54 protein-coding genes and 1 tRNA gene (2 of these 55 cut by a window edge) are annotated in these 56272 nt (G+C 62.1%); 28 read left to right on the forward strand and 27 right to left on the reverse strand.

The window, feature by feature from the left end; translation table 11 throughout:
- Positions 1 to 831: the 5' portion of a TRAP transporter substrate-binding protein DctP gene (dctP, locus tag AAFG07_RS05055; RefSeq protein WP_342726278.1), read on the reverse strand. It extends 258 nt beyond the left edge of the window; only the first 831 of its 1089 coding nucleotides appear in the window; it begins with the start codon at positions 829 to 831; the stop codon falls past the left edge of the window.
- A 298-nt stretch (positions 832 to 1129) separates the two neighbouring features.
- Here dctP and AAFG07_RS05060 point away from each other — a divergent pair, with 298 nt between their 5' ends.
- A complete protein-coding gene (locus tag AAFG07_RS05060; RefSeq protein WP_342726279.1) occupies positions 1130 to 2215 on the forward strand; it encodes an NAD-dependent epimerase/dehydratase family protein in 1086 nt (361 codons plus the stop codon).
- Positions 2216 to 2481: 266 nt separating this feature from the next.
- On the opposite strand, the gene AAFG07_RS05065 is transcribed toward AAFG07_RS05060, so the two are convergent.
- From AAFG07_RS05065 to AAFG07_RS05085, 5 genes are all read right to left on the reverse strand, one after another.
- Positions 2482 to 3789 (reverse strand): Gfo/Idh/MocA family oxidoreductase, encoded by a 1308-nt coding sequence (locus AAFG07_RS05065; protein WP_342726280.1) that lies wholly within the window; start codon positions 3787 to 3789, stop codon positions 2482 to 2484.
- Between the two features lie 132 nt (positions 3790 to 3921).
- Entirely contained in the window at positions 3922 to 4722 is an 801-nt protein-coding gene (locus AAFG07_RS05070; protein WP_342726281.1) for a phytanoyl-CoA dioxygenase family protein, read from the reverse strand.
- Between the two features lie 131 nt (positions 4723 to 4853).
- Positions 4854 to 5528 carry a GntR family transcriptional regulator gene (locus AAFG07_RS05075; protein ID WP_342726282.1) on the reverse strand — a complete coding sequence of 225 codons (675 nt, stop codon included), beginning with the start codon at positions 5526 to 5528 and terminating at the stop codon, positions 4854 to 4856.
- 434 nt (positions 5529 to 5962) lie between these two features.
- Positions 5963 to 7219, reverse strand: coding sequence for a M20/M25/M40 family metallo-hydrolase (locus tag AAFG07_RS05080; protein WP_342726283.1), 1257 nt, complete (start codon positions 7217 to 7219; stop codon positions 5963 to 5965).
- 65 nt (positions 7220 to 7284) lie between these two features.
- The gene (locus tag AAFG07_RS05085; protein ID WP_342726284.1) at positions 7285 to 8151 is read right to left on the reverse strand and encodes a sigma-70 family RNA polymerase sigma factor; all 867 of its coding nucleotides are present in this window, start codon (positions 8149 to 8151) and stop codon (positions 7285 to 7287) included.
- 110 nt (positions 8152 to 8261) lie between these two features.
- Between AAFG07_RS05085 and AAFG07_RS05090 the strand changes: the two genes are divergently transcribed.
- Complete coding sequence (locus AAFG07_RS05090) at positions 8262 to 8717, forward strand: carboxymuconolactone decarboxylase family protein (protein WP_207840397.1); 456 nt, start codon at positions 8262 to 8264, stop codon at positions 8715 to 8717.
- 240 nt (positions 8718 to 8957) lie between these two features.
- On the opposite strand, the gene AAFG07_RS05095 is transcribed toward AAFG07_RS05090, so the two are convergent.
- Positions 8958 to 9767, reverse strand: a complete 810-nt coding sequence (locus tag AAFG07_RS05095; RefSeq protein WP_342726285.1) for an alpha/beta hydrolase — start codon at positions 9765 to 9767, stop codon at positions 8958 to 8960.
- 154 nt (positions 9768 to 9921) lie between these two features.
- Here AAFG07_RS05095 and AAFG07_RS05100 point away from each other — a divergent pair, with 154 nt between their 5' ends.
- Positions 9922 to 10464, forward strand: a complete 543-nt coding sequence (locus tag AAFG07_RS05100; RefSeq protein ID WP_342726286.1) for a methylated-DNA--[protein]-cysteine S-methyltransferase — start codon at positions 9922 to 9924, stop codon at positions 10462 to 10464.
- Between the two features lie 190 nt (positions 10465 to 10654).
- Here AAFG07_RS05100 and AAFG07_RS05105 read toward each other — a convergent pair whose 3' ends face one another.
- From AAFG07_RS05105 to AAFG07_RS05125, 5 genes are all read right to left on the reverse strand, one after another.
- Positions 10655 to 11524, reverse strand: a complete 870-nt coding sequence (locus AAFG07_RS05105; RefSeq protein ID WP_342726287.1) for an MBL fold metallo-hydrolase — start codon at positions 11522 to 11524, stop codon at positions 10655 to 10657.
- A gap of 19 nt (positions 11525 to 11543) precedes the next feature.
- On the reverse strand, positions 11544 to 11717 hold the full coding sequence (locus tag AAFG07_RS05110; RefSeq protein ID WP_342726288.1) for a hypothetical protein: 174 nt from the start codon (positions 11715 to 11717) through the stop codon (positions 11544 to 11546).
- Positions 11718 to 11751: 34 nt separating this feature from the next.
- Positions 11752 to 12366 (reverse strand): glutathione S-transferase family protein, encoded by a 615-nt coding sequence (locus AAFG07_RS05115; RefSeq protein ID WP_342726289.1) that lies wholly within the window; start codon positions 12364 to 12366, stop codon positions 11752 to 11754.
- Positions 12367 to 12498: 132 nt separating this feature from the next.
- Complete coding sequence (locus tag AAFG07_RS05120; RefSeq protein ID WP_342726290.1) at positions 12499 to 13341, reverse strand: fumarylacetoacetate hydrolase family protein; 843 nt, start codon at positions 13339 to 13341, stop codon at positions 12499 to 12501.
- 157 nt (positions 13342 to 13498) lie between these two features.
- On the reverse strand, positions 13499 to 14137 hold the full coding sequence (locus AAFG07_RS05125; RefSeq protein WP_342726291.1) for a TetR/AcrR family transcriptional regulator: 639 nt from the start codon (positions 14135 to 14137) through the stop codon (positions 13499 to 13501).
- Positions 14138 to 14310: 173 nt separating this feature from the next.
- On the opposite strand from AAFG07_RS05125, the gene AAFG07_RS05130 reads away from it, so the two are divergent.
- Complete coding sequence (locus tag AAFG07_RS05130) at positions 14311 to 14682, forward strand: hypothetical protein (protein WP_342726292.1); 372 nt, start codon at positions 14311 to 14313, stop codon at positions 14680 to 14682.
- A gap of 206 nt (positions 14683 to 14888) precedes the next feature.
- Here the strand turns inward: AAFG07_RS05130 and AAFG07_RS05135 are convergent, their stop codons facing one another.
- The 4 genes from AAFG07_RS05135 to AAFG07_RS05150 form a co-directional block, all read right to left on the reverse strand.
- Entirely contained in the window at positions 14889 to 15740 is an 852-nt protein-coding gene (locus AAFG07_RS05135; RefSeq protein WP_342726293.1) for an MBL fold metallo-hydrolase, read from the reverse strand.
- A 76-nt stretch (positions 15741 to 15816) separates the two neighbouring features.
- Positions 15817 to 16806 carry an NADPH:quinone reductase gene (locus AAFG07_RS05140; RefSeq protein WP_342726294.1) on the reverse strand — a complete coding sequence of 330 codons (990 nt, stop codon included), beginning with the start codon at positions 16804 to 16806 and terminating at the stop codon, positions 15817 to 15819.
- Positions 16807 to 16973: 167 nt separating this feature from the next.
- A complete protein-coding gene (locus AAFG07_RS05145; RefSeq protein WP_176533745.1) occupies positions 16974 to 17756 on the reverse strand; it encodes an SDR family oxidoreductase in 783 nt (260 codons plus the stop codon).
- Between the two features lie 136 nt (positions 17757 to 17892).
- Complete coding sequence (locus AAFG07_RS05150) at positions 17893 to 18408, reverse strand: CvpA family protein (RefSeq protein WP_342726295.1); 516 nt, start codon at positions 18406 to 18408, stop codon at positions 17893 to 17895.
- 109 nt (positions 18409 to 18517) lie between these two features.
- Here AAFG07_RS05150 and AAFG07_RS05155 point away from each other — a divergent pair, with 109 nt between their 5' ends.
- The gene (locus tag AAFG07_RS05155) at positions 18518 to 19279 is read left to right on the forward strand and encodes an SDR family NAD(P)-dependent oxidoreductase (RefSeq protein WP_342726296.1); all 762 of its coding nucleotides are present in this window, start codon (positions 18518 to 18520) and stop codon (positions 19277 to 19279) included.
- A 532-nt stretch (positions 19280 to 19811) separates the two neighbouring features.
- On the opposite strand, the gene AAFG07_RS05160 is transcribed toward AAFG07_RS05155, so the two are convergent.
- Together AAFG07_RS05160 and AAFG07_RS05165 are read right to left on the reverse strand one after the other, a co-directional pair.
- Positions 19812 to 21419: a choline dehydrogenase gene (locus AAFG07_RS05160; protein ID WP_342726297.1), complete on the reverse strand. Its 1608-nt coding sequence runs from the start codon at positions 21417 to 21419 to the stop codon at positions 19812 to 19814.
- A gap of 132 nt (positions 21420 to 21551) precedes the next feature.
- Entirely contained in the window at positions 21552 to 22985 is a 1434-nt protein-coding gene (locus AAFG07_RS05165) for a coniferyl aldehyde dehydrogenase (RefSeq protein WP_342726298.1), read from the reverse strand.
- 314 nt (positions 22986 to 23299) lie between these two features.
- Between AAFG07_RS05165 and AAFG07_RS05170 the strand changes: the two genes are divergently transcribed.
- Positions 23300 to 23376, forward strand: a tRNA-Met gene (locus tag AAFG07_RS05170).
- Here the strand turns inward: AAFG07_RS05170 and AAFG07_RS05175 are convergent.
- A complete protein-coding gene (locus AAFG07_RS05175; protein ID WP_342729055.1) occupies positions 23333 to 25060 on the reverse strand; it encodes a recombinase family protein in 1728 nt (575 codons plus the stop codon). The two genes, AAFG07_RS05170 and AAFG07_RS05175, sit on opposite strands and share 44 nt — an antisense overlap.
- 418 nt (positions 25061 to 25478) lie before the next feature.
- Between AAFG07_RS05175 and AAFG07_RS05180 the strand changes: the two genes are divergently transcribed.
- The 10 genes from AAFG07_RS05180 to AAFG07_RS05225 all read left to right on the forward strand — a co-directional run bounded on the left by AAFG07_RS05180 (position 25479) and on the right by AAFG07_RS05225 (position 34463).
- Positions 25479 to 25781 (forward strand): hypothetical protein, encoded by a 303-nt coding sequence (locus AAFG07_RS05180; RefSeq protein WP_342726299.1) that lies wholly within the window; start codon positions 25479 to 25481, stop codon positions 25779 to 25781.
- Positions 25778 to 26227: a PIN domain-containing protein gene (locus AAFG07_RS05185; RefSeq protein WP_342726300.1), complete on the forward strand. Its 450-nt coding sequence runs from the start codon at positions 25778 to 25780 to the stop codon at positions 26225 to 26227. The genes AAFG07_RS05180 and AAFG07_RS05185 overlap by 4 nt, the downstream gene beginning before the upstream one ends.
- A gap of 88 nt (positions 26228 to 26315) precedes the next feature.
- Entirely contained in the window at positions 26316 to 26960 is a 645-nt protein-coding gene (locus AAFG07_RS05190) for an HNH endonuclease (RefSeq protein WP_342726301.1), read from the forward strand.
- Positions 26957 to 27184 carry an ABC-three component system middle component 6 gene (locus AAFG07_RS05195; RefSeq protein ID WP_342726302.1) on the forward strand — a complete coding sequence of 76 codons (228 nt, stop codon included), beginning with the start codon at positions 26957 to 26959 and terminating at the stop codon, positions 27182 to 27184. Before AAFG07_RS05190 ends, AAFG07_RS05195 begins: the two co-directional genes overlap by 4 nt.
- Positions 27181 to 27828 (forward strand): hypothetical protein, encoded by a 648-nt coding sequence (locus tag AAFG07_RS05200; RefSeq protein WP_342726303.1) that lies wholly within the window; start codon positions 27181 to 27183, stop codon positions 27826 to 27828. The genes AAFG07_RS05195 and AAFG07_RS05200 overlap by 4 nt, the downstream gene beginning before the upstream one ends.
- Positions 27765 to 29285 (forward strand): porin, encoded by a 1521-nt coding sequence (locus AAFG07_RS05205; protein ID WP_342726304.1) that lies wholly within the window; start codon positions 27765 to 27767, stop codon positions 29283 to 29285. The genes AAFG07_RS05200 and AAFG07_RS05205 overlap by 64 nt, the downstream gene beginning before the upstream one ends.
- A gap of 1805 nt (positions 29286 to 31090) precedes the next feature.
- Positions 31091 to 31456 carry a Rieske 2Fe-2S domain-containing protein gene (locus AAFG07_RS05210; RefSeq protein WP_342726305.1) on the forward strand — a complete coding sequence of 122 codons (366 nt, stop codon included), beginning with the start codon at positions 31091 to 31093 and terminating at the stop codon, positions 31454 to 31456.
- Positions 31449 to 31793, forward strand: a complete 345-nt coding sequence (locus tag AAFG07_RS05215) for a hypothetical protein (RefSeq protein WP_342726306.1) — start codon at positions 31449 to 31451, stop codon at positions 31791 to 31793. Before AAFG07_RS05210 ends, AAFG07_RS05215 begins: the two co-directional genes overlap by 8 nt.
- Positions 31794 to 31798: 5 nt before the next feature.
- Positions 31799 to 33040 carry an amidohydrolase family protein gene (locus AAFG07_RS05220; protein WP_342726307.1) on the forward strand — a complete coding sequence of 414 codons (1242 nt, stop codon included), beginning with the start codon at positions 31799 to 31801 and terminating at the stop codon, positions 33038 to 33040.
- A gap of 112 nt (positions 33041 to 33152) precedes the next feature.
- Positions 33153 to 34463, forward strand: coding sequence for an MFS transporter (locus AAFG07_RS05225; RefSeq protein ID WP_342726308.1), 1311 nt, complete (start codon positions 33153 to 33155; stop codon positions 34461 to 34463).
- 55 nt (positions 34464 to 34518) lie between these two features.
- Here the strand turns inward: AAFG07_RS05225 and AAFG07_RS05230 are convergent, their stop codons facing one another.
- Positions 34519 to 35415 (reverse strand): LysR family transcriptional regulator, encoded by an 897-nt coding sequence (locus AAFG07_RS05230; protein WP_342726309.1) that lies wholly within the window; start codon positions 35413 to 35415, stop codon positions 34519 to 34521.
- Positions 35416 to 35515: 100 nt separating this feature from the next.
- On the reverse strand, positions 35516 to 36751 hold the full coding sequence (locus AAFG07_RS05235; RefSeq protein ID WP_342729056.1) for a PLP-dependent aminotransferase family protein: 1236 nt from the start codon (positions 36749 to 36751) through the stop codon (positions 35516 to 35518).
- Between the two features lie 372 nt (positions 36752 to 37123).
- Between AAFG07_RS05235 and AAFG07_RS05240 the strand changes: the two genes are divergently transcribed.
- The 11 genes from AAFG07_RS05240 to AAFG07_RS05290 all read left to right on the forward strand — a co-directional run bounded on the left by AAFG07_RS05240 (position 37124) and on the right by AAFG07_RS05290 (position 47731).
- A complete protein-coding gene (locus AAFG07_RS05240) occupies positions 37124 to 37447 on the forward strand; it encodes an NIPSNAP family protein (protein ID WP_342726310.1) in 324 nt (107 codons plus the stop codon).
- Between the two features lie 48 nt (positions 37448 to 37495).
- Positions 37496 to 38389 carry an FAD binding domain-containing protein gene (locus AAFG07_RS05245; RefSeq protein ID WP_342726311.1) on the forward strand — a complete coding sequence of 298 codons (894 nt, stop codon included), beginning with the start codon at positions 37496 to 37498 and terminating at the stop codon, positions 38387 to 38389.
- Complete coding sequence (locus tag AAFG07_RS05250) at positions 38389 to 38946, forward strand: (2Fe-2S)-binding protein (RefSeq protein WP_342726312.1); 558 nt, start codon at positions 38389 to 38391, stop codon at positions 38944 to 38946. Before AAFG07_RS05245 ends, AAFG07_RS05250 begins: the two co-directional genes overlap by 1 nt.
- Before the next feature lie 65 nt (positions 38947 to 39011).
- Positions 39012 to 41351 carry a xanthine dehydrogenase family protein molybdopterin-binding subunit gene (locus AAFG07_RS05255; protein ID WP_342726313.1) on the forward strand — a complete coding sequence of 780 codons (2340 nt, stop codon included), beginning with the start codon at positions 39012 to 39014 and terminating at the stop codon, positions 41349 to 41351.
- On the forward strand, positions 41348 to 42325 hold the full coding sequence (locus tag AAFG07_RS05260) for an amidohydrolase family protein (protein WP_342726314.1): 978 nt from the start codon (positions 41348 to 41350) through the stop codon (positions 42323 to 42325). The genes AAFG07_RS05255 and AAFG07_RS05260 overlap by 4 nt, the downstream gene beginning before the upstream one ends.
- Before the next feature lie 9 nt (positions 42326 to 42334).
- Positions 42335 to 42799, forward strand: a complete 465-nt coding sequence (locus tag AAFG07_RS05265; protein WP_342726315.1) for a carbon monoxide dehydrogenase subunit G — start codon at positions 42335 to 42337, stop codon at positions 42797 to 42799.
- Between the two features lie 4 nt (positions 42800 to 42803).
- Positions 42804 to 43622 carry a 3-oxoadipate enol-lactonase gene (gene pcaD / locus AAFG07_RS05270; protein WP_342726316.1) on the forward strand — a complete coding sequence of 273 codons (819 nt, stop codon included), beginning with the start codon at positions 42804 to 42806 and terminating at the stop codon, positions 43620 to 43622.
- 23 nt (positions 43623 to 43645) lie between these two features.
- On the forward strand, positions 43646 to 44617 hold the full coding sequence (locus AAFG07_RS05275; RefSeq protein ID WP_342726317.1) for an ABC transporter substrate-binding protein: 972 nt from the start codon (positions 43646 to 43648) through the stop codon (positions 44615 to 44617).
- A complete protein-coding gene (locus AAFG07_RS05280; RefSeq protein WP_342726318.1) occupies positions 44614 to 45423 on the forward strand; it encodes an ABC transporter permease subunit in 810 nt (269 codons plus the stop codon). The genes AAFG07_RS05275 and AAFG07_RS05280 overlap by 4 nt, the downstream gene beginning before the upstream one ends.
- On the forward strand, positions 45420 to 46187 hold the full coding sequence (locus AAFG07_RS05285; RefSeq protein ID WP_342726319.1) for an ABC transporter ATP-binding protein: 768 nt from the start codon (positions 45420 to 45422) through the stop codon (positions 46185 to 46187). The genes AAFG07_RS05280 and AAFG07_RS05285 overlap by 4 nt, the downstream gene beginning before the upstream one ends.
- 110 nt (positions 46188 to 46297) lie before the next feature.
- Entirely contained in the window at positions 46298 to 47731 is a 1434-nt protein-coding gene (locus AAFG07_RS05290; RefSeq protein WP_342726320.1) for an NAD-dependent succinate-semialdehyde dehydrogenase, read from the forward strand.
- Between the two features lie 155 nt (positions 47732 to 47886).
- Here AAFG07_RS05290 and AAFG07_RS05295 read toward each other — a convergent pair whose 3' ends face one another.
- The 4 genes from AAFG07_RS05295 to AAFG07_RS05310 form a co-directional block, all read right to left on the reverse strand.
- Positions 47887 to 48789 carry a CoA ester lyase gene (locus AAFG07_RS05295; RefSeq protein WP_342726321.1) on the reverse strand — a complete coding sequence of 301 codons (903 nt, stop codon included), beginning with the start codon at positions 48787 to 48789 and terminating at the stop codon, positions 47887 to 47889.
- A 56-nt stretch (positions 48790 to 48845) separates the two neighbouring features.
- A complete protein-coding gene (locus AAFG07_RS05300) occupies positions 48846 to 50012 on the reverse strand; it encodes an acyl-CoA dehydrogenase family protein (protein WP_342726322.1) in 1167 nt (388 codons plus the stop codon).
- Positions 50013 to 50467: 455 nt separating this feature from the next.
- Positions 50468 to 51286, reverse strand: a complete 819-nt coding sequence (locus AAFG07_RS05305) for a helix-turn-helix domain-containing protein (RefSeq protein WP_342726323.1) — start codon at positions 51284 to 51286, stop codon at positions 50468 to 50470.
- 469 nt (positions 51287 to 51755) lie between these two features.
- Complete coding sequence (locus AAFG07_RS05310) at positions 51756 to 52673, reverse strand: LysR substrate-binding domain-containing protein (RefSeq protein WP_342729057.1); 918 nt, start codon at positions 52671 to 52673, stop codon at positions 51756 to 51758.
- 76 nt (positions 52674 to 52749) lie between these two features.
- Between AAFG07_RS05310 and AAFG07_RS05315 the strand changes: the two genes are divergently transcribed.
- Positions 52750 to 53727, forward strand: a complete 978-nt coding sequence (locus tag AAFG07_RS05315; protein ID WP_342726324.1) for an alpha/beta fold hydrolase — start codon at positions 52750 to 52752, stop codon at positions 53725 to 53727.
- Between the two features lie 454 nt (positions 53728 to 54181).
- Here the strand turns inward: AAFG07_RS05315 and AAFG07_RS05320 are convergent, their stop codons facing one another.
- Positions 54182 to 55168, reverse strand: coding sequence for a nitronate monooxygenase (locus AAFG07_RS05320; protein ID WP_342726325.1), 987 nt, complete (start codon positions 55166 to 55168; stop codon positions 54182 to 54184).
- Positions 55169 to 55187: 19 nt separating this feature from the next.
- Positions 55188 to 56272, reverse strand: partial view of a CoA transferase gene (locus AAFG07_RS05325; protein WP_342726326.1) — the 3' portion only. The gene runs 82 nt beyond the window's last position; the window shows 1085 of its 1167 coding nt (coding positions 83-1167); the start codon falls outside the window, past its right edge; the stop codon is at positions 55188 to 55190.

The following is a 56272-nucleotide window of genomic DNA, read 5'->3' on the forward strand; positions in this document are numbered from 1 at the left end:
TCCGGTGACCCAGGTGAAGGTGTCTTCGGACGCGGCCTGGATCGCGGCTTGATAATGCTTCGGCAGCGCGTTCCATTTGTCCTTGTTCAGCACATTGTGGCCCTGTCCGGTGCCTTCCCACCAGCCGGGGTAGTAGTAGAATTTCGCGACCTTGACGAAGCCGAGCTTCTCGTCGTCATAGGGCCCGACCCACTCGGCGGCGTCGATGGTGCCTTTCTCTAGCGCCGGATAGATGTCGCCGCCGGCGATCTGCTGCGGCACGCCACCGACCTTGGCGATGATGGTGCCGGCGAAGCCGCCGACGCGGAATTTCAACCCCTGCAAATCCGCCATCGACTTGATCTCCTTCCGGAACCAGCCGCCCATCTGGGCCCCGGTCGAGCCGGTCGGAATGCCGACGCAATTGTATTCCGCAAGCAGGTTGTTGATCAGCTCGCTGCCGCCGCCCCATTGCAGCCAGGAAATATGCTGGCGCGTGTTGAGGCCGAATGGCAGCGCCGTGCCGAAGGTGAAGGCGGGATTCTTGCCCCAGTAATAATACAGCGCGGTGTTGCCCATCTCGACCGTGCCGTTGGACACGGCGTCCAGCACCTGCAGGCCGGGCACGATCTCGCCGGCGGCGAAAGACTGGATCTGGAAACGGTTGTCGGTGATTTCGGCGACGCGCTTGCAGAAGAATTCACAGCCGCCATAGAGCGTATCGAGCGCCTTCGGCCAGCTTGCCGCGAGCCGCCACCTGACCTCCGGCATCGATTGCGCGACCGCGGGCGCAGCGACCGCCGTCGCAGCCAGCCCGACGCCGCCTGCCCTCAAGAAATCACGACGCTTCATGCGTATTCCTCCTGTGTGCCGATGCCTCGACAAGGGGAACGATCTTGATGCCGTCTTTCTTCGCCGATCGATCGACGTTGCTGTGATGAATGTGTCCGGTGGCCCTCGACGGGCTCTTGTGTATGGAAATCCGAGCTTTCGGTTCCACAGGTCAGGATGATCGTTTGCCGGAGGAAATCAAGCGCCCGCCTTCGTTGCAGTTGCGAAGGAAAATCGACGCTGCTGGTCTCATCTGATACCTGCCGGTCATGCCGTGATCTGCTACGCAGTGCAGGTGAGTTGATGGGAGTTCAAGGACATGGCCAACAAGAAAGTCGTGGTCGCCGGCGCGACCGGCCTCGTGGGCAACGCCGCCTTGCGACACTTCGGCGCATCCGGCGATTGCGAGCGCATTGCGCTGTCGCGGCGCAAGCCGCGCGATCTCTACGGTGCGCAGCACGTGCGAATCGACCTCACCGGCGCCGAGGATTGCCGCCGCGCCGCGGCCGAGCTCGCCGGCGCAACGCACCTGATCTATGCCGCGCTTTACGAAGCGCCGAGCCTGGTCGACGGCTGGCGCGATGCCGGGCAGATCGAAACCAACGACCGGATGCTGCGCAACCTGATGGGCGTGCTCGAACCCGTCGCGCCCGATCTCAAGCACGTTGCACTGTTGCAGGGCACCAAGGCCTATGGCGTGCATGTCCGGCCGCTCACGGTGCCGGCGCGCGAGGGCCGTTCGGAAATGTACGAGCAGCCGAATTTCTACTGGGCGCAAGAGAATTTTCTGCGCGAGCTACAACGCGGCAAGAGCTGGCACTGGAGCATCCTGCGGCCGGTGCTGATCATCGGCGAAGCCATGGGCGGTGCGATGGATCTGATCCCGCCGCTCGGCGTCTATGCGGCGGTGCTGCGCGCGCAGGGCAGGCCGCTGGATTATCCCGGCGGTGCGCCGCGCGTCGCGCAGGCGGTCGACGTCGATCTCCTGGCGCGCGCGATCGCCTGGTCGGGCGAGGCCGAGACCGCGCGCAATGAAGCCTTCAACGTCACCAATGGCGACGTCTTCACCTGGGAAAATATCTGGCCGGCGGTATCGGATGCCCTCGAGATGGCGCCGGGCCGCCATGTGCCGCTGTCGCTGGCGCAGGAGTATCCGAAATGGATCGCGCTGTGGGACGAACTGCGCAGGAAGCACGATCTGATCGCACCTGGCTTGGAAGAGTTCGTCGGCCTGTCGTTCCAATATGCCGATTACAGCATGCGCTACGGGCAGACTGAATCCGGTCCGCCCTCGATCGTGTCGACGGTGAAGATCAACCAGGCCGGCTTCACCGAGATGATGGATACCGAAGCCATGTTCCGCAAATGGTTCAAGCTGGCGAAGGCGAGGCACCTGTTGCCGTGAGTCGTTCGGCGGTGCTCTCTCTTCTCCCTCGCCCCGTTCTTACGGGGAGAGGGTTGGGGTGAGCGGCCTCTATCCGGCGAGCACCTTGCTGCTTGTCGAGCACCGCGCCTCGCCCCTCACCCGGATCGCATCTTTCGATGCGACATAGCCGAAGCTACGCTTCGGCGTTCTTGAGAACGGCCGCCAAAGGCGGCCTACGCCTCTCCCCGCAAAGCGCGGGGAGAGGTGAAGGACGTCGCTCCGCTGGAATGAACAGCAAAAAAGCGCTACCGCGAAAACGCCTGCTCCATCGCCTTGCGCGTCTTGATGGTGTCGTTGCTCTCGTCGACCTCGACGTCGCTCCAGCGCACGACAGCGCCATGGGCGATGTCGTTCTTCAGCTTGACGCGATGCGCGAGCCCGATCGGCAATGCGCCGGCGGCGAGGCTGGCGGAGGCGGGCATCAGCTTGCCCCATACCGTGTAGCCACCTTCGCCGTCGAGCATCTCGCCGGCGCGCAGATTGCGTTTCGCCACCGCTGCGACGTCGCCGCGGAAGCCGCGCGGCTGCCCGGTCGGCTCGTTGCGCAATGCCACCGAGAGGACGGAGATATTCAGCTCGAGCCCGATCAGATGATACGGCTTGTACATCGCCGCATAGCGGCCGGACGCGTCGGTCTTGAGGCCGTACTGCCTGAAGCAGTCCGCGGCATAGTCGTTCGGCGCCTCCAGCACCACATAGACACCCCAGCGCAGATCACGAAACACCGGACGCCCGTCGCGCTCCAGCGACGACACCACCTCGACGATGCCGGATTTCTCCAGCACGCCGCCTTTGTCGCGCGGCCGCATCACATGCGGCAGGTCGTCGACGCCGCAGGGCGGAAACAGCAAGCCCTCCGACGGCACGTCGAGCGTGCAGGCATTGGCGATCGCCGCCATCTCGATCGCGGATTTGGTGCCGTCGAGGAAGGAGTTGAACATCTGCGGATTCATGCCGGCGGATTGCGCCTCGCCTGATGTGAGCCCGTAATGCTGCCACACGCCTTCCGGCGTCACGTCGTGATAGGCCGGCAGGTATTTGGTACCCTTGCCGGCGGCGACGACGCGAAAGCCAGTCGCACGCGCCCAATCGACCATCTCCGCGGTCAGCGCCGGCTGGTCGCCATAGGCGAGCGAATAGACCACGCCGCCCTTGCGCGCCTCCTCGGCGAGCAGCGGGCCCGCCAGCACATCGGCCTCGACATTGACCATCACGACATGCTTGCCGGCCGCGATCGCCGCGCGGGCATGGCGGATGCCGACGGCGGGATTGCCGGTCGCTTCCACCACCACGTCGAACGCACCGCCGGCGATCGCGCGCGCGCCGTCATCGGTGAAGGTGGTCGCGCCGATCCGCGCGTCGTCCCAGCCGACCGTGCGGCACGCCTCGCGCGCGCGGTCGCGGTCGAGATCGACGATCACGGGCACCTCGAGCCCCGGCGTGTGCGGCACCTGCGACAGGAACATCGAACCGAATTTTCCGGCGCCGATCAGGACGACGCGAACCGGCTTGCCGGCGGCGGCGCGGGTTTTGAGGAGGTGGTGCAGGTTCATTTTGCTTTCCAAACAAAAGGGTCATTCCGGGACGACGCGCTAGCGTCGAACCCGGAATCTCGAGGTTCCCCGATGCGCGATTGCGCATCTGCGGTTCGCGCTTCGCGCGCCCCCGGAACGACATCAGGGAGATTACTCCGCCGCCTGCCGTGGCGCACGCGCCAGCCGCAGCAGTGCGTCGTCGGCAACGGTCTGGATCGGTGCGAAGTCGCGGTGCGCGATGTAGTCGGGCCGCGTCGGGGTGCGGATGTAGTTCGAGACCGCGTTCAGCGTCAAATAGACGATCTTGCGCGGGTAGGGCGTGATGTTGCCGCTCGAGCCGTGCACCAGATTGCCGTGGAACATCAGCATACCGCCGGGCTTGCCGGTCGGCGCGACGATGCCGCCCTGCTTCACAAGGCGCGTCACCGTCTCTTCGTCCAGCGTCCACAGTGGGTAGGATGTGGTCTCGAGATCGTGCGACGCTTTCAGATCGCCGGCGGTCTGGCTCTGCGGCACCAGCATCAGCGGGCCGTTGATCGGCATCACCTCGTCGAGGAAGATCGCGATGTTCATCGCGCGCGGCTCCGGCATGCCGTCGTCGCGCTTCCAGGTGCCGTAGTCCTGGTGCCACTGCCAGACGTCGCCGGTGAAGGCCGCCTTCGCGTTGATCTTGAACTGATGCATGTAGACCTTCTCACCAAACAGCTGCTCGATCGGGTCGATCATGCGCGGATGCGCGCCGAGGAGGCCGAACGCCTCGTTGTAGAGATGCGCGGCGAAGGCCGTGCGCGGCGCACCGCTCTTCTCGCGCCACACCTCGGGGCGATTGGCGTCATAGATCGAGACCGCCTCGCGGGCGAGGAAATCGACCTCTTCCTGGCTGAACAGCTCGGGCAGGAACAGCCAGCCTTCGCGATGGAAAAATTCGATCTGATCCGGCGTCAGTTTCATGGTGCTTTCCTCCTGTTGTTGTTCTCTCTTCGTCATGGCCGGGCTCGTCCCCGACATCCTCGTCTTTCTGCCAGGCGGCGAAGCAAGACGTGGATGCCCGGGTCAAGCCCGGGCATGACGGCTTTGTTTGCTCACGCCGCCACGTCGATCGCCCTCAGCTTCTGTTCGGTCATCCGCCCCGCCGTCTGCGCATGCGCCAGCGCCGCAGCCTCGGCGGCGGCGGCGTTGCCGGAGAAAATATGCGCGGCGATGGTCTCGTGTTCGGTCCAGGCGCTGTCGCGGTAATCGAGCTCGGCGAGCACGGTTGCCATCGAGCGGCGCATATGCGGCCATTGTGGCGCGATCATTTCCTCGATCGCGGTATTGCCGGCCAGCCGGTAGATCGCGCTGTGGAAGTCGACGTCGAGTGCGATCAGGCGCGCCAGCGGCGCGTTGTCGTCGATCGCGCGCCCGGCTTCCAGCGCGCCTTCGAGCTGCCCACGTGCCGCGGAATCCTCTTTCACACGCGTCGCGGCAAGCCGTGCCGCCAGCGCATCGATGGCGCCGCGCACTTCATAGAGCTCGCGGATGCGCTGCGGATCGAGCTGCGTCACCTCGAAGCCGCGCTTGCCGCTCTCCGCGACGAGGCCCTGGCGATGCAACAGGTGCAGCGCGTGCGAGATCGGCTGGCGCGAGACGCCAAGCCGATCGGCAAGTTCGTTCTGGGTGATGCGCTGGCCGGGCAGCAGCGTGCGGTCAATGATCGCTTCGAGCAATCGCCCGTAGACCTGGTCGATCAGGTTCGGAAGCGGGTCCAACGGGATCATATGCCGACTGTCCAAATTGAAATACGGAATTCCGTGTTCGAAAATGGAAACTACTGCGGGTTGCAGAGGTGGTCAAGGCGGGAGTTTCCGGAGACGTTAACCGATTGAGAATTCGACATTTCTCCCGAGGTTCCGATGGTCGTTATCACATCGGTTGCGGCGATCAGTCAGCCTCAATTGCTCAGCGGAGCAAGCGGCACCCCCCTCCCTGACCCTCCCCCACAAGGGGGGAGGGAACGGAGAGAGAGCCGCGTCGCGTCCGAGAGGTGGCACCGCCGCCCCGCGAACCGGGGCGGAGGTTTAATCAAGTGAGGTGAGCACACGGGTCAGGCTCCCTCCCCCCTTGTGGGGGAGGGTTGGGGAGAGGGGTGGCCAAGGGTGGCGGCGCCAAAGATTGGCGCTGCTGTTTCAACGGATGCTGCTGCGCGCTCCCGCTACTTCGCCTTGCCCAGCTCCATCAGGATCCGCGTCATCAGATAGAGCCGCGGCACGATCGAGTTGGTGTCGATATATTCGTCGCGGGCGTGATAGCCCCAGCCGGCGAGGCCGAAGCTTTCGACCACGATGGCCTTGCCGCTGCGCGCGGCGTAGCCGGCGTCGGTCGCGCCGCCGGTCATTTCCGCGATATCCAGCGTGCGGTCGAGTTCCGCATAGATCGCCTGTCCCTGCTTGGCGAGCGCGCGGCCGCCATCGTTCGCGACGAAGGGCGGGCGGCCCGCGGCGACCTTCACGGTTACCTCAGTGTCGGGGATCAGCTTGTCCTTCACCTTTTCGTCGAGTGCCGCCTGCAGTTTTTGCACGCCGTCCGGAATGGTGAGGCGGATGTCGGCGCCGGCGCTGGCGTGATCGGGGATCTGGTTGCGCACGGTGCCGGCCTTCGCGGTGGTCCAGTTCAGCTGCGTGCCCGGGATGGATTTCGCAACGTCCTGGGTCTGCAGCAATTGATGCGCGAGCTCGATCAGCGCGTTGCGGCCGAGCTGCGGCGCAGCGCCGGCATGCGAGGCCTTGCCCTTCACGTCCATCGTGCCGGTCGCGGTGCCGCTGGCGCCGAGCAGCAGGCTTTCGTTCTTGGCCACCGGCGGTGCCACCGTCGGCTCGCAGGACAGCACCACATCGTGCTGGTCGGCGAGCTCGGAGATGATCTCGCCGGAGCCGATCGAGCCGACCTCTTCATCCGGATTGAACGACACGGTGAGTTTTGCGTAGTCGCGCCAGCCGGTATCTTGCAGGATCTTGAGCGAATGCAGGATGACGGCGATGCCGCCCTTGTCGTCGGCGATGCCGGGCCCGTAGATCCTGTTGCCGTCGACCTTGTAGGGCTGGCTGTCGAGGATGCCGTGCTCATAGACCGTATCCATATGCGCGATCAGCATCAGCTTCCTGCTGCCGGTGCCCTCAAAGGTGCCTATCACCATATCGGCGCCGGCGCCCTTCGTGGTCTTGCGCCGCTCGGTCTTGGCGCCGAGCGCCTTCAGCCGCGCTTCGGTGTAGTCGGCCATCTTCTTCAAGCCTTCGACATCGCTGGAGCCCGATTCGATCAGCACCATGTCGTGCAGGCTCTCGATCACGGCCGGCTGGGCCTGCTCGGCGGCCGCGCGCAGCTTTTCATCCGCAGCGGCAAAGGCGGAAGAGGGGGCGAAAGCGAGCGAAAGCAGGCCGGCCGACGCAAGCAATTTGATGGATAGTTTCATGATTGTCCTCCCTGTATAGCGCAGGGAAGACACTAACATCGCAGCCTGTTCGCCTCTAGCTGCGATCAACTCGGATCGAGCACCTCGACATCGAAGGTCTCGATCTGCGCGGGCTCGGCGGTCGCGTCGATCGCCGCGATACGGTCGCCTGAAATCGTGACCCGCAGCACGATGCGCAGCGCGCCGCCAAAGATGACGGCAACGCCGATCTCGCCGTCGACCAGCGCTGTCTTCGCGGCCTGCGCGCGTCCCTTGAAGCTTTCGGCGACCGCTGCGGCGCCGCGGATGACCGGCAGCGAGCCGAGCCGCTGCGCAGCCTGATCGGCGCGTACCACGACGTCGGGCGCGAGCACGGCAAGCAGCCCCTCGAAGTCGCCGTTGCGGGATGCCGCGAGGAAAGCCTCGACGATGCCGCGCTGCCGGCTTAGATCGGCATCCGGCGCGGGCGGCGCGCCCTGCACGCGGCGTCTGGCGCGGCTCGCCAGTTGCCGCGCGGCGGCCGGCGTGCGTCCGACGATCGGCGCGATCTCCTCGAACGGCACCGCGAACATGTCGTGCAGCACGAAAGCCAGCCGCTCGGCCGGCGCCAGCGTCTCCAGCACCACCAGCAGCGCCGCGCCGACCGAGTCGGCCATCTCGGTTTCGCGCTCGGACGGATTGTCCGCGATCGGCTCCGGCACGTGCGGCCCGATCGGCTCCTCGCGGCGCGATTTGCGCGAGCGCAGCATGTCGAGGCAAATCCGCGCGATCACCGTGGTCAGCCAGCCTCCGAGATTGTCGACGGCAGCAGTGTCGGTGCGGCCGAGCCTCAGCCAGGCCTCCTGCACGGCGTCGTCGACCTCGGCAGTCGAGCCCAGCATGCGGTAGGCCACGGCCCGCAGGCGCGGCCGGTTGGCCTCGAACTGTTCGGTGAGAGAATTTTTCTCGTCCATCGGTCACATTCCCTTTGTCCGCTCCGTCATGGCCATGACGAACGAAAGTGGGCCGATGTGACAACAGATCGGCACGGCTTCGTCAAAAGGCAAATCAGGAGAGTGACATGATGAAAGCCCGCATGAACCACCCGGTGATGGTTGTTCCCGATGCCATGAAGGCGCTGCAGGCGCTCAGCGAGAGCACCAAACCGGCGCTGCCGGAAAAGCTGCTCGAATTGGTCCATCTGCGCGCCAGCCAGATCAACGGCTGCAGCGTCTGCGTCGATATGCATCCCAAGCTCGCCCGCCGGGCCGGCGAGACCGACGAGCGGCTGTTCGCGGTCGGGGCCTGGCGCGACACGCCGTATTTCACCGAAGCCGAGCGCGCCGCGCTGGCGCTGACCGAAGCGGTGACCCGGCTCAGTGACCGCGAGGATCCGGTGACGGATGCGGTGTGGGACGAGGCGGCGAAGCATTTTGACGAGCAGCAGCTCGCGTCCCTGGTGCTGGGGATCGCTGCGATCAATGTCTGGAACCGGCTGAACGTCGCCGTGCGGCAGCCGGTTGGTGTTTGGAAGGTGTGAGCACTAGAGACGCGCTGCTCGTGCCGCTTGCTCACTGCACCTCTCCCCTTGTGGGAGAGGGATAGGCCGCCATCGGCGGCCGTTCTTAGAGGGACGCCGAAGCAGAGCTTCGGCTATGTAGCATCGACAGATGCGATCCGGGTGAGGGGTCTGTCTCCGCGGAGAGAAACCCTTCACCCGGCACGATGTCGCTACGCGCCATCGCGCCACCCTCTCCCACAAGGGGAGAGGGTGCACTACCTATGCGGCCAAGAACTCCAGCACGATCTCGCAATAGCGTTGCGGGGCCTGCTCGAACATCGGGTGCGTGGTGCCGGGGATCATCTCGGTGCGCGCGCCCTTCACATTGGCGGCGAGTGCGTGCAGCACCTTCGGCAGCACGCCCTTGGTGTTGGCGCCGCCGATGAACAGCGTCGGCGTCTTGATCGCCTCCGCGTCGGCCTTCGAGAACGGCGGGCGCTGATCGCGGGTCTGGCCGATGAGCGTGGTCGCGTTGTCGCGCAAGAGCTGTTTGGAGGTTGCCGGAATCCGCTTCCACGCGCCGGGCCCTTCGAGTGCGTCCATGAAGATCTGCAAGCCGCCGTCGATGTCGCCCTTGGCGATTTCAGCGGCACACGCCGCGAAGCGCACTGCTAGCGGCGAGGGGCCCGGCTTGAAATCGGGATCAAGGCTCTCGTCGAGCTCGCCGCCGGGCTCGGCGAGGATCAACTTGCGCAGCAGGTCGGGCCGCCGCTGCGCGACACGGAAGCAGATATGGCCGCCGCGGGAATGCCCCATCAGGTCGACCGGTTTGGTGTCGAATGCCTCGATGAAGGCGATGACGTCGTCGACATGCTGCGCGATCGAATAGGTGTCGCCAACGCCGTCCCAATGCGCCGGGAAGAAATGCCGCAGGCTGACCGCGATCACGCGATGCCGCCGCGTCAGCGGGCCGAGCACCGCCGACCAGATCCGGAAATCGCACAGTGAGCCGTGTACGCAGACCAGCGGCGGGCCCTCTCCGATATCGAGATAGGGCATGTCGAAACCGTTGACGTGGAGGCTGTGCATTTGGGGCTCGCGGAGGGGAGGAGATGTTGTTGATTTAGCCCAAGTTCCCACGGAATTCGGGTGGATAGCAACATTCTCCAAGCCTAGATTTCAGATCAGCAACAGGCTCGCATGCGTGAGCCCAAACGATATGAAGGAACATCTGGAGCGAGCCATGACCGGCCAGCATTTTGCAATCTTCGAAACCATGATCGGCGCCTGCGGCGTCGTCTGGGGCGAGCACGGCGTCACCGCCGTGCAGCTGCCGATGGGCACCGAGGAAAAGGCCCGCAAGCGCATCTTCCAGCGCAACGGCGACGTCACCGAGGCGGCACCGCCGGCCGAGGTGCAGCACGCGATCGACGGCATGATCGAGCTGCTCGCCGGCAAGCCGAACGACCTCGCCGACATCGTGCTCGATCTCGACGGCGTGCCCGAATTCAACCGCGGCGTCTACGACATCGCGCGGAAGATTCCGCCGGGCAAGACCGTGACCTATGGCGATATCGCCAAGCAGCTCGGCGGCGTCGAGCTGTCGCGCGATGTCGGCCAGGCATTGGGCCGCAACCCGTGCCCGATCGTGGTACCCTGCCACCGGGTGCTGGCGGCCGGCAACAAGCCGGGCGGCTTCTCGGCCAATGGCGGCGTGGTGACCAAGCTGAAGATGCTGCAGATCGAAGGCGCGGTGGTGAACCACACGCCGAGCCTGTTTGATTGAGCGGAGGTCACCCTCCCCTGGAGGGGGAGGGTCGGCTCACACGAAGCGTAGCGCAGTGTGAGACGGGGTGGGGTGATCTCTCAACACGGGCAGCACCCGATACGAGAGACTTTCACCCCACCCCGCCGCTCATTTCATTCGCGTCGACCCTCCCCCTCCAGGGGAGGGTGACGCGAGCAAGCGGCTTCAGCTACACCGTCTCGCACACAAAGCCGTTGCCCTTCCGCCTGATCTTGCCGACCGTCGGCGAGGGGAAGTGCGCGGGGCAGCACAGCGTGTCGGTGTCGCAGTAGCGCTCGAGGAAGCTGCGCCGCGTCTTCGCGGCCTGCGCCGGGTCGACGTCGAACTTCGGCGACAACTCCGGATAGAGCGTCTGGATCGGCGAGTGCATCAAATCGCCGGAAAACACCGCATCGTCCTTGCCGCGACCGAAGGTGAAGGCGACGTGGCCCGGGGTGTGGCCGGGCGTCGGCAGAATGCGGACGTGATCGCCGATCGCAAAATCATTGCCGACGAGGTCGGCCCGCTTGGCTTCGACCACCGGCAGCACGCTGTCGACGAAGGGCGGGACCTCTGCCTTGGCGTTGGTCTCTGTCCAGTAGTCGAACTCACCCTTGTCGAACACGTAGCGCGCGTTCGGGAAGGTCGGCACCCAGCGGCCATTCTCGAGCCGGGTGTTCCAGCCGACATGGTCGACATGCAGATGCGTGCACATCACATAGTCGATGTCGCCGACCGAAAAGCCCGCCGCCGCGAGGCCGCGCAGATAGTTGTCGTCGGTCTTCATGTTCCAGCTCGGCCGCCCCGGCCGCGGCTTGTCGTTGCCGATGCAGCTGTCGATCAGGATGGTGTGGTGCGGCGTCTTCACGATGTAGGACTGGAACGCCAGGATCAGCGTGTCGCTGTCGTCGAGTGCGCCGGCCGCTTTCATCCAGGCGCGGTTCTCCGCGAGCAGCTCCGGCGTCAGTCCGGGCAGCATGTCGTGCGCGGGCAGGAACAGCCCTTCCTCCTCGACGATGCGATGAATGGTGAGATCGCCGGCGGAAAATTTCAGGCTCATGATGATTCCTTGGCTGAGGTCAGTGCGCGTCGCGCACGGCGGGAATGTTGATGTTGGCGAGGATATCCATCGCCGCAAGGTCTTGCTCCGGCGGGCTGTACCGGGCTGCCGTCATCATCATCACAAAGTCGAGATCGGAGACAGTCAGCGCGAGCACCAGGCTCGCGCTGAAAATCGAGAGGTGGGGACGCATTCGCGCATCATCATTCTCCCCGCGCTTTGCTTTGCTACGCCGCAGGCGGTGCTGAAATCTTCACCGACGGCCGCTCCAGCATTCTCTGGTAGAACGCGTCGAGCTTGGGATAGGCCTTGCGCCAGCCGCAATCGGCGAAGCGGAAATCGGCGTAGCCGAGCACGCAGACGAGGCCGATCTGCGCGATGTCGAACGACGAGCCATCGAGAACATCCGGCCGGTTCTCGAACCGCGCCATGCCGGCCCAGGCCCGGTTCCAGTGATCGTCATACCAGGCCTGCCACAGCGAGCCCTGCGGCCGCACCATCTTCTCGTAGCGGCACAGCAGCATGGAATCGAGCATGCCGTTGAGCAGCGAATGATCGGTCTTCAACTGCCAGCGCCGCGGACCGTAGCCCGGGATCAGCCGGCCGCCGCCGATCTCATTGAGATATTCGACGATGACGTAGGAATCCAAGATGACGTCGCCATGGTCGAGGATCAGCACCGGCAGTTTCTTCAGCGGCGAGATCCTGGAGTATTCGTCGTTGGCCGTGCCCGGCGCGACGCTGGCCGGCACCAGCTCGATCTTGTCGATCAGGCCGAGCTCGATCGCCGCGATGCGCACCTTGCGGGCGAACGGGGAGGCGGGAGAGAAGGTGAGTTTCATGGGAGGCCCCTCTTCTGTCGGATTGGATCGTCATTGCGAGGAGCGAAGCGACGAAGCAATCCATTGATCCGCTCGTGTGGACAGATGGATTGCTTCGCTTCGCTCGCAATGACGGGTGGTGCTAGCCGAGCCTCACGCCGCGACGATTTCCTGGCGCTGCTCGCCGAGGCCTTCGATGCCGAGCGTCACGACGTCGCCGACATTGAGGAAGGTCTGCGGCTTCATACCGAGGCCGACGCCGGGCGGGGTGCCTGTCGTGATGATATCGCCGGGCAGCAGCGTCATGAACTGCGAGACGTAGGAGATGCATTTCGCCATCGTGAAGATCATGGTCTTGGTCGAGCCGGTCTGGCGGCGCTGACCGTTGACGTCGAGCCACATCGACAGGTTCTGCACGTCGGCGATTTCGTCCCTGGTCGCGAGCCATGGGCCAACCGGACCGAAGGTGTCGTGCGACTTGCCCTTGGTCCACTGTCCGAGGCGCTCGGTCTGGAAGTTGCGCTCGGAGACGTCGTTGCAGACGCAATAGCCGGCGACGTGGTTGAGCGCGTCGGCTTCCGAGACGTATTTGGCGCGGGTGCCGATGATCGCGGCGATCTCGACTTCCCAGTCCAGCTTGGTCGAGCCGCGCGGCTTCTCGACGGCATCGTTCGGGCCGGACAGCGAGGTATTCGCCTTCATGAAGATGATCGGTTCGGTCGGGATCTGAGCGCCGGTTTCCTTGGCGTGGTCGGAATAGTTCAGGCCGATCGCGACGAACTTCGAGATGCCGGTGACCGGAGCGCCGAAGCGGGGCTTGCCGGAGACGGCGGGCAGGGAGGCGGGATCGAGGGCGGAAAGCTTCTTCAGCGAGTCCGGCGTGTAGGCGTCGCCGGTTAGGTCCTTCAGATGGGCCGAGAGGTCGCGGAGCTGGCCGGATTTATCGATCAGGCCGGGCTTTTCAGCACCCTTTTCGCCATAACGAACAAGCTTCATGTTGATCACTCCCTACGATGTCTTGAGGATTGTTACTGGTATACCTCGACACGCTTCATGGAACAGCGCGCCGGGAAATTCAACCGCCTGTCGCCTCAGGCATTGCAGCCATCACCTGCCAGCGTAGCCGTTTTGGGCCGGCTCTTTCAAACGCCGGTCATGATCGCGGACGCGGCGCGGCTAGCATCCGCGTGAACATCTCCTCCAACAGCCGGCACGGCGGCTCGGGATCGCGGGTGCCCGCGACGATCGCGTCGTCGACCACGGCATGCATCCCATCGAACACGATCAGCGCCGCGCTGCGGGCGTTCGGGAACGCCCAGACGCCGGCTTTCCGGCCGTCTTCCAGCACGGCGACGACCTGCGCGATCACGTCGTCCTTTTCCTGTGACTGACGCTGATGATGCGGAAAGTCGTGAAACACGACGTCATGCAGCTCGACATTGGCAAGATAGGTTCCAACGGCGCCGCGCAGCCAGGCGGAGAGCCGCCCGGCGTGATCGTCCGCGGCACGCTCACTGATCGAGGCGGCAACACGGGCAACGAAATCCTGCGTGAAGCGCGCGCGCAGGGCGATGATCACATCCGCCTTGGTCGAGAAGTAATGGTAGAAGGTGCCCTTCGCGACGCTGGCCCGCCTGACGATGTCGTCGATCGTGGTGGCTTCGATGCCCTTCGCGATGAACAGCGCCGCTGCCGCCGACATCAGGTCGTCCACCCTGACCTCGGCGGGCCGCGTACGCCGCCAGTGTTGCGATGTACCGCGCGTGGCCGCCGCCTGCCGCTTCCCGATCATCCCGTCAGCATCCATCCAGACCTGATATCCGATTCTGAGATCGCATATTTAGAATGACTTTGAAATAGCTTAGATTCGTTGACCGACCGTCAGTCGATAGATATTTGAGCCCCGCTGCCGTCCTGATCGACCCGATCAGCACGGTCAGGTGTCGTCATCATGAGGAAGCTTGCATGAAATTCTTTCGCGAAGCCGAGCCCGGCATCTTCATCGCAACCGGCCGTCTGCAAACCGAGCAGGACGGCTGCGACTGGACCGCGGAATACACCGAGCTGCTTGCCGCGAACCGTCCGCTCGCCGTCATCGTCAATATCAACGATCAGCCGGAGGTCGCGGCCGGCAAGCCGATGGTGCTATGGATGAAGGCGCGCAAGGCCGAGCTCGGCCGGTTGATCCGGGTCACCGTCTACATCGCCGATGACGACGAGGAGCGCGCCGAGCTCGAGCGCAACCTTCCGGGCAGGGCCAAGGCCTTGCCCTATCCAGCCGCGATCGCCGCGAGCGAAGCCGACGCGCTCTTCCTCGCGCGCGCCAGCCTGATCTAGGAAACGAGGCTGGATCGGAATAGTAACCGCGAAAAAACTGCGCTCCCTCTCCCGCTTGCGGGGGAGGGCCGGGGTGGGGGTCTCGCCGCGAGTCACCTAGTGGAGAGAGCCCCCACCCGCCGCGCTACGCGCGTCGACCTCCCCCGCAAGCGGGAGAGGTGCAGCGAATCTGCAGCCCCACTGATTCAACCAAGAAGCTTTACGCTCTATGCCTCGAGCGCGATGAAGCTGAACGCGTCGCCGTCGCGCTTGATGTGGCCGGCATTGAAATGCCCGCCGATCACCAGCGTCGGCGTGTCGGCAAAGCGCGAGAACAACTCGCGTCGTGTCACCGCCGACTGCTTCTGGTCGGAGTCCGCGGTCGAGGACCAGTCGAGGTGATACATCTGGCAGGGATGATGCGCGACGTCGCCGGTCAGCAGTCCTTCCGCGCCGCCGGACTTGATGTGGATGCTCATATGGCCGGGGCTGTGTCCCGGCGTCGGGATCAGCGTGATCTCCTCGGTCAGGCGATGATCGCTCGGTACCAGCTCGGCCTTGCCGGCATCCGCGATCGGCTTCACTGAGTCGGCGAACACGGCAGCATGCGCTCCATCGTTGCTGTGGTCGCGCCAGTGCTCGAATTCGGTCCTGCCGAACACGTAGCGCGCATTGGCGAAGGTCGGCACCCATTTGCCGCCGGAGAGTTTCGTGTTCCAGCCGACATGGTCGACGTGCAGATGCGTGCACAGCACGGTGTCGATGCTGTCAGGTGCAAAGCCGGCCGCGGTCAGCTTCTCCAGGAATGGATCGCTGCGGTTGTTCCAGGTCGGCACGTTGCGGCCCTGCTTGTCGTTGCCGAGCCCGGTGTCGACGATGATGCGGTGCTCCGGTGTCTCCACCAGCAGCGAATGGATCGACATTTTCAGCCGGCCCTCCTCATTGGCGAAATGCGGGATCAGCCAGGGCAGGCTCTGGATCTCTTCCCTGCCGGCCAGCGGCAGGATGAAGCGTGTGCTGCCGACGGTCTCGAGCTCGACGACTTTTGTGATCTTGACCTTGCCGATCGTCCAATGCATGCGGCGTGTCCTCGGTTTTTGTTTGTGGCCGGATCATGCGGGTTTCCGCGCGCCGGGAGAAGAGAGCGCGTGCCTGTCACCGCGCGCAGTCGACGATCACGGTGCCGATCTTGTCGCCCTTCTCGACGGCGAGATGGGCCTCGGCGGTCTCCGCCAGCGAAAATTGCCCGGCGATGTTGTGCACGCGGGTGCCTGATTCCAGCCATTTGGTGATGTCGGCCTGCGCGGCGGCGAGCAGCGGCGGCGGCAGCGCGAACAACACCAGCGAACGCACCGTGATGCACTTCTCCATCAATTCGCGCACCGGCAGGGTTGGCGTGCGGTTGCCGTTGGTGGCGTAGACCGCGATGGTCGAGTTCAACGCCATGATCTTCAGCGTGGTCGTGAGGTTGCCGCCGAAATCGACGTCGATCACGCGGTCGACGCCGCGGTTCTCGGTGAAGGCCATCACCTTGGAGACGACGTCCTCGGTCCGGTAGTTGACGACGGTGTCGGCGCCGGCAAGCCGCGCTTCGACGTCCTTGACCTGCGAGCTCACGGTCGCGATCACGCGCGCGCCGCCCCACTTGGCGAGTTGCACGGCATAGTGGCCGACCGCACCGGCGCCGCCGGTGACCAGCACCGTTTGCCCGGCGACCGGACCGTCGGCAAACAGCGCGCTCCACGCTGTCATGCAGGGGATGCCGAGCGTTGCGCCGGCTGCGAACGACACGTCCTGCGGCAGCAGCGTCACCAGGTAATCGGCGAGCGTAATGTATTCAGCCGCCGTGCCGAAGGCGCGGCCATTGCGCTGGCCGTTGAACAGCCAGACGCGATCGCCGACGGCAAAACGCGTCACGCCTTCACCGATCTGGTCGATGATCCCCGCGCCGTCGCTGTTCGGGATCACGCGCGGAAATTCCATCGCGCGATAGTTGCCGTTGCGGCGGCCGACATCGGCCGGATTGACGCCGGAGGCCTCGAGCCGAACCCGGACTTCGCCGGGGCCGGCGTCGGGCGTCGGCATTTCGCCGACGGTGAGCACCGTCGGCGCCGCGCCGGTTCGTTCGTACCAGACCGCTCTCATCTAGCGCCCCTTTCCGAAGTTCGTGAACTCATCCAGCGACCTCTTGCGCGAACTTCGGAAAGCAAGAGGGCGCTAGCAAGAGTCATGAGTCTCTAGTGCCGCTTGACCGATTTGAAGTTCCCAATCGGCCTCGCCGCATACAGTGCAGGAACTTCAAATCGGCGGCACTAGAGCGTGCCGGGGAAGGCGCCGCCGTCGAGCAGCAGGTTCTGCCCGGTGATGAAGCCGGCCTTGGCGCCGCACAGGAAGGCGCAGGCGTAGCCGAATTCGTCGGGATGGCCGAAGCGGCCGGCGGGGTTCAGCTTGGCGCGCTCGGCCAGGACCTGCTCGGTCGAGATGCCGCGCTTCTCGGCCTCGGGCTTTGCGGTGCCGCGCAGACGGTCGGTCTCGAACGGGCCCGGCAGCAGGCCGTTGATCGTGACGTTGTTGATCACGGTCTTGCGCGACAGGCCGGCGACGAAGCCGGTGAGGCCGGCGCGGGCGCCGTTCGACAGGCCGAGGATTTCGATCGGCGCCTTCACCGCGGCCGAGGTGATGTTGACGATGCGGCCGAACTTGCGCGCCATCATGCCGTCGACGGTCGCCTTGATCAGCTCGATCGGCGTCAGCATGTTGGCGTCGATCGCCTTGATCCAGTCGTCGCGGGTCCAGTTGCGGAAATCGCCGGGCGGCGGGCCGCCGGCATTGTTGATCAGGATGTCCGGATCGGGGCAGGCCTTGAGCACGGCTTCGCGTCCCGCCACCGTCGTGATGTCGCCGACGATCTCGGTGACGGTGATGTCGGGATGGCCTTTACGGATCTCGTCGGCGGTCTGCTTCAGCGCCTCGGCGCCGCGCGCCGTCAAGGTGACGTGCACCCCCTCATTGGCGAGCGCAATCGCGCAGGCGCGGCCCAGTCCCTTGCTCGATGCGCAGACGATGGCGCGGCGGCCTTTGATTCCAAGATCCACGAGTTCACTCCCTGTGATGTCGGGTTGGTTTGTAAAGCTTCGATGGCGCCAGTCTAGCCAAGCCCGGCGGCGCCGGTAAGGGACGTGCAATGCATAAGTGCATGCCGGGCAGGAACAGAGGGGCGAACGCGATGGGTTAGATGCGCTGCTCGCGCCGCAGCCGCTCGATCGCCATGGTGGCTTCGGGGGGCAGCGACCGGAAACCGGCCTGTCCGGCCGCGGAGAACAGCGGACGCAATTGCGATCCGTTGAGGAATTGCGGCTGCCTCGCCAGCGGCACCAGCTGATCGAACACCAGCACCAGCGTGGTCACGACAAGTCCGACCCTGATGGCGCCGAGCAGCGCGCCGCCGAGCCGGTCGCCGATCCCGATCTCCGAGCCGATCGTGTCGTCGAGCATCGTCCGCGCCATCTTTCCGAGGATGACGCCGATCAGAAGGAACAGGCCGAACAGCAGCACCCCGTTGGGCGGGAACGGCGAGGACGGCAGCGTCGCGATGTGCGGCCCGATTAGCGCCATTGCCGCGACTGCGAGCGGCATCGCGACGAGATAAGCCAGGATGGTGACCGCGCTGCGCAGCAGGCCGGTCGTGAAGCCGGTGACGACCGCGAACAACAGACCGAGCGTCACGACGATGTCGAAGAGGTTCATGGATAAGGATTCCTGCCCCAATCTCCTGCGGTCCCCTGGTTGATCAAACCTGCTTACATCAGGGACAATTGTCGCTATCACTCGTCCGCTTCAATCCGGGAACCTGCCGATGTCCGACCTATTCGATGTCAGTAAAGAAATCATCCTCATCACCGGCGCCTCGCAGGGGCTGGGGCGGCAATTCGCCCGCGTGCTGGCGGCGCATGGCGCTGCGGTGGTGCTGGCGGCGCGCCAGACCGCGAAGCTGAAAAGCCTCGCAGAGGAGATCAAGGCCAAAGGCGGCCGCGCAGCCGCGGTGCAGATGGACGTTGCGGATATTTCAGGCATTGCGAAGGCACTCGACGCCGCGGAAGCCGCGCTCGGTCCGGTCTCGGTGTTGATCAACAATGCCGGCATTGCGATCGAGAAGCTTGCGACCGAGCAGACCGAGGCCGATTGGGACGCCGTGATCAACGCCAATCTGAAGGGCGCCTATTTCCTCGCGACCGAGCTTTCGCGGCGCATGATCCTGCGCAAGCAGCCGGGCAACATCATCAATGTCGCGTCCGTGCTCGGGCAGGGCGTGCTCAAGGCGGTCTCGCCCTATGCGATCTCCAAGGCCGGCATGATCCAGGGCACCAAGGCGATGGCGCTGGAACTCGCCGGCAACAACATCCGCGTCAACGCGCTGGCGCCGGGATATATCGACACCGAGATGAACCATGATTTCTGGTCGACGCCGGCGGGCGAGCGGCTGTCAAAACGGATTCCGCAGCGCCGCGTCGGCGCCGAATCCGATCTCGACGGCGCGATCATGCTGCTGGCGTCGAGCGCGTCGCGCTACATGACCGGAACGGTGGTGACGGTCGATGGCGGGTTTTTGCTGAACTGACTTCGCAGCCCGGATGACGCTGCTGTCATCGCCCGGCCTGTGCGCAATTGCGCACATGGACCGGGCCATCCAGTACGCCGCGGCCCTTCGGCTCAAGCACCGCGGTCTCTGGAATACTGGATCACCCGCATGCGCGGGTGATGACACCACGTGATGTGGCGCCTTGAATCGAGAACCATCCTCATCGTCGTCCCTGCGAAAGCAGGGACCCATAACCACAACTGCCAATTGTTGGCCGATGTCGGAACGGCGAGTCCCTGCAACAAGGTCCGCCGCGGCGTATGGGTCCCTGCTCCCGTGCGCAATTGCGCACCAGGCAGGGACGACGTGTCGCAGACTCACATCACGATTTCGGAATAATGGAAAATTACCGCTGAGTTGCCCGACGAGTCAAGCTGCTATGTCGAACGCCGGCAGCCGCCGGCTACTGTGCATGGGGTTGTTTTCGATATTTTGGCAGTGCGTCCCTGCGACGGCAGTCTCATAGAGTGGGCAAGGGCGCTCTCGCGCCGTGCCCACCCTGCGCATTTAGTCATCCAGCCCGCATCTCCGCCTTGATCATGTCGGCGGCCTTCTCGCCGATCATGATGGTCGGCGCGTTGGTGTTGCCGCCGATCAGGGTCGGCATGATCGAGGCATCGACCACGCGCAAGGCCTCGAGCCCGTGCACGCGCAGCTTCGGATCGACCACCGCAAGCGGGTCGCCGGTGCCCATCCTGCAGGTGCCGACCGGATGATAGACGGTGTCGGAGCGCGCCCGCAGGATGCTGCGGATGTCGTCGTCGGTGCGGACATCTGCTGTGAACATGTCCTTCTGCTGCAGCGCGCGCAGCGCCGGCGTGTCGAGCAGCCGCTTCGTCATCTTGAAGCCTGCGACCATGGTCTCGACGTCGCTGTCCTCGCCGAAGAAATTCGGATCGATCGCGGGGGCTGCAAGCGGGTCGGCGCTGTTCAGCCACACGCTGCCGCGGCTTGCCGGGCGCAGCAGGCAGACATGGCAGGAGAAGCCGGTGCCCCAGCGCGGCTTGCGGCCGTGGTCTTCCACCATGGCCATGCAGAAATGCAGCTGGATGTCGGGGACGTCGAGCTCAGGTCGCGTCTTCAGGAAGCCGCCGCATTCGGCGACGTTCGAGGTCATCGGGCCGCGCCGCTCGCGCCGGTATTGCCCGATGCCCTTGAGGATCCGCCCGATGCCGCTCCACGACAGCCCCGAGAAATAGGGTGCGTCGGAGGCGAAGCCGAACACGAAATCGGGGTGATCCTGCAGGTTCTGTCCGACACCCGGCAGGTCATGCACGCTGGCGATCCCGTGCTTGCCGAGCGCCGCGGCGTCGCCGACGCCCGACAGCATCAGCAATTGCGGCGACTGGAACGCGCCGGCCGAGAGGATGACCTCGCGCCGCGCGCGCAGCACCTTCTTCTCCTTGCCTTGCATGTATTCGACGCCGACGGCACGCTTGCCCTCGAAGATGATGCGGGTCGCCTGCGCCTGCGTCTCGATGCGCAAATTGGGCCGGCGGCCCATGTGGGGATGGATGTAGCCGCGCGCCGCGCTCCAGCGCTCCCCATTCCTCTGGGTCACCTGGTAGATGCCGAGCCCTTCCTGTTCGGCGCCGTTGAAATCGTCGCGGATCCGGAACTGCGCCTCGCGCGCGCCCTGCAAGAACGTCTCCTTGACCGGATTGTCGGACTGTAGGCCCGTGACGTTGAGCGGCCCGCCCTTGCCGTGATATTCGCCGTCGAGCTCGGTGTTGTTCTCCGAACGCTTGAAGTAGGGCAGCACGTCGGCGTAGCTCCAGCCGGTATTGCCGAGCGAAGCCCAGTGATCGTAGTCGGCGCGATGGCCGCGGATATAGACCATGGCATTGATGGCGCTCGAGCCGCCGAGCCCCTTGCCGCGCGGCTGATAGCCGATGCGGCCGTTCAGGCCCTTCTGCGGCACCGTGTCGAACGCCCAGTTGTTGAGCTTGCTCGAGAGCATCAGAATGATGGCGCCGGGCGTGGTCACCACCCAATTGTCGTTCTTGCCGCCGGCATCGAGCACCGCGACCGAGGTCGCCGGATCCTCCGACAACCGCCCCGCCACCGCGCAGCCGCCGGAGCCTGCGCCCACCACCACGAAATCGAATGTGTCAGTCACGTATGTTTCCCCCTGGTTATTCTTCTTTGTCATTCCGGGGCGCGCGCAGCGCGAGCCCGGAATCCATTTATCCGCGTCACTGCGGCGCGATGGATTCCGGGCTCGATGCTCCGCATCGCCCCGGAATGACGATTACGACAACAGCCGCATCAGCTTCTCCAGCCGCGCGATCTTCGCGCCATAGGGTGGATAGAGATCGGCAAGCCGGTTGAAGCGCGAGCGGTAGAACACCGGCTTCAGCTTGGTCAGCGTCTTGAATCCCCATTCGCCGTGATAGGCACCAGTGCCGGACGCGCCGACGCCGCCCATCGGCTGATAGGCCTGCGCGAAATGGAACAGGCAATCGTTGACGGTGACGCCGCCCGACACCGTGCGCGCCAGCACCGCATCGCGGGCGGCATTGTCGGTGCCGAACCAGTACAGCGCCAGCGGGCGGTCGCGCCGGTTGATGAAGGCGATCGCTTCGGTTGCGTCGCGGGTGCCCATGACCGGCAGCAGCGGTCCGAAGATCTCCTCCTGCATCACGGTCATCTCGGGCGTCGCATCGACGATGACGGTCGGCGGGAATTTGCGCCTTGTCTTCCACTCGGGATCGTTCGGCGCCGCCGGCTGCATGATCGTCGCGCCCTTCGCGGCGGCGTCGGCGACGAGGCCCTCGAGCCGGGCATAGTGCCGGTCCGAGACGATCGAGGTGTAGTCGGGATTTTTCGGATCGGTACCGAACATGTGCAGCATGTGGCCCTGCAGCCGCATCGCAAACGGCTGCACCGAGGCTTGCGGCACCAGCACGTAATCAGGCGCGATGCAGGTCTGGCCGGCATTGAGCAGCTTGCCATAGGCGATGCGCTGCGCGGCTTCGTCGAGGTCGGCGGAGCCGTCGACGATCGCGGGCGATTTGCCGCCGAGCTCGAGCGTCACCGGTGTCAGGTTGCGACCGGCCGCCTCCGCGACCAGCCGGCCAATTCGGGTCGAGCCGGTGAAGATCAAATGATCGAACGGCAGGCCGGCAAAGGCCCTCGCGATCTCGTCGTCGATATCGGTGACCGCGAGCTCGGTGGTGTCGAATTTCTTCTCGATCACCTCGGCCAGCAGCTCGGCGAAGCGCGGCACCAGCTCGCTCGGCTTGATGATGGCGCGGTTGCCGGCGGCGATCGCGGCGACCGCGGGCGCCAGGGTCAGCTGCAGCGGATAATTCCAGGGCGCAATGATCCCGACCACGCCGAGCGGCTGCGGGATCAGCCGGTTCCTGGCCGGCGCGAACTGCACCGTGGTCGGAATCCTCTCGGGCGCCATCCAGCCCTTGAGGTGCTTGGCCGCATGCTTGATCTCGCCGAGCACCAGCATGGTTTCGGCGATTGCGGTCTCGACGGTGGAGCGGTGGCCGAAATCGGCTGAGATCGCCGCCTCGAACCGCGCCTCGTTCTCGGTCAGCGCGGCGCGCAGGCGGCGCAGCCGGTCGAGCCGCGCCTGCAATGTCGGCGCCGGCTCGCTGCGCGACAGCTCGAACTGGCGGTGAAAGGTGTCCTCAAGCGCATGCAGCCCCGGGCTCTTCAACGGCCGGTCCATGGCGTTTCCCCTCGAATGACGTGTCCTTGATGGATTTTGTTGGCGCCAAGCTCCGCTTTTGCGCGCGATCTGGCAAGAGCCCGGTTCCCGGCGGTAAATTTGCCAGAAAACCACCGATTTCAGCGTCACAAAATCCTCAAAAACCCGCATCCGGGGCTTTCCAAACCGTACTCACGTTGATACATACCCCTCGCACCCGACGGCTTCGGCCCGGGTCGCCTTCTCAGGAAGCCTCCGGACGGATCGATCGGCGCCATCTGATGCGTTGGCCGACCGGCTCGGGCACTCTTTCTGCAAGGCATGCAACGGTTTAACGCGGGGTGGAGCAGCCCGGTAGCTCGTCAGGCTCATAACCTGAAGGTCATAGGTTCAAATCCTATCCCCGCAACCATCTCAACTTGCGATCGGCCCGCCCCTCCGGCGGGCCTTTTGCTTTTAAGCGAAATCGCAAGGATTCCGGCCAGATCGCCCCGCACGTCGATCCGAAGCTCGCCGTCTCCTGGCGTCAGAATGATCTCCTTCACAAGCGATCGGGTCAGGTCGGCCGCAGTCATACGCTTTTCCTCCGAATCCCCCTGAAGCGCTGCGTACAGCTCGTTGACCTGGACGCGATAGTGATGCGCCATGTTCGGGTGCAGGAGGGGTGGTGGTTCCTCCGCCTCCTGCAGGAACGTCTTTAGCTCCTTCTGGCGGCGTTCGAGCATGACCATCTTCTCGTTGAGGCGGTCGGCTGCTCCGCCTTTCAGGATCACGTTTAGGAGCGTATCGAGCTCGCGGTCGATCTTCTTGGTCTCCGCCTCGGCCGCATCAATCGACGCTCGGCCTTCTATGCGGAGCCGGTTCATCTCGCGGGTGAACTCGTCGCAGAATTCCTTGAACAGGGCCGGGTCCATCAGGTGATGACGCAACGCATTTAGGACGCGGGCCTCGAGCTGGCCGCGCCGGATGTTATTGCGATTGTCGCAGGTCCCCTTGTTGCGTGCCGTCGAGCACCCGATTAGATCGGCCGAGATCATCGAGTAACCGCCGCCACAGCAAGCGCACTTGGTCAGCCCCGAAAAGAGATATTTGGGGCGTCGTCGTTCCCGGAAATGGTTTTCGGGCTCGCCGTCGTCGCTGCGGTTCTGTTTGACGGCCTTCTGGCGATCCTTGACTGCTTGCCACAGCTCATCATCGAGAATGCGCCACTCCGGCACGTCCTGGTTGATCCACTCAGATTCCGGGTTCATTCGCGCTTGGCGTTTGCCCGTATCCGGATCCTTGATGAAGCGTTGGCGGTTCCAGGTCAGCTTGCCGACATACATCTCGTTGTTGAGGATGCCGTTACCCCGCTTCGGATTGCCGTTGATCGTGCTGAAGCCCCAGTCGCCACCGCCCGGCGCGGGGACGCCCTCCTTGTTCAGCTCGAAGGCGATCCGCTTTGCCGATTTGCCTGTCACGTAATCGCGGAAGATACGACGGACCACTTCGGCCTGAAACTCGTTGATGGTCCGGTCGCCACGCACCGGCTCGCCTTTCCCGTCGAACTTCTTGACCACATCATAGCCATAGGCGTTACCACCGCCTGACTTGCCCAATTCGACCCTGCCGCGCTGACCGCGGCGAGTCTTGTCGGCCAGATCCTTGAGGAACAAGGCATTCATCGTGCCCTTAAGGCCGACATGCAAATGCGTGACCTCACCCTCGGACAGGGTGACGATCTTCACATCGGCATAGGCCATGCGCTTGAAGAGGCCCGCAATGTCCTCCTGGTCACGCGAGAGGCGATCCATCGCTTCGGCCAGCACATACTGGAAGCGACTGCGTGTCGCATCGGAGATCAAGGCCTGGATGCCGGGACGGAGTAGCGAGGCTCCCGAAATCGCGTGGTCGGTATACTCTTGGACCACCTGCCAACCCTGCTTCTCGGCATGGAGACGGCACACGCGGAGTTGGTCGGTGATGGAAGCGTCGCGTTGATTGTCAGACGAATATCGGGCGTAAATCGCGACCTTCACAGCACACTCTCCCGTGACGTCAGGAGCGCGTCGTGCGACGTCCCTTCGTTTGCTTCTCGAACACTTCCCGCGCTGCACGACGGGCGAGCAAGCGTATCAACTCGACCAAACGCTGGTCGAGACCATCGCCATGCCGTACGAGCGTCAACTCCGGCTCGACGAGCCGAAGCGCGCTTCTCTGCTTTGGGCGGTTGCCATGGTCCATCGCTACGATGTTCGATGCCGGTTACAAGGTGATAGGCTTCACGATCGCTGCGAGCCGAAAGATAAGCAACTGGAATCAAAGGCGAATATTTTGCGGCGTCCGGCTCGCATCTGTCGGCAATGGCCAAGTCTCGCGTAGCCAGGCGTGCCGCAGCATATGGAAAATACCGGCGCTGCTCCGGGCCGTTGCCCGTCCCCCTGAGAAAGTCGGGAGCGCACGTCGTCATCCTGCCATCCCTTGCCATTGTGACAAATCTGGACTATATATCCAGATATAACATGGAGATCGGCAATGGGCAATGCCGCGCAGAAGAGAGCTACTCAGAATTACCGTGCGCGGCTGACGCAGCGCGGCTTCACGCGCTTCGAGGTGATGGCGCTCGACTCCGACCGTGAGCTGATCCGTACCCTCGCGCGCCGCTTGGCGGAGGAAGGGCCAGAAGCGGAGCATGTTCGCTCAGCCGTGAAAACGGTCGTCGCGGGCGAGCCGCCGAAGCCCGGAAATATCCTCACTGCTCTACGTCGCTCACCTTTGGTCGGTGCCGATCTCGACCTTTCTCGCCCGCGTGAAAAAGGGCGCAAGGTCGATCTGTGACGCTCTATCTTCTCGACACCAACATCATCAGCAACATCGTCAAGCCGAAGCCGTCTGAGTTACTATTGGCTTGGATGGGGGAGCAACGCGATGAGGATTTGTTCATTGCCTCGCTGACAGTGGCCGAAATCCGGCGCGGCATTCTAGAAAAGCCGCGCGGCAAAAAGCGCGACGCGCTTGACGCCTGGTTCGCCGGTCCAGAAGGACCGCAAGCGCTGTTTGCAGGGCGCATCCTGTCGTTCGACGAAAGGGCTAGCTTAGTTTGGGCGCGGCTAATGGCGGAGGGGAAGGCCGCCGGTCGTCCTCGCAGCGGACTCGACATGATCATTGCAGCCGTCGCCGGTGCCAATGATTGCGTGGTGGTGACGGATAACGAGAAGGATTTCGCCGGGGTCCAACTCGTCAATCCTATGCGCGGTGCGGCGGGAGATCACTTTGGGCGCTAGTTATCCGACGAGGATCATCCTAGCCTTTAGGAGCGGTGGCGTCTGTGCTTTTCCGAAGTGCGGCAAACACCTCACTTATGATGCAAAGGTGGGGGATGACACCTATGTCGGCGAGGCAGCTCACATCCGCGGCGAGAAACCGGGGGCAGCGCGGTACGACTCGTCCATGACCGACACGGAGCGGGATAATGTGCGGAACCTCATTTACCTCTGCACCGATCATCACACGATCATCGACAAGATTGAGGCTGATTGGCCGACTACAGTGCTGCATGAGCTGAAGGAGACGCATGAGAAACTGGTCCGGCAGGCGATGGAGGAGGCCTTTGCCGACATCGCATTTCCAGAGCTGCAGAACGCTGTGTCGTGGGTAGCCAATCAGGTGCCGGCGGCAAACGGTTCGTTCGAACTCACCGCGCCGGACGAGAAGATCAAGAAGAACGCGCTTTCGAATGGCTCGCGCCATATCATTGCAGCCGGATTGATGTCGCGCGCCACCGTTGCCGAGTATGTCGAGGCCGAGGCGCAGTTGGACTCTGATTTCCCGGAGCGTCTCAAGGCTGGATTCCTCGAGGAATATTACGCACGGCGCAAGGAGGGCCATCAGGGCGATGAGCTGTTTGAGCTCATGTGCGCATTCGCGCAACGAGGCCTTCGCCGTCAGTCTGACAAGACGGCCGGCATCGCCGTGCTGGTTTACCTCTTCGAAATCTGCGATGTATTCGAGAAATGATCCTGCCCACCAAGCATATTCCGCAGAATGAAGCGCTGATCGGCGTCGGCGCGACGCTGCTTGAGCATTTGAATGAGCCGATGACCGTTTCCGGCCTCTGGGAGCGTCTCCGTTCGGAGCCGAACGTCGGCACCTTCGAGCGCTTCGTGCTCGCGTCAAACCTTCTTTACCTGATTGGCGCCATCGAGATGGAAGATGGCCTAATAGTCAGGACGGCTCCATGATCCGGACGGTTCGCGCCAACAAGAGAGGTTTCCATACCGTCCATTTCGAGCCCGGCGTGAATCTCATTCTCGCCGACCGCTCGACGTCGGCCGGCGAAAAGGACACGACCAATGCACTGGGCAAATCGACACTGATCGAGATCATCGACTTTTGTCTGGGAAGCAACACCCCGCCCGGTAAGGGGCTGCGTGTGGATGCCCTGCAAGGTTGGGCATTCACACTGGAGCTCTCCCTGGCCGGCCAAAACGTCGCTGTCACACGCGCGACGCAAGCGCCAGGATTTTTCGCGATCGAGGGTCTAACCGATGGATGGCCGTTCAAGCCGGCGCCAAACAAGGAAAACGTTCCCGGCCTCGACACCAAGAAATGGCGCTCCGTTCTCGCTTGGGCGTTGTTCGGTATCAGCGAACCTGCGTCAGATTCCGGGTACAAGCCGTCAGCACGATCACTGATTTCCTATTTCGTGCGTAACCAGGCGGCTGCCTACAACGCGCCCTTCAAATACTTTGATAACCAAAAGACTTGGGACATCCAGCTCCACAATGCTTTCCTTCTCGGACTGAACTGGGAAAAGGTTTTGTGTTGGGATCGGCGGCTGGCCTGCTCGCTATCGGCGCGGCGCAAGCGGCGGATCTTCCAGTGAAGGCCAAGGCGATCGAGTATGTGAAGATCTGCTCTCTGTATGGCCCAGGGTTCTATTACATCCCTGGTACCGACACCTGCATCAAGCTAGGCGGCTTGCTTCGCATGGATGTTGTCGTGAACTCAAACGTGGACAACACAGGTAACACTTCGGGGGCCGGTGCCGCGAACAACCGTTTCACCAACGGTTATACTTGGCGCTCTCGTGAAGACCTGATCATCGATACACGTTCCGCTTCCGAGTACGGCATGGTTCGCACCTACTTTCAAGCGGCGTTCAGCTGGGCGTCGGATAGCTACGCAGGGACCGGAACCGGCGCGACCATTTACTCGCCAATCGGCACCGCTCAGGCGCCGAACAACGCGGGCAGAGGCGCTGTAGCCGCGGGAACGGTCGGTGTCTACTATGCTTTCATCCAGTTCGCCGGTTTCACGATGGGCAAGGCGGTCTCGCAATTCTCGGCTCCGTGGGCCAACTATCCAGGCAACAGCTTCGACGGACTCGTTGGTGGTGGCGGTACGATTACTGGTGTCAACCAGTTCACGTACACCGCGCAGTTCGGCAACGGCGTGTCGCTATCCCTGTCGGCCCAAGATCAGACGCAATACTATCAGGCTGGTGTGAATAACATCAGCGCCGGCGGTCCTTACGGCACAAGCGACTACGCTGGAACGATTGCTCCGGATCTCGTTGCGATGTTGCGCGTCGACCAGGCGTGGGGCCTGTTTCAGGCGTCGTTCGCTGCACATGACAACCATGCTGCTTACTACGGCGCCCTCGGAGAGTTGAGTGGCCATCCGGACGACAAATGGGGCTGGGCCGGTCAGTTGGCCTTGTCGATCAAGAACATCCCGACCGGGCCTGGTGATACGATCAACCTCCAGGGCGTGTATACCGATGGTGCAACCGGTTACAACATCCAAGACCTAGCTGGCTCTGCAGGCGCCAATACCATTTACGGCGGCACCAACCTACCGGGTACTTACCAGAGCGTCGGTCTCGGTATTGCGCCTGACACGGTGTTCGCTGCTGGAACTTCCCAGCAGGCCGTCAAGACTTGGGGCTTTGATGGCGCCTATGTTCACAACTGGAATCCGTACTGGAACACCAGCATCTACGGCGCCTATGCTCAGGTCATGTACAACGACACGGCTAAGGGCCTGCTCTGCGGCGTTGGCGGTGTCGGCGGTTCGGTCCAGGCCACCCTCAATGCTCTTGGTGGTGCTATCACCAGGTGTAACCCCGACTTCAGCATTGCGCAGATCGGTACGCAGACCCAATGGACTCCGGTCAAGAATCTGACCTTTACGGCCGACTTGACCTACACTCATCTGGACCAAAAGTACGCTGGCACGGTCGTGGCGTCTAGTGCGGCAATCGGCAAGCCTGCAGCGCTGTACGAGTTGAAGAACCAGAATACGCTGCTCTTGCTCCTCCGCGCCAATCGCAACTGGTAGTGGAGCGCACGACAAACAATAGCATGACTCCATCTTCGCCAACTTCTCCGAAGGCCTCCGGCATGCCCGCCGGGGGCCTTTCCTTGAAGGACGGGATTGCTGGCTAGAGGACCCGTCACTTCACCGCAGAGTTCTTCACACAAAGCCTGCTGAGCTTTGTGGCAGAAGTCTTTGCCTGAGCCAAAATCTGGTCCGCCGACTTTGGCCATTTGATGGGCTTTCGGCTTTAGCCGTGTCGGTCGATGAAGGTACGAAATATCGAGCTCTAGGTCTCTGACGAAGTGTGAAGGCCTCGCTCGTGGTGTCAGAACGCGCGCCGAAGAGTTTGGCAAGCGTTGATTGCCGCTACGCGACAATCAAGCGTGACTACCCGCGTCAATGGTAAGGTGCGCGGAACGCCTAGCCTTGCTGTGCTGAGTGATGTGTTTTTGGCGCTCCGACGGACCCGTTCATGCTGACGCCACCCGCGGGCCTCATGATTTACGTTGCGACCCAGCCTGCGGACTTCAGAAAGGGCGCGGATGGCTTGGCGTTTCTCGCGAAGGAGACACTAGGCCATGACCGATGAAAGGCGCGGCGGTGGTCTTCCGTGCGAAGCGTGCTGAAGATTGTCGTCTGGGATGGCAGCGGCCTTGTGATGTATTGGAAGCGGCTCGATAGCAGCGGCTTCAAATGGCCACCCGTTGTGGCCGGCGTCATGCAGTTGAACGCGGCGCAGCTATCTGGCACTGGTCATTCAATATCCGTGATCAGCTCTGGCATGGCACGACGCACACGCGGCTTGACCTCCTTGCGCAGCGACGCGTTCGCATGATCATCGATCGGAGGTTGAAGAATGCGAAACGAGCCGAGTCGCCAACGTCCGAATAGCTAGCACAGTCGTCGGCGCGCATTTGCCTGCGGCATCGCTATCACTAATGCGCGCGCCGGGTGCCTTTTTGTCTCGTCGCCGCTGTCGGTCCCGCATGCCGCTTCGCGGTCGCTTTGCTGATGCCCTTGCGGCTGCATTCCTGTCGGCTTCCGCTTTGCTTCAGGCTTCGGAATGGTGGCGCAGGTCCATCGAGGTCGGCGACCAATGGAGCGGCTTGACTCATATCATTTTGGTATTTTGGCGCGATATCGCGGCTCAATTCCGCAAGGTGCTATCTGTTCATGAGGCGAGACCAACAGGTCGAGCGGGTGATTGATTTGTGAGTTTGATCGAGACACGCTGTCTCCTCGGTCCGCTGGCCATGACGACGAGGACCGGTTCTTCGTCGACAACCCGGTCAAGCGCTGCGCGGTGGGCGATCGCGACAAGCCTGCCTTGCCTCCTCCGGCCGCAGCGGACCGGTCGAAGATCGACGTGAAGCTTGAGGACGGCGATGAGAGGCCGCCGGCAGCCGGAACTGGTCTGGCATTGGACGCTTTGCACAGACGTCTTTCGGGTCCGCCTTCACCCCGTCATCGAGCCAATGCTGAATGTGCTTGTATCAACTAGGATTGGGGCAGGTTCCGCAGAGCACGGCAATGTCGCCCGGGGCAGGACAACGTTCAGGACGGCAACGCCGAGGTCGCTTCGCTATCTCGCGATGCCGTGCCGCAGATATCCAGCGCCTTCTTCGACGCAGGCGGGAGGCCGCGCAGCGCGAAGCGACCGCCGGCCGACCGCGATACCGCGCGCGTATCGCGCTTTCAAAAATGGATTATTGCCGGCGCCCCGGTCCGGATTGAAAAGAACAAAGCAAGCGAAGTTGCTCGGCGTCAAGACACCCACTGCCCTGCGAAGCCGGGCCTGCAACCGAAGCATACGACGGAGACGAGGAATGCCCGAGTACAATGCCGGAAAGGTGACGGACTACGCGAACGGCGACCGCAGGGTGATCGTCTGCGGAGACAAAGAAGTCGGCGTCTTCAAGCTCGATGGCAAATTCCACGCCTGGCACAATCGTTGTGCTCATCGCGCGGGGCCGATCTGCCAGGGGCGGATCATGAAGCGTGTGCTTGAGCCGGTTGCCGAAGACCGTACCGTGCGCGCAATGGAATATGACGAGACCGAGACCAATATCGTCTGCCCATGGCACGGCTACGAGTACAGCATCAAAACCGGCGCCCATCAGGGCAACCCGAAGATCCGCCTGCGCAAGGCCGAGCTGACGATTCGCGATGGAGAGCTCTATGTTGTTGTTTGATCAGGATCGCCGCAACGATCAGTACGGTTGGATCGACGCCATCGCGCCCGATCTGCTGCGCGCTTCTCGCGAGTTGGTGGAGACCGGGCAAGCCAGCCGCGTTTCCGACGAATCCGTCGCCAACATCCTGACCGCTGCGATCCGCCTCTATGTCGCGAAGTCGGACGGGGAGGAGCGGACATTCAAGCCGATCGCCGGCGAGCGCGACAGCGAAATGACGCCAACCGAACTTCTGTCCGCCGTGGCGGAAATGCTGCGTGCACTGCACCTCGGACCGATGGAGCTGGCGCTGTGGTATCGCCGCCGGCCTGACGAAGACACCTACGTTCAAGGATAATCACGATGAACAAGCGCGAAACCTTCGGATCCGAACAGGCCAGAATTCAGCAGATCGACGTCTATACTGACACGCGCGATGTGCTCGCGCTGGCGAGGAAGAACGCGATTAAGCGTGGACTTGAGGACTGGTTCATCGTCGACATCGACGCGCACCACGTCGAGACCGTGTCCTGGAAGGAGATTGTCACCTACATCGAGGACCCGGTCCTTCGCGACAACGCCATGCGCTACCAGGCGGAACGCATCGGTGCGCCGCCGTTCGGGCTGAATGGCGATCTCGGTCTTCGCTACCAGTCGGTGGGCGGACGCATTCCGCATCAGGACGATCAGCGCGAAAAGGTCACTGAGACCGACGTGCACCGCGACGTTACCCTCACGCGTCGAGCGATGGATTCGCTTGGCGTTGACAGTATGGTGGTGTTTCCGACGCCGATGTTGTTTCTGGGCATGCATCCCCAGACGGACATGGAGGTGTGGCTGGGGCGTGCCTACAATCGATGGATGGCGGACAGGATCCTGTCGGCCGACGATCGCATCAAGACGCTGATCTATCTTCCGTTCAATACGCCCAAGGAAGCCGAGCGTGCGGTCGAGGAGTTCGGCGACAACAAGAACGTGATCGGGTTCTGTGTCACAAGCACGCGCTACAAGCCCGTGCATCACAACGACTATATGCGTCTCTATTCAATGATCGAGGAGCGCGGCAAGCCGATTGCTTTCCACGCCGGCTATCATTGGCAGGACCCCTCGCTTGCCACCGTGAACCGCTTCCTCGGCATGCACGCGCTAGGATTCGCTTGGTGCAATATGGTGCACATGACAAACTGGATCTTGAACGGGATCCCGGAGCGCTTCCCCAGGCTCAAGTCGATGTGGGTGGAGAGCGGCCTGGCGTGGATACCCTTCCTTATGCAGCGGCTTGACGATCAGTATCTCATGCGTCCCTCGGAGGCACCGCAACTCAAGCGGATGCCGAGCGAGTACATGAATACCAACTGCTGGTACACGACGCAGCCGATGGAGACGACGCACCCGAAGGCGCTGGAAACGACCTTCGAGATGATCAAGGCCGAGACGCAGCTTCTGTTCGCATCGGATTGGCCGCATTTCGACTTCGATCTCCCGCAAGAGATCTGTGACCTGCCATTCCTGAGCGAGCAGGCCAAGCGAAACATCCTCGGGCTCAACGCGGCACGATTGTTCAACCTCGATCCGGTCCCGGTGAAGAAGCTGAGCCAAGGCTGAAGCGATAGGTAGCGATTGGGCGTGGGCAGCGTTGCTGTCAAAGTGAGCTCGATGATTGCCGGTTTGCCTTGATGCGGGCCGGCTCGAAGAAAGAATATCAAGCGGGGGGACGATGACGACAATAGCTTCGGTCGACTATGCCGTTGGCCAGCGGGGAGCCCAGGAGGCCGTCAGGAAAGTGTGGCGGCGCCTGATTCCCTTTCTCTTTGTGCTCTACATCATCAACTATCTTGATCGCATCAACATTGGCTTTGCGGCCCTGTCGATGAACAAGGACCTGATGCTGACGGCGACCGTGTTCGGTCTGGCCAATTCTATCTTCTATGTCGGATATGTCGCCTGCGAGATTCCGAGCAATCTGCTGATGGTGCGTTATGGCGCGCGTGTCTGGATCGCGCGCATCTTGATCTCTTGGGGATTGGCGTCCGCAGCCACGATGCTGGTGATGGGACCAAATAGCCTCTATTTCGCGCGTTTTCTGGTCGGCGTTCTCGAAGCAGGCTTCGTGCCTGGTGTTCTGCTCTATCTGACGTACTGGATTCCCAATTCGCATCGCGCGCGCGCCAACGGGCGGCTCATGATGGCCCAGCCGGTTGCCATGGCGATTGGGGGTGGTATCTCCGGCTTCATCCTCGAGCACATGAACGGTGTGATGGGCCTTCAGGGCTGGCGCTGGATGTTCCTTCTCGAAGGGGTTCCCGCCGTGTTTCTCGGTGTCGTGGCCTACTTCTACCTTACCGACAAGCCGAAGGATGCGACCTGGTTGGATGAGACGGAGAAGAGGACGCTGGCAAATCTCGTCAGCAGCGGTGACACGACGCAGAAGAAAGCCCCGAAGGCATCGGTCTGGAAGCAGGTGATGGAGCCGCGAATCGTTCTGCTTGCGCTGGCCTATTTCTGCCTGGTGAACACCATCAATGCCAACGCGACCTGGATTCCGACCATCGTGCGGGAGGTATTGGCGACCTATTCGCTCTCCTATGTCGGACTGGTGACCGCTATCCCGGCGCTGTGTGCCCTTGTTCTGATGCCGCTTTGGACGCGTAGTTCCGACAGGACCCTGGAGAGAACCTGGCACGTGATTGTGGCGCTCGCGATGGCGGCTGTGGGCTGGTTGATCGTGATTTTCGTTCCCGAACCGGTGCTGCGTCTGGCCGGGCTGGTATTCACGGTGTCGGGCGCGTTCTGTGCGATGTGTGTATTCTGGGCGTTGCCGCAGGGAATTCTGTCCGAAGAAGCGCGACCGGCCGGAATTGGGCTCATCAGTGCGGTAGGGCTGCTAGGGTCGGCGATCAGTCCGGCGGTGGTGGGCGTGCTCAAGGATATGACTGGTAGCTTTGCAGCTGGCCTGTTCTATGTGACCGCTCTTCTGATCGTCTCGATGATTCTAATCCTGGCCGTTTCATCCCGTGCCAAGGCGTGAAGCCGCATCCCGTCCTCCATTGATGCAGGGTCGTCCGCATCAATGGAGTGGCACCTTACGGCCGGATCAACTTGGCGCGCAATCGCGTGGCTGCGACAAATGCGTCCAGCACCGGAGACGACGCGCCATAGGCGATCGCGAGTTCATATTCGACCGGTGTGCCCGGGCCACTGAGCTCACGAAACACGACGCCTTCGCGCCTGCCGGCCAGCGCTCGGGAGACCAGGGCAACGCCCATGCCGCCGGCCACGAGGTTGACGATCGTGTCCATCTGCGGCGCTTCCTGGCCGACCTGCGGTGCAAAGCCTGCTTTGGCGCAAGCCTCGAGGATGATGCGATGCAACCCGGGACCTTGGCGCGCCGCGAACAGGATCCATGGATCCTGGGCAAGATCCGAGAGCGCGATATGTTCGGACGTCGCGAGCGGGTGCGCTTCGGGAACGGCGGCAACCAACCGGCTGCGGGCGATGACCTCCACGTTCAACGCTTCCGCATTCTGAAGCGGGGGGATCACAAAACCAAGGTCACTCTCGCCGCTTCCGAGCAGCGTGATCTGCTGTGCTGTCATAGCCTCGCGCAGCTCGAGTTGAACGGCGGGGTAGTGCTCCCGGAAGCGAAGCAGGATCGATGGCAGAATGTCGCGCGCGGCGCTCGCCACGAACGTCACGCGCAATGTACCAGTAAGGCCAGCGCCGGCCCGCTGCGCCGCGAGAACGGCGCGTTCGGCTTGATTGACTGCCTTCCGGGCCTCTTCGAGAAAGACCCTGCCGGCCTCCGTGAGGCGCGTGATCCGATTTGTGCGCTCGATCAGGGTGGCGCCGACCGCGTCTTCGAGGCGTTTGATCGTGGCCGTCAGCGGCGGCTGCGCCATATTCAGCCGTTCCGCGGCGCGCCGAAAGCTCAGCTCCTCCGCGACGGCAATGAATTGTCTGAACTGGCGCAGCTCGATCATGGATCGTCCCGGTCTGCCAGGGATGGGCGAAACGGAGCCGAAATTTGAATCTCCTCCTTATCGCGGATGGTTACGCATGCTGCTGGTGGCGCCGACGAGGCTAGACGAAGGACATCTCTTCGGCCGACTCCAGGATTCTTCGGAGCTCGAACAGCGCTTTCTTCAAATCGTCGATCGTCGGATGGCCGAGGCAGATGCGCACACCCAGCGTGCCGCGATCGATCTGTTGCAGGGCGCCGGGCGGGGCGATTGTGATGCCGGCCCGGGCGGCTTGTGCAACCAGCGCAATCAAGGTGCGGCCGGCGGGGATAGGCAGCCAACGGTGGAAGCCGGGCGTGTCGGACACCGTTGGAAGCCAGTCTCCGAGCACCTCGTCGGCGGTGGCGTTGCGGCGCGCGGCCTCGGCGCGCTTGAGGTGGACCTGATGCAGCAGGTCGCCGCTATGGATCAGACGCGCAACGGTTTCGGCCATGATCGGGGACGCCATCCATCCTGTCGCGCGAACTGCGTTGATGCATCTGTCGCGGAACTGGTCGGGCACCATCATCGCCCCGATGCGCAGACCGGGCGCCAGGCACTTCGCAAAGCTCGTGACATAGAAGGTCCGCTCGGGCAGCAGCTGCGCGATCGGCTTTGGAGGCGTGGAGAACAGGAAGGCATAGACATCGTCTTCCAGAAGAAATCCGTCGTGCTTGCGGATGACTTCCGCAATGTCCCGCCGCCGCTCCTCGGGCATCACCGTCCCCGTTGGTGTCTGCAGCGTCGGTGTCGCAAACAGGGCCCGTGCGTTCGTCTCGGCAAACGCGCGGTCGAGGGCCTCCGGCAGAAGGCCGTGTCTGTCGCCGTCCACGCCGTGCAGCTGGTAGCCGTTCTGGGCGGAGAGCGCGATCATGCCCGAGTAGGAGAAGCGCTCCGTCAAGACCACGGCGTCCGGCGTCGCGACCATTCCCAGCGCGATCGACAGGGCGTGCTGTCCGCCGTGCGTGATGAAGAGACGGTCGACGTCCGCGGGGATGCCGAGCTTCGCGAGCCAGGCCACCATGGTCTGGCGATGATGCAACAGCCCCTGATGCGGCAAATAGCCGAGCATCGGCTTGAGCGCTCCATCGGCGACGATCTCCTGCAGGATCGACCCGATCAATTCGTCCTCGCCGGTGGAGGGAGGCACGTTAAGCGCAAGATTGATCGTCGCCGGCTGGCTTTCCGCATTGGTCGACGGTCGTCGACGCTGGACGAACGTTCCCCGGCCCACCTCGCCGGAGATGAGGCCGCGGGATTCCGCTTCGGCATAGGCTTTGGAAATTGTTCCGACGCTCAAGCCGAGTTGCGCGGCCATATCACGCTGGGGAAGCAGGCGCGCGCCAGGCTTCAGCGCTCCGGACTCGATGTCGTTCTCCAGCGACTGGACGAACGCCAGATAACGCGGGCCTGGAGCCTCTGCGATAACCGGAATCCATTCGGCAGAAATGTCTTGAGACAAGAGCGCTAATCCTCAACGGGAGAAAGTTGAATAGTTCAATTTCATGATTGTTTCAATATCGGTCTCAAAAAGTTGTGTTTCCCGCAGTCTCGACGGATATTTCGGCTAACAATCACTATTGTTGCGGTGCAATACGATGAAATCTTGAATATTGAACTATAATAAGTTTGACATTGCTCACGCCTTTGCTTTTATCGGCCGCGCCTGCAAGCAGGATAGGAGCGTGTGGTGATCTATGAAATTCGCGTCTACGAGGCGGTGGAAGGTAAGGCCCCGGCGATGAGGGCCCGGTTCAAGGAGCACGTCGCGCCGCGCTTGCCGCGCTTCGGCATCGAATTGCTCGGAGTGTTCGAGGGGCCGGTCGAGGATGGCCGCCTCACCTATCTCACACGCTTCAACTCCGAGGATGACCGCACTAGGGCCTGGGCGGCGTTTGGGGCCGACCCCGAGTGGCGCGAGATCAAGACGGCCTCCGAGAAGAATGGCCCGCTGTTGAATCGCCAGACCGTATCGGTGTTGTCGCCGGCCGTGGCCGGTCTGCTGCTGGCGTAGCCGCTCTCGCATGACGCTGTTCGAAGGCATCAAGCTCGGAAGAAGCAGATGAAGCCAGCTCCGTTTGAATATGTCAGGCCGGGTTCGGTTGCCGAGGCATGCGCACTGCTCGCATCCGATGAGGACGCGCGGCTGATATCCGGCGGCCAGACGCTGATTCCAATGCTGGCGATGCGGCTCGCGCGCCCGACGAGGCTTGTCGACATCTATCGACTACCGGAGCTGAACGGCATTCGTGTCGAGGGCGATGTCCTGGCGATCGGTGCTACGACGCGTCAGGTGCAGGTGGAGCGCAGCGCGCTTGCGCGGCAATCGCTGCCGTTGCTCGCCAAGGCCTTGCCGTGGGTCGGCCATCCCCCGACGCGCAATCGCGGCACGGTCGGCGGATCAGTCGCTCACGCCGATCCATCCGCCGAGATTCCCCTCGTTGCCGTCACACTTGGCGCAGACATCGAGATCACCAATCCGGAGGGCGTGACGGCGCTGGCCGCCGATGACTTCTTCATCGGACCGATGGTGACGTCAGTCATGCCGGGGGATTGCGTGACGGCGGTTCGCTTTCCGATCTGGTCGCATGCACGGATCGGCACCGGCTTTCACGAGGTCAGCGCTCGCAAATCCGACTTCGCGTTCGTCGCGGCGGCCGCGCAGGTGGCCCTCGACGAGAGCGGCAGCTGCATCGATGCCGCGCTCGGTATTGGAGGCGTCGGCGACCGTCCGGTGCGTCTGGACGTGTCAAGCCTGATTGGCACCGGCCTCGACAAGCAATCGATCACCGAATCAGTTCGTCAGGCCGCAGAGGTGCTCGAGCCGGCGAGCGACCTCCACGCGTCAGCTGCATATCGGCTACGGGTCGCGGTAGCTCTGGGCACGCGCGCCCTTGAAGATGCGATCAACGATGCGCGGGCCGGCGACGGCCAAACTGCGAAACGAGGCGCATAATGAAGATCATCCTCAAGGTCAACGACCGCGCCCGTGACGTCAACGTCGAGCCGCGCAAGACGCTGCTTGATACGCTCCGGGAGGATCTGGCGCTGGTCGGCAGTCACGCGGGATGCGAGCATGGTGTCTGCGGAGCTTGCACCGTCCTGCTGGATGGCGAGCCGGCGCGCGCCTGTCTGATGTTTGCGGTGCAAGCGGACGGCTACGAGATCACGACGATCGAGGGGCTTGCGCCGGCTCCAGGCGAGCTGAGCATTGTCCAGGATGCGTTCTGCGAGACGCACGGACTGCAATGCGGCTATTGCACTCCCGGCATGATCCTGACCGCGCATTCGCTGCTCCGACGCGAGGCGAATCCGACGCGCGAGGAGATCGTCGATGCTATCTCCGCCAACATCTGCCGCTGCACCGGCTATGGACAGATCATCGAGGCGGTTCAATTCGCCGCCGAGCGTTTGCGCAAGGCCAACTCGCAGCGTTCGCCGACGGGTGCGGACGCTGACCTGCAGGATGTCGAGGCAGTCGGGGCCAATGCTCTGCACGGAGGCGGGCGATGAGTGGGGAAGCCTCTGCTTTGAAGTTTGTGTCGTCAAACCGGCGTGTTCGCGAAGACCGGCGCTTCGTGGTTGGCCGTGGGCGCTATGTCGCCGACATCGTGCTCGATCGAATGCTGCACGTCGCGATCGTTCCGTCGCAGCATCCGGCCGCGCGAATCGTGTCGATCGATACGAGCGGCGCCGTGGGAATGCCGGGCGTTGTCCATGCGCTGACCGGCGAGGACCTCGTCAAGGCAGTCGATCCGTTGATGAACGGCCTCGATACGCCAAAGGTTCGGCGTTATCCGCTCGCGGTGGGGCAGGTGCGCTATGCGGGTGAATGGGTTGTGGCTGTCGTCGCGGAAACCCGGGCCCAGGCAGAGGACGCGCTCGAGAAGGTCCGTATCGAATACGAGCCGCTGCCGTTCGTCATCGACGCTGAAGAGGCCATCACCGAAGGTAGCGCCAAGGTACACCGGGAGCACGGCACCAACGTGCTCCTCGACAAGACCTTTGTCTGGGGCGACGTCGACAGGCATTTCGCGGAGAGCCCCCGGCGTCTGAAGTTTCGGGTGACCTGGGGACGCAACTCGACCGTGCCGATCGAGACCTTCGGCGTGGTTGCCCAGTGGGATCCATGGTGCGAGATGCTCGATGTCTGGGCATCGATCCAGATGCCGAAGTACCCCGACCAGATCGCGCGTGCGCTCCGCATTCCCGCCAACAACGTGCGTGTGCATCATGACGTCGATGTCGGAGGGAGCTACGGGGTCAAGCGCGGGATCAAGCACACGGTCCTGGTCTCGCATCTCACGCGTGTTCTCGGTCGGCCGGTTCGGCTCATCGAGGATCGGCTCGAGAATATGCGTGCCGGCGATGCTCACGGTCCGGAACGCATCTTCGACGTCGAGGTCGCCTTCAGTGACGACGGTCTCGTCAAGTCGATGAAGATGCATGCGCTCGACAATGTGGGCGCATACGCAGGGCGCTCGCCGTTCCAGCTTGGCAAGCCGATCGGTGCGATCGTCGGCCCGTACAAGATCGCGAGCGTGCAGTATCGGGCCACGGCGACACTGTCGAACAAAGCTGCGCAAGAGGCGGTGCGGGGCTTCGGTCAATCGCCGACGAACTATGCGATCGAGACGGCCATCGACAAGGTCGCGGCCGCGGTGGGGCTCGACCGCATCGAGATTCGCCGCCGCAACTTCATTCGCAGCGACGAGTTTCCGTATCTTATTCCAAGCGGAAGCCACTACGACAGCGGCGACTACCACGCCGTGGTCGGTAAGGTTGTTGCCAGCGCCGGCTATGAAGCGCTGGTTAGGGAACGCGACGAACTGCGCGCCTCCGGCATGATGGCAGGGATCGGCGTCGCCGCCTGCCTCGAGCCCAGCGGGGGAAATTCGTCTTTCGAGCCGCTGCTCAATGAAAAGAACACCACCACGACCTGGATGGACTCGTGCCGGATCAACGTCGACGGCGCCGGATCCGTCACCGTCACGATCCACAACACTTCGGCAGGGCAGGGGCATGAGACGCTGGCCGCCACCGTTGTGGGTGAGGTATTGGAGATCGATCCGGATCTGATCCGCATCGTGCGGCCGGACTCCCTGGCCAGCCTTCCGTCCAACTCCCCTGTCGGCAGCCGCATGGCGATTATGTTGGGTGGTGCCTGCTATCACGCCGCTCAGAAGCTCAGGCACAAGCTGACGAGGATCGGTGCGCATCGGCTCGGTATCCCGGAAGGCGATGCGACCTACGCCCAGGGCAGCGTGTCCGATCCGAAATCGAGCGCGCGCTTGTCGTGGATTGATCTGGTGAACCTCGGGCATCGGCATTTCCACGCGTTGCCCGAAGGCACCGAACCGGGACTGGAGGCCACGCATGTGATGCAGGTGCCGACCGGCACCAAGCTGCCGGAAAACGGCCGCGTGCAAATGTACCCCTGTCATTCCTTCGAGTTTCACCTAATCCTGCTCGCGTTTGATCCGGAGATCGCAAAGCCGGAGATCCGGCGTTACGTCATCGGGCATGACTGCGGCACCGTGATCAATCCGCACATCGTGAAGGGCATGACGCTCGGCGGAATCGCGCATGGCATCGGGGCAGCCCTGCTCGAGGAGTTTGTCTATGACGAGGAAGGGCAGATTTTGACCCAGAGCTTCATGGACTATCTGCTGCCATCGTCGCACGAGATGCCGAATGTCGAAATCGTGCATCACTGCACGCCATCGCCGTTCACGGTGTTCGGCCAGAAGGGATCCGGCGAGAGCGGCTACCTCGGTGCGCCTGCGGTGATCTCGGGCGCGATCAATGACGCGGTCTCCCCGCTCGGCATCTCGTTCTCGAAACTTCCCATTCGCATCGCGGCAATCAGTGATGCCATCGCCGCGGCGGAAGACGCAAAGAAGAAGGGTACACAATGATCATCGACTGTCACGCTCATTTGGTGCCTCCGGGCCTGCTCGACGCGATCCGCGCGAACGCGGCGAAGTTTCCGTCGATCAAGGTGATCGAGGACGGCGGGAGCCTCGGATTTTCGTTCGCCGGTGCCAAGCCGACGCGTCCCGTCTCCAAGCCGTTGAGCGATATCGCGGCGCGCCTGAAGTGGATGGACACGCAGAAGGTGGAACGCCAGGTGGTCGGTGGCTGGCTCGACATGTTCGGCTATGAAATTCCGGCAGAGGAGGGAGCCGGGTGGTCGCGTCTGATCAATGCGCATCTCGCGCAGACGGCCAGGGAGGAGCCCCGCTTCGTCCCGCTGGCCACGGTTCCGCTGCAGGACGGCGCGCTTGCCGCCGAAGTGCTGCGCGAGGCGCACCAGTCCGGCTTCAAGGGGGCGATGATCGGAACGCAGCCGAAGGGAAAGGGTGGCGTTCTCGACGACCCCGCGCTCAAGCCGTTCTGGGAAGCCACGAACGACCTCGGTTCGGTGATCTTCATCCATCCCGTGTTCGAAAGCGGCGACGATCGCGTTCACGACTACGGAATGGCCAATGCGGTCGGCCGGATCACCGACACCCTGATCGCGATGTCTCGTCTGATCTATGCGGGCCACGTCGGGCGCTACGCGAATGCCAGGATCGTTGCCGGGATCGGCGGCGCGGCGCTGCCTTACGTCATTGGCCGGTTGCGCCGGAACTATCAACTCGACAAGGACAAGCTGGGCGATCCCGATGCCGCGCTTGCCGCAATGTATTACGACACCATCGTGCAGGACCCCCGTGCCCTGCGCTTTCTCGCGGACGTGGTGGGTGCCGACCGTATCATGATGGGATCGGACATGCCGTTCCCGATTGGCGATCTCGCGCCGCTGAACATTGTTGAGGACACGCCGCTCACGCCGAGCGAGCGGATCTCGATCAATGGCGGCCTCGCTCAGCGCTTGTTCGGTCTCTGAGGGGATGACATGAAGCTTGATATCGGTGGCAGTGAAACCGTGCCCGCTTCCGTGGAGGCGCTTTGGGTTGCCCTTAACGATCCCGTTGTCCTGACCCGCTGTATCCCGGGTTGCAAGAATATGACGGAGACTGCGCCGGATACCTACACGGTGGAGATGCAGCTTCGCGTGGCCGCGGTTGGCGGGTCGTTCGAAGGCGCGATCAGCCTCTCGGACAAGGCGGCCCCGAGATCCTGCAACATCAAGGTATCCGGGAGCGGATCGCTGGGGCACGGCACGGGCATCGCGCGCTTCGACATTGAACCAGATGGCGAGCGCGCCTCCAGGCTCATCTACAAGGGCAACGGCGAAGTCGGCGGACTCGTCGCTGGCGTGGGGCAGCGGATCCTCGCAGGAGTGTCAAAGCACTTGATTGGCCGCTTTTTTGTCGCGCTACGCAAGGAGTTTTCCGCAACTCAGAGTGCGGCGGAATGACGTGGTGAAGAGCCCAGCCAATCACATCGAGCGAATAGCCGTCGAGCCGGGCGTGAAGCTGGCCGTCGAGGTGCCGCCGCCGTCCAACAAGCCGGTTATGGTGTTGAGCAACTCGATCGGAGCGACGATGTCGATGTGGGACGACATCGTCGCACGCCTTACAGAGCGGTGGCGGCTGGTTCGCTACGATACGCGCGGCCACGGGCAATCGGATGTGCCCGCTGGTCCCTACACCATCGATCGGCTGGGGCTCGACGCCGTCGCCATTCTTGACGTATTGGAGATTCCGCGCGCGACCTTTTGCGGGTTGTCGCTCGGCGGACTAATGGGGCAATGGCTCGGCGCCATCAGGGGCGAGCGGCTGACTGGCCTTGTCCTTGCAAACACGGCGCCAAACTTCCCGCCGCCCTCGCTGTGGCTGGAGCGTGCTGCGGCAGTGCGCGCCCACGGTATGGCCCCGATGATTGTGCCGACGCTCGATCGCTGGCTCACCAGATCGTTTCGGGAGCTGCATCCGGAGCGGACCGAACAGCTCGGCAAGATGATTGCCGCCATTTCGCCCGAAGGATACGCGGCCTGCTGTGAGGTGCTGGCGGTTGCCGATCTGAAGCCGCGTCTGCCCGACATCGGTTGCCCAGTCCTGGTGATTTGCGGCGCAAACGATCCCTCGACGCCACCTTCGCGTGGAGAGGAGATCGCGGCCGGCGTCCCGGGCGCGCGCATGGTGACCCTCGATGCGGCGCATATCTCGGCGATCGAAGCATCCGGCGCATTTGCAGAAGAGCTCTTGCAATTCGCGGTCCGCACAGTCGGCCCAGCATAGGTTTACCGGGAGGAGGAAGTGTCGTGAAGAAGGTAGCATTTGCGCTGGGTCTTCTTTCCGCGATCGCCTCGACTTCAACGCCGTCGGCCCAGGATCTTCCCAAAGTATCGATCGTCGTGTTCGGCGCGCCGTCGCTCGGCGCATTCCTGCCGCCCGTAATCAAGGCGCAGAAGCTGGACGAGAAGAACGGAATCTCGATCAAGTTCGAGGAGCGTACGCCCGACGCCTACACGGCGCAGTTCAATTCGGGCGAGTTCCAGGTCGGGGGAAGTGCGGCGCTGCTGACGGTCGGCCTTGCCGATGTCCGCGGGGTGAAGGTCACTTACCTCTTCAACCTGTTCGATTTCTGGGGTGCAGTGGTGACCTCACGGCCGGACATCAAGTCGCTCAAGGACGTGGAAGGCAAGGACCTCGCCGCTGCAAAGGGCACCACTAACTATGTGATGTTCGACTGGTTTGCGCGGCAGCTCGGGGTCGATACCGCGAAGCTGTCCGTCGTCAACACGGCTACGCCCGGTCTGGTGGGCTATGCGCTTGCTGACCGGGCGACCGCCGTTCAGCTCTGGGAGCCGGCCTATACCACGCTGCACGCTAAGAAGCCGGGCATCAGGACGCTCGACCTCAATATCCCGGAAAGCTGGAAGAAAGTGTCCGGCAGCACGAGCATCCCCTATCTCGGCGTTGCCGCGCATGTGTCGTGGGCGGAGAAGAACAAGGAACTCATCCCGAAACTCTATGCAGCCTACAGGCAAGCCGCGGAATGGGTTGCTGCAAATCCCGACGAAGCGGCAAAGCTAATCGCCGGCAAGGGGACCGACGACGACCGGAAGGCCATTTCGGAGCTCATTCGCGCGAACGATCGTTTGGGTATGAATGTCCGGACGGCGGCCGAGGTCAGTAAGGAGATCAATGCGGTCTACGCCGCAGGCAAGTCCATCGCGTTCCTTCCCTCCGATCCCGCCGCCTCCACCATCTATCAAGGGGCGATGAAATGACGGCCACGCGATACGAGAATTCTGCGGCGGCGCGATTCGGCTTGTCGGTCATCCGTGGTGCGGCGTCGTACATTGTACCGTTCGTGGTCGTTGCCGGCGTCTGGCAGTTCGCCGCGCTGTTCTTTCCGCCATTCCTGTTCCCCTCGCTCGTCGACGTGTTCTGGCGCTTCGTCGGCATCGTCACCGATTGGGCTCAGTTCGCGGACGTTCTCGCCACCGTGCTCCGCATCCTCGCTGGGCTCGCCGGCGCCTTTCTGGTTGGCGCGTTGCTTGCCGTGATGATGGCCCGCTCGCGCATGGCCCACGATTTCCTCTCGCCGATCCTCACGCTGTTCCAGGGAATTCCGGCACTGTCGTGGGTCGTGTTCGCGATCATCTGGTTTCACGGCATTGAGCCGCGCATATTCTTCATCATGGCGATGACGACGCTGCCGGCATTCTCGTTCCAGGTGCTGAGCGCGTTGCAGGCGATGTCCCGCGATCTCACCGAAATGGTCATGAGCTTTCGCCCGTCGCGCACGAAGCTGTTCACGGCGATGATCATCCCCGCCATCCTCCCCGATGTTCTAACCGCCTGGAAGGTCAATCTCGGCAACGCCTCACGCGTGGTCGTCGTGGCCGAGTTGGTCGGCGCCACCGGCGGCGTCGGATACCAGCTCCTTCAGCAACAGCAAGTGTTTGACATGGCCGGCGCGTTAGCCTGGACGCTGCAACTCGTGTTCTTCGTGCTGATCGTTCAAGCCATCCTAACACTGATCGAGAGCTCCGTGTTCCGCTATCGGGCAGTCTCGGAGCGCACGCTATGACGAACAGCAACTCCGCACAGATTGCCATCTCTCTCGAGAAGGTCTCGAAGGTATTCGGCAAGAGCAATGCTGCGTCGTCGTACACGGCCGTCGACAATCTGGACCTCCAAATCGGTGAGGGGCAGATGCTGGCCTTGCTCGGCAAGACCGGGTGCGGCAAGTCTACCATCTTCAACATGATTGCCGGATTGACCGCGCCGTCCAAGGGGCGCGTGACCGTCGATGGCCACGATCCCTTCAGAGAGTTCGAAGCATTCCGCGGTAAGATGGCGATCGTGTTCCAGGGCGATCGTTTGCTCCCGTGGCGAACGGCGATCCAGAACGTCGAGCTTGGGCTCGAAATACTCGGGAAGACCGTCGATGAGCGCAGGGCGATCGCGCAGCGCTGGCTGGAGACGCTTGGGCTTCGCGGCCACGAGCACGATTATCCGCACGCCTTGTCGGGAGGAATGCGGCAGCGCGTCGCGATCGCGCGCGCATTCGCCACCAATGCGAACATCCTGCTGTGCGACGAGCCGTTTTCCGCGCTCGATGAAATGACGGGCCGCAAGCTGCGCGCCGAGTTTGTCAGGTTGGTCAAGGACAACGGAAAGACCGCGGTGTTCATCACGCATTCGATCAGCGAAGCACTCGCGATCGGCGATCGGATCGTGGTTCTGAAGCGCCCGGCCAATATCGCAATCGATATCCCTCTGGCAGATCCGGTCGACGCGGACAGCGAAGAGAGTATTCGCGATCAAATTCAACGTGCGCTAGCGGCCTGACTCACGCCGGCGGGCAAGATCGCCGTAGCATATGGAAGGCGCAGGTGTGCCTGGGCGAATGCTCTGGGCGGATCGTTGATGCATTGAGGTTCGAAACGAGGAGTTACTGCGTGTATCCGCAAGTTGAATTGTTCATTGACGGGCGGTGGCGTCCGAGCCTGTCCGGCGAGACGATCGCGGTCCTCAACCCCGCCACCGAAGAACGGATCGGGTCGGTGGCATGCGCTGGGCGGGAGGATCTCGCGTCGGCCGTAGAGGCCGCCGTACACGGGTTCGACGTGTGGCGCAAGACGTCGCCGATGGACCGCTCGCGAGTCATGCGCGGCGCGGCCGAGCTGTTGCGTCAGAGGATCGAGACGATCGCCCGGTTGATGACGCTGGAGCAGGGCAAGCCGTTGGAAGAGGCGAAAACTGAACTGCTCGCGTCCGCCGACATTCTCGACTGGTGCGCGGAGGAAACGCGCCGGACCTACGGCCGGATCATCCCAGCGCGCTCCGCGGGCGTGTACAATCTGGTCGTGAAGGAGCCGGTCGGTCCGGTCGCCGCGTTTACGCCCTGGAATTTTCCCGTGAGCCAGGCGGCTCGCAAGCTGGCCGCGGCGCTGGCCGCCGGCTGCTCCGTGGTGATCAAACCGCCCGAAGAAACCCCTGCCTCTCCCGCTGAGCTGATCCGCGCCTTTGCCGACGCGGGCCTCCCGGATGGTGTGATCAATCTGGTCTACGGCGTTCCATCCGGGATTTCGGAGTACCTGATTGCGCATCCGTCGATCCGGAAGGTCTCGTTTACCGGCTCGACATCGGTCGGGAAAACGCTCGCCGCCCTCGCTGGAGAACACATGAAGCGCATCACCATGGAGCTGGGCGGTCACGCTCCGGCGATCGTGTTCGCAGATGCGGACGTGAAGGCTGCGGCCGCAATTCTGGCTCAAGGCAAATATCGCAACGCCGGCCAGGTGTGCATCGCGCCGACACGGTTTCTGGTGCACGACGCAGTGTTCGACGAATTCGTCGGGGAGTTCATCGGGCGAACCCAGGCCCTGAAGCTGGGGGACGGGCTCGATGCCGGCGTGACCATCGGGCCGCTTGCGAACAGCCGTCGTCTCGCGGCGCTCAACGCGATGCTGGACGATGCGTTCGAATGTGGCGCTGAGATCGCGGTGGGCGGCAGGCGGGGCCGGAATAAGGGCCATTTCTTCGAGCCGACCGTCTTGATGAATGTCCCGAAGATCGCGCGTGTCATGAACGAGGAGCCGTTCGGTCCGATATCGACGATTTCGCGCTTTCGAGACTTTGCCGATGCAATGACTGAGGCCAATCGGTTGCCGTACGGTCTTGCCTCGTATGCGTATACGCGTTCGGTGCAGAATGCGACGGCAGTGGCCCAAGCCATCGAAAGTGGAATGGTCTCAATCAATCACTATGGCCTCGGATTGCCAGAGCTTCCATTCGGTGGCGTCAAGGACTCCGGCTATGGGTCCGAAGGCGGCCTCGAGGCCGTCGATGCTTACCTGGTGAGCAAGTTCGTTTCGCAAGGCCCCCTGTGAGACACCATAATCACGGGCCCCGCGACGAGGCGGAATTTGTGCCAAGCCTGCCATCTGCAAGCCTACGCTGGCGAATGCGGTTGGATCAGCGTGGGCTAACTTGCGACGTTGGAAAATGCGCGACAGCCCGAGACGTTTGAAGGCAGGACCTCCGACTACGAAAGCGGCCTGCAGTTCTGCCTGCGGGTTGCTAGATCCTCAATCGCACGATACCTAATTATCAGATCGCGTGCTTGGTCTGCGTGCAGCAGCTCAACCATTTTGCCATTCAGCTGAATGACCCCCCTGCCTGCGTTCTCCGGGCTGTCAAACGCAGCTACTATCGCTTCGGCCCACTCAATCTCAGCAGCAGTAGGGGAATAGACTTCATTGCACGAGCCGATCTGCCGTGGGTGGATAAGGGTCTTACCATCAAAACCCAACACGAGACCTTGAATACATTCAGTTTCAAATCTCGCGAGCTCAGTAAACTCGTTACAGACGCCGTCCAAAACCGCAAGCCCATATTGCCTCGCAGCGAGAATGGTGGTCGTGAAGATCGGCAGAAATGCCGCACGTTCACGAGTTATTTGCGCTCTCATTTCCTTGGCAAGATCGTTGGTTCCAAGTACCAATCCGCTCAGACGGCTGTTGCTTTCCGTCATTGCGATCTCACGCACCGAATTCACCGCGGCGCAGGTCTCTATCATGATCCAAAGAGCAAGGTCGTCCTTCGCTCTTCGGAGGCCTTCCTCGGTGACTATGATATCCCTAGGGCTACAGACTTTCGGCACCAAGATCCCTGCCGCATCGGAAGACGCAATCGCTTCGAGGTCGGCCGGTCCCCAAGGGCTGTCCAGCGGATTGCAACGTATCAGGACCTCGCGTTTACCAAAGCCGCCTGCCTTGACCGCTTCAATGGCTGTAATGCGAGCAGAGTATTTTGCCTCCGGAGCAACCGCATCTTCAAGATCTAGAATGATGATGTCAGCTGGAAGAGCTTCGGCTTTCGCGATCGCTTTCGCGTTCGATGCGGGAACGTAGAGCGCACTGCGCCGCGGCCTTGACGGAAGTCGCATTACAAATCGTCCTGTTTCAACGGTCGTTCGCTCGGATCAGGTTCCAGTTGGGAAAGTTAGTGCCGAGAGGGTCGACCGAGAAGTTGATCCGAGATGATACGAAGCTGAATCTCGCTCGTTCCCTCGAAGATCTTGGTCAGGCGCGCGTCACGCCAGTATCGCTCGACGGCATAATGCGTCGTATATCCAGCTCCGCCAAGAATTTGCAGTGCATCGCTGGTGACCCTCTCGGACATCTCCGAGGCGAGGTATTTGACCATCGCAGCTTCAGTATCGCAGCGCTTACCAGTATCGATCTGATCGCAGACGTGGTACATTAGCTGTCGACAGGCTTCAATCTCAGTTGCCATTCTCGCGATCTTGAAGCGGATTGCTTGAAAGTCCGCGATAGGCTGTCCGAACTGGTTGCGCTCCTTGGCATAGGCGATTGCGTCCTCAAGTGCTCCTCTGGCAAGGCCAATTGAACGCGCAGCAGTATGTGCGCGCGCACGCTCTAAGCCACGGGCAATCATCTGGAAGGCAGCGCCTTCCTGGCCGAGTATCTTGCTTGCTGGCACCCGAATGCCGTCAAACGCGAGCTCCCAGGTTTTCCAACCGAAGTACCCGATCTTGGGAATCGGGCTTCCGTGAACACCGGAAGGTAACTGGCCCCGCGGTTTTTCCAGCATAAACGCCGTGAGTCCGTCGTGTCGACGCGTCGGATCCTCATTGACGCCTGTACGCGCAATGACTGTAATGAAATCCGCACCATCCGCGAAAGTGCACCAGTATTTGTTTCCCGTGATAATGAACTCGTTGCCGTCTCTAACAGCCCGCGTGCTGATATTGGCGACGTCAGAACCGGCATTTGGCTCCGACATCGCGAAGGCTCCGAGCAACTCTCCGCGTGCAACCCTTGGCATCACTTCGGCGCGCCATTCCTCGCTCATCGTCTCCATGCCAATCATGGAGTTGCCTCGGGCGATCAGGCTGCCGACACTCATCCACGCTCTAGATAGCTCTTCGGCAACGAGGCAGTATTCGAACGCGCCAAGTCCGAGACCCCCATATCTCTCATCGACCACAATGCCGAAATAGCCTAGGTCTGCCATCTTTCGTATGAGATCGTCGGGAATTTCTCCCTTGACCGGATCTAGCTTGTTGGCGACCGGAAGCACCTCGTTCATGGCGAACTCGCGGGCGCTCTGTTGAATCATCACCCGTTCTTCAGTCATCCATCCCATCGGTGCGTCCTCATGTGGTTTTTATTGAGCTCCAACGTTCTGGCTCGCGTTGGAGCATCCCGGGCGATTGTTATTTGATTGCACAAGGCCAGAACAGGTAGGACCCATTACATCTGTAATGGTGTTGGGATCCAACGCGAGGTTGGACGGCAGAACTGTCGCTCTGAGAATCTTGACCTGAAGAGAAGAACCAGGTGGCGCCGGTTTACGGGGCGGCCATCGACCGATTCTTGATGTATTGAATACCGACGCCTCAATCGCGCAACGTAGACTGACATCGTCTTGCTACACATCGATACGGGTGTATGCCAGTTATCTCCAAGCGGCGCCTCCAGAGGTTGCGGAGGGGGTGGCACAGCAGATTGAGGGTGCAGAGTTTCAATTCATTCGGGCGCTTCCCCAATGGCGGAGATCTCAATCGGTTCTGACTCGCCCCCGTCTAGTTTTTGACGAGATCAAACGGACCGGGTGAGTTTTGTAGAAGTTACTGGCTGCGCGCTAGCACTATCGTCCAGGGAGGGATTGAGCGTAGGGATCGATTCTAGCGACTTCTTGAAGTCTCGAAGAGCCTCAACGATATCGTCACGCTTTGCCTCAATTCGTTCCAGCGGAACGCCGGTCCCGACCGCCATTGGCATCAACTCCGATGGCGAGCGAACCGTGACTGCGATCGCACCGAACGTGGGTGTGATGTCTCCCTGAGTTTGCGCAAATCCACAGCCACGGATCTCGGAGATGATTGCCATGAATTCGCCGTTGGTGAATCGCAGTCGACGTTCGGGTGCCTCTGCATTGCAGCGATGCAACCAACTGCGGATTTCCTGGTCCGTCATCAACGACATCAACGCTCGCCCGACCGCCGAACCCGTTAGAAGCCTGTAGGTGCCGCTCTCGGCACGCAGGCTACGCGGCTTCTTCTTGTAGATTCCAAGCAAGTACTGGGCGTATGGTCCGTTCTGAATACCCAGAAACACAGTTTCGTCTACGCGACGCTGCAGCTCTGCGAGACGAGAGGAGAGTGAACCCGCAGCATCGAACTTACGACTAATCCAGATGCCGAGTAGAGCGACGCGAATCGTCGGCGTATATGTTCGACTTCGAACATCATAGCTCACATATCCGAGCTTGCGAAGATTGGCGAGCAACATACTCACGCTCGGTTGCGGAACATGCAACTCGTCCGCGATCCGCCCAACTGTTAGCGGATGCTGCCGTCGCGAGAACAATTCAAACAGCGCTAGCGTTCGTTCCGCGGATTTGATGGATCGTGTCATCCTATGTTCTCGATCTGCATCGCTCTTCGAAACCTGTTGGTCGTTGAGCGCAGGTTTGACTTGGGAAAGGATGGATAGTCCGCTTACAAACCATACCAATTGCCCCTCGGCAGCTGAGTTGCCGTGCGATTTGCATGTTTCATCTTTGAAGCTTGCAAATTTGCTGTCAATGGCATCGGTACCATTCGCTCGATCGGTTTGCGAAAGCGAGCATCGAGAAAAATGTCACCGGGATAGCTCGCTGTTGATCCGATTTCCGGCGTCGCGATACCTTGCATTCCCAATGGTCGACTATCCCGGAAATCCGCGGTTCAGTCCGGTTGCTGCAGCCCGCAATGGCCTTGGTATTCTGCGGCACCCGGCTGTCACCAATCAAGGCGCCAAGTCCGTGGCCGGGCGTGACATTTTGCGGCAAGTACGCCGAACGTCAGTGCTATGGTGCGCTGCCGCTCAGCTCGATCGCTTTCTGTCATCTCTCAAACTCGAACTTGTGGATCGCATCAATAAGTGCCCGCAATCCCGCAGAGACATGACGGTGCCCGGGATAATAGAGGCAGACGCCAGGAAAAGCCGGGCACCAATCGTCGAGGACGCGCTCGAGGCTGCCCTCGCGAAGGGGAGCGGAAACCAGAAAGTCGGGCACGAATGCGATTCCGACACCGTCGATAGCCGCCTCCACCATCAATATCTGATCAGTCAGGGTGAGTAGACCGTTGACGTTGATCGTTTCGACGACGCCGTGGCGCTCGAACTCCCAGCGGTAGATCGCGCCGCTCTCGAATCGAAAGCGAATGCAATTGTGCCGATACAAATCCTGGGGAGCTTGCGGCCAACCGCGCGCAGCAAAGTACGTTGGGGAGGCGACCGCGGCGAAACGAGCGGTTTCGGTTAAGCGCACCGCGATCATGTCCTGCGGCACCGCCTCTGCTAGTCGAATGCCAGCGTCGAAGCCCTCGGCAACGATATCGCCGAGCCGGCCGTCGGTCACGATGTCAAGATGCACCTGCGGGTGATCGCGCAGAAATTGTGCGAGTATTGGCCGCAAGATCATGCGGATCGCCACATCGCTGGCATTGATCCGTACTGTGCCGCGCGGCGCGCCCTGAAAGCCCTCAACTTCCTGCATCGCCTCCGCAACAGACGCAATTGCAGGACGTAGTTTCGTGGCAAGGCGCTGGCCAGCATCCGTCAACGAGACGCTGCGGGTCGTCCGATTGAACAGGCGTACGCCAATGCGTTCTTCAAGCTTCTTGATTGAATGGCTGATCGCCGAAGGTGTCACGTCTAGCTCAACGGCGGCGGCACGAAAGCTGCGGTGAGTTGCTGCCGAAAGGAACACCGTTAGCGCGAATAGGTCGCCACCCTTCAATTGGTGAAAGTCATTCATCTTGGCATCAAGTTTCACGAGATTGTGTCAATGATGAGCAATCCCTAGCTTTGTGCAAGCTGAAAGGAGAAGCCTCATGGCCAAACACGGTAACTACACCCTCGAGAAAGTGACCTTTCCCTCGCACGGCGAGGACGTTGTTGGCGTCCTGTATCATCCGAGGGGCGAGGGCCCGTTCCCGACCGTTGTTGTGCTTGGGCCCTATTCCTTCCAGAAAGAACAAGCACCGACCCAGTATGCCACGCGGCTTGCCGACGAAGGGTTCTTGGCGCTCGCCTTCGATCCGCGCACGGTTGGCGAGAGCGGAGGTATGCCGCGCCGACTTGAAAATCCAAAGATGAAGAATGAGGACGTCGTATCCGCGCTCGACTACATGCTTGCGCGCGAGGATGTCGACCCGAAGCGCACCTTCTTGCTCGGCGTGTGCCAGGGTGGCCCGGAGATGCTTGACGTCGCTTCATACGACGACCGCGTGAAGGCAGTCGTGTCGGTGACCGGCTACTATCGGGATCGTGAGACAGACCTCTTTATGATCGCGGCCGGCGTCACCGAAAATCCATTCGACGCCACGACGGCGCCCTCCACAAAGCAACTGGAAGCGCTGCTGGCAGCGCGGCTTGAACGCGCGCGTGATGCCAAGGCGCGATATGATGCGAATGGCGAGATCGTTTACAAGCCGCTCGTTTCACCCGATCTCGGCAACCCGAAAGCTGGTTCGGACGCCGGCCTCCCTGGGCCACTCGTGTGGAGCTGGTATGGCCCTTGGACGCTCAGAGGTTGGGAGAACCGCTACGCCATCATGAGCGATCTGGATCATTTCGAATACACGACTGCTCCCGGGGTTGCGAAGCTTAGGAAACCCGCGCTGATCATTCATTCCGACAGCTGCATGAACCCAGCCGCGGCGAAGCGACATTATGATTCGATTCCGACTCCTGACAAAAAGCTGATCTGGGAAAATGGCACCAGCCACTTTCAATACTATGATCAGCCCGACGTGGTGGACCGCACCGTCGGTCATGCTTCTGACTGGTTTCGCCAACATATGGCATGATGTGACGTCTTGCCGGTCCTGGGTTGTATGAAGGACGGCGGCTATCGTCGCCGCCAACACCAATCATCCTTCGACGCAGCTCATGTGGTCGTTGGTGATGCGTTATGAGCGCCGACGCCTGATAGAATTTCTTGCACGTGCCGCGCCCTGACAACAGCGAATGCTGTCAGGGCGCAAGGACGAACAGCTCGATGTCCCAGAATCCGGCACTTTGGTCAGCCATATCGATAGGAACTCGCGGCTCGATTCGTGGCCAAACTCAAAGCGGTGCGGCAAGGGCGCTGCGCCCCGACATCATGATCGATCTTTATGATCGATCTTTCCGAACTCAACGCATAACTCGGAACAGACCTAGCCAACAAGCAGGCCCAAAGTGGGCACGACATATGCACCCGGCAGTCGCGTGCGCCCCACACACTTGGTCAAATGTCCCGGCAGTCTCGTCGCGAGAGCTTTAGCCGCTCGGTTGCGCCATTTGATCGATTACGTCATTTGAGATCGGGTGCAATGCGGCTGCTCGATACTCTGCCTTCAGCCGCCGGCACAATTCCGCCGTCGTTGGAATATCATCGATGTTGCCGACGCCATGGCCCGCGGTCCAGATGTCTTTCCAGCGCTTGTGGGTTTCGGCTGCGGCAATGACTTTTCCCGGCCGAGTTGTGCGCAGCACGTCAAGGTCGATTCCGGCTGCTGACAGACTCTTCGTCAACCAGTTGGCGGGGGCTCCGTCAACGGATGCGCTGAAGAAAATATCGGTCGCAATCGAATCGACGATCATCTGCTTCTGACCAAAGGGAGCCGATGACTCAGCCGTGGCGATGAATCGAGTCCCTACATACGCGAAATCCGCGCCCATGACTTGCGCTGCGAGGACATCGCGGCCGGTAGTCATTCCGCCAGCGAGCGCGATCGGACCATCGTGAATCCGACGAATCTCGTTCATAAGTGCAAACGGGTTGATCGTCCCAGTGTGCCCGCCTGCGCCCGCTGTCACGGCAACTACACCATCGACTCCAGCTTCGAGTGCTTTCTCAGCATGGCGCCGGTTAGCCACGTCGTGGAGAACGACGCCTCCGTAGTCGTGAATGCGTGCAACCGCGTCCGGCGGCGCGCCCTTCGACGTCAACACGACCGGAACTCGGTACTTGATGCACTTTTCCAGATCCCCTTCCATTCGGGGATTTGAAGGATGAACGACCAGATTGACTGCGAAGGGGGCAATCATCTTGCCATCCGACTCGCCGCGAAGACGCTCCAGCCCCTCGGTTGTCTCAATCAGCCATTCCTCGAAGACTTCGGGCGTCCGAGTACCGTGCGCCGGAAAACTGCCCAGGAGGCCCTCCGAGCAGGCGGCCAGCGTCATCGCCGGCGTCGAGACGAGGAACATGGGAGCCAGGATGAGAGGAATTTCAAGCTGTCCGGCTAACTCTTTGACGTTCATGCAACCTCCTGTCCGATCGTCATGTGACCGGTTCGGCCCGCGTGACGCCAAGTGCGGCAAGGTGCTGAATAGCGGTCTCGTCGAGCCCGAGTATATTCCGCAGCACTAACTCCGTGTGCTCACCAAGTGCCGGCGCATCGCAGTTCACCTTCAACTCCTGGCCGCCGAAACTGTAAGGTTGCCCTTTCACGATTTCACCATTCGGGCGTCGCACGAGGGTATGACCCGCGAGCTTGTGCTCTCGGCTCAACGCGGTTCCATTGTGTACGAGCCCGGCGGCCAATCCGCCTGCGGCGAGCGTATCGCAAGCCTCAACCGCCGAACGCTTCATACACCACTCTACCAATCGACCACGGATATTCTTGCTGTGTCCCACGATCGCAAGGCAACGTTCAACGTCTGCTTGGTCCTCAAGAGTGAGCGCGATCCATTTCTGGTCCATGGTCCGAAAACAGTCTTGCAGCATGACGCCGTCTTCTGCGTTACCTCTCCGGGCCAACCTGGATCGCTTATGATCTACCGAACTCGCCAGAATTTCTTCGCCGATAAGAAAACTCGTCACCTCTCGCTGCGAGATGTCCAGATGGGCGCCCTTTCCGGTGCGCCGAGCTTCCCGCAGTGCGGCAATAATGATTCCCGCTGCAAAGAGAGAGACAACTTGATCCGGATAGTTGACGTGCGGTCCGCTTACCACTGGCTTGTCGTTATCATATCCCGTGAGGGCGGCAATTCCGCCCATGGCTTCAAGGGTCGAGCCAAATGAGGTGTGAAGCCGATAAGGGCCCGTCTCGCCCTGGCTCGATATGGACGCAAAGACGATTCGAGGATTGCGGGATGCAATCGTGGCATAACCGAGCCCCAACCGCTCCATTACCCCTCGGCGAAAATTCTCAACGACGATGTCGGCACCGGCCATCAAATCCTGCAAAAGGCGGCGACCCTCGGGCTTCTTCGCGTCAAGCGCCACTCCGACTTTGTTGCGGTTGGTGAAGCGAAATTGCGGTGATCGGTTCCACCATCCGTGGGCATCTCGCTGATTGCTGCCCATTGAGCGGAAGAGATCCATGAAACTTGCCGACTCGACCTTGATGACCTCTGCGCCAA

The organism is Bradyrhizobium sp. B097, from assembly GCF_038957035.1.
GTDB lineage: Bacteria > Pseudomonadota > Alphaproteobacteria > Rhizobiales > Xanthobacteraceae > Bradyrhizobium.

What these genes read in the sequence shown, in the direction of transcription:
- AAFG07_RS05070 (WP_342726281.1), bottom strand. Translation starts at nt 4,722, where the DNA reads ATGAAACTGACGCCGGATCAGATCGAATTTTTCCATCGCGAAGGCTGG.
- AAFG07_RS05195 (WP_342726302.1), top strand. Translation starts at nt 26,957, where the DNA reads ATGATCCTGCCCACCAAGCATATTCCGCAGAATGAAGCGCTGATCGGC.
- AAFG07_RS05130 (WP_342726292.1), top strand. Translation starts at nt 14,311, where the DNA reads ATGAAATTCTTTCGCGAAGCCGAGCCCGGCATCTTCATCGCAACCGGC.
- AAFG07_RS05320 (WP_342726325.1), bottom strand. Translation starts at nt 55,168, where the DNA reads ATGAACGTCAAAGAGTTAGCCGGACAGCTTGAAATTCCTCTCATCCTG.
- AAFG07_RS05305 (WP_342726323.1), bottom strand. Translation starts at nt 51,286, where the DNA reads ATGACACGATCCATCAAATCCGCGGAACGAACGCTAGCGCTGTTTGAA.
- AAFG07_RS05120 (WP_342726290.1), bottom strand. Translation starts at nt 13,341, where the DNA reads ATGAAGCTTGTTCGTTATGGCGAAAAGGGTGCTGAAAAGCCCGGCCTG.
- AAFG07_RS05090 (WP_207840397.1), top strand. Translation starts at nt 8,262, where the DNA reads ATGAAAGCCCGCATGAACCACCCGGTGATGGTTGTTCCCGATGCCATG.
- AAFG07_RS05080 (WP_342726283.1), bottom strand. Translation starts at nt 7,219, where the DNA reads ATGAAACTATCCATCAAATTGCTTGCGTCGGCCGGCCTGCTTTCGCTC.
- AAFG07_RS05075 (WP_342726282.1), bottom strand. Translation starts at nt 5,528, where the DNA reads ATGATCCCGTTGGACCCGCTTCCGAACCTGATCGACCAGGTCTACGGG.
- AAFG07_RS05135 (WP_342726293.1), bottom strand. Translation starts at nt 15,740, where the DNA reads ATGCATTGGACGATCGGCAAGGTCAAGATCACAAAAGTCGTCGAGCTC.
- AAFG07_RS05110 (WP_342726288.1), bottom strand. Translation starts at nt 11,717, where the DNA reads ATGCGTCCCCACCTCTCGATTTTCAGCGCGAGCCTGGTGCTCGCGCTG.
- AAFG07_RS05200 (WP_342726303.1), top strand. Translation starts at nt 27,181, where the DNA reads ATGATCCGGACGGTTCGCGCCAACAAGAGAGGTTTCCATACCGTCCAT.
- AAFG07_RS05235 (WP_342729056.1), bottom strand. Translation starts at nt 36,751, where the DNA reads ATGGCCGCGCAACTCGGCTTGAGCGTCGGAACAATTTCCAAAGCCTAT.
- AAFG07_RS05105 (WP_342726287.1), bottom strand. Translation starts at nt 11,524, where the DNA reads ATGAGCCTGAAATTTTCCGCCGGCGATCTCACCATTCATCGCATCGTC.
- AAFG07_RS05260 (WP_342726314.1), top strand. Translation starts at nt 41,348, where the DNA reads ATGATCATCGACTGTCACGCTCATTTGGTGCCTCCGGGCCTGCTCGAC.
- AAFG07_RS05060 (WP_342726279.1), top strand. Translation starts at nt 1,130, where the DNA reads ATGGCCAACAAGAAAGTCGTGGTCGCCGGCGCGACCGGCCTCGTGGGC.
- AAFG07_RS05265 (WP_342726315.1), top strand. Translation starts at nt 42,335, where the DNA reads ATGAAGCTTGATATCGGTGGCAGTGAAACCGTGCCCGCTTCCGTGGAG.
- AAFG07_RS05140 (WP_342726294.1), bottom strand. Translation starts at nt 16,806, where the DNA reads ATGAGAGCGGTCTGGTACGAACGAACCGGCGCGGCGCCGACGGTGCTC.
- AAFG07_RS05095 (WP_342726285.1), bottom strand. Translation starts at nt 9,767, where the DNA reads ATGCACAGCCTCCACGTCAACGGTTTCGACATGCCCTATCTCGATATC.
- AAFG07_RS05250 (WP_342726312.1), top strand. Translation starts at nt 38,389, where the DNA reads ATGAAGATCATCCTCAAGGTCAACGACCGCGCCCGTGACGTCAACGTC.
- AAFG07_RS05100 (WP_342726286.1), top strand. Translation starts at nt 9,922, where the DNA reads ATGACCGGCCAGCATTTTGCAATCTTCGAAACCATGATCGGCGCCTGC.
- AAFG07_RS05115 (WP_342726289.1), bottom strand. Translation starts at nt 12,366, where the DNA reads ATGAAACTCACCTTCTCTCCCGCCTCCCCGTTCGCCCGCAAGGTGCGC.
- AAFG07_RS05065 (WP_342726280.1), bottom strand. Translation starts at nt 3,789, where the DNA reads ATGAACCTGCACCACCTCCTCAAAACCCGCGCCGCCGCCGGCAAGCCG.
- AAFG07_RS05285 (WP_342726319.1), top strand. Translation starts at nt 45,420, where the DNA reads ATGACGAACAGCAACTCCGCACAGATTGCCATCTCTCTCGAGAAGGTC.
- AAFG07_RS05210 (WP_342726305.1), top strand. Translation starts at nt 31,091, where the DNA reads ATGCCCGAGTACAATGCCGGAAAGGTGACGGACTACGCGAACGGCGAC.
- AAFG07_RS05225 (WP_342726308.1), top strand. Translation starts at nt 33,153, where the DNA reads ATGACGACAATAGCTTCGGTCGACTATGCCGTTGGCCAGCGGGGAGCC.
- AAFG07_RS05085 (WP_342726284.1), bottom strand. Translation starts at nt 8,151, where the DNA reads ATGGACGAGAAAAATTCTCTCACCGAACAGTTCGAGGCCAACCGGCCG.
- AAFG07_RS05245 (WP_342726311.1), top strand. Translation starts at nt 37,496, where the DNA reads ATGAAGCCAGCTCCGTTTGAATATGTCAGGCCGGGTTCGGTTGCCGAG.
- AAFG07_RS05300 (WP_342726322.1), bottom strand. Translation starts at nt 50,012, where the DNA reads ATGGGATGGATGACTGAAGAACGGGTGATGATTCAACAGAGCGCCCGC.
- AAFG07_RS05220 (WP_342726307.1), top strand. Translation starts at nt 31,799, where the DNA reads ATGAACAAGCGCGAAACCTTCGGATCCGAACAGGCCAGAATTCAGCAG.
- AAFG07_RS05165 (WP_342726298.1), bottom strand. Translation starts at nt 22,985, where the DNA reads ATGGACCGGCCGTTGAAGAGCCCGGGGCTGCATGCGCTTGAGGACACC.
- AAFG07_RS05150 (WP_342726295.1), bottom strand. Translation starts at nt 18,408, where the DNA reads ATGAACCTCTTCGACATCGTCGTGACGCTCGGTCTGTTGTTCGCGGTC.
- AAFG07_RS05155 (WP_342726296.1), top strand. Translation starts at nt 18,518, where the DNA reads ATGTCCGACCTATTCGATGTCAGTAAAGAAATCATCCTCATCACCGGC.
- AAFG07_RS05295 (WP_342726321.1), bottom strand. Translation starts at nt 48,789, where the DNA reads ATGCGACTTCCGTCAAGGCCGCGGCGCAGTGCGCTCTACGTTCCCGCA.
- AAFG07_RS05310 (WP_342729057.1), bottom strand. Translation starts at nt 52,673, where the DNA reads ATGAATGACTTTCACCAATTGAAGGGTGGCGACCTATTCGCGCTAACG.
- AAFG07_RS05315 (WP_342726324.1), top strand. Translation starts at nt 52,750, where the DNA reads ATGGCCAAACACGGTAACTACACCCTCGAGAAAGTGACCTTTCCCTCG.
- AAFG07_RS05180 (WP_342726299.1), top strand. Translation starts at nt 25,479, where the DNA reads ATGGGCAATGCCGCGCAGAAGAGAGCTACTCAGAATTACCGTGCGCGG.
- AAFG07_RS05125 (WP_342726291.1), bottom strand. Translation starts at nt 14,137, where the DNA reads ATGATCGGGAAGCGGCAGGCGGCGGCCACGCGCGGTACATCGCAACAC.
- AAFG07_RS05280 (WP_342726318.1), top strand. Translation starts at nt 44,614, where the DNA reads ATGACGGCCACGCGATACGAGAATTCTGCGGCGGCGCGATTCGGCTTG.
- AAFG07_RS05230 (WP_342726309.1), bottom strand. Translation starts at nt 35,415, where the DNA reads ATGATCGAGCTGCGCCAGTTCAGACAATTCATTGCCGTCGCGGAGGAG.